Below are 53463 nucleotides of genomic sequence, written 5' to 3' on the forward strand. Positions count from 1 at the left end.
GCGGCAGCGTCACACAAGCGACTGCCGCAACAGCCAGCACAGATTTCGGTAGCCGCCGGCGCATGAATCTCCTCCGAATAGGTCCGATGACGCGCGAACGGGGTCCACGCTGCGCCCACTGGTTACCCAGCCTAGCGAGCCGGAATCAGACAGCCGAACGCTGTGCGGAGGCCGGCTCGCCCAGCAGGTCGCGGTACACGCCGATGCGGTCCTCGTGTGCGTCGGGCAGGAACGGGAAGGTGAACCAGTCGTGGATCAGACCCTTGCGCAACCGGAAGGTCACACCCGGTACCTGCTCTGCGAGCACACGGTCGCGCAACCGCAGGGTGTCCACGGTGAGCAGGTCCAGTGAGGAGCTGTACACATAGGTCGGCGGCAGCCCGGCCAGCGAGCCGAACAAGGGGCTGGCCAGCGGATCGGCGGGACCGTCGGATCCGCCCCACCGGGTGCCCGCCCGGAGCAGGTTCCTCCGGTCGAGCAGCGGATCCCGGATCCGGTCGCTGCGCGGGTCGCTCATCGAGACGTCCAGCCAGGGTGCCAACAGAACCAGCCGCGACGGGACGCGCGAGTTGCGGCGGACCAACTCCTGCATCGCCGCCAGGGCCAGGCCTCCGCCGGCGGAATCGCCGAACACGCTGACGTTGCCGGCGCCGCGCGCTTCGATGACCGTGGTGATGAAGTCGGCGGTACGCGGGACCTCGGTGGCGGCGGTGCCACCCGCCGGGACGAGGGTCTGTAGCGGCACGATGACGGTCGCCCCGGTGTCGCGGGCCATGTCGGCGTAGGTCCACCAGTGGAAGATGCTCGCCGTGGCCACGTACGCGCCCCCGTGCAGGGCGACGACGGCCTTGTCGGTGGCGTTCTTGCGCGGCGTCAGGGTCCACACCTTCATGCCCTCGAACTCGGAGCGCTTCACGTCGAGCCCCGGCGTCAAGAAGAACGGCGGAACACCGTCGGTGAAGAACGGCACCTTCAGGCTGGTGAAGGCCAGCAGGCCGCCGAACGGGCGCAGGATCGCCTGCACGACGTAGAGCCCCGCGGTCACGATGTTGTGGATGAAGGAGGGTTTGCCGGTGTAGAGATCCGCCACGTCCTGCGGCGGCTCCGCGGCATCGGCGCCTGCGTCGAGGTCGACTGCGTCACGGGTCGCGACGGTGGGCGACGGCACCTCCGTGGTGACGGTGTCGCCGGACTGGCGACGGGCCGAACCCAGCAGCGTCCACACACCTGGCGCTGCGCTGGGCGGTGTGGTGGGGTCGGTGTCGACGACCGCCGGGTCGGCGAGGGTGTCGTCGATGCGCTTCACCGCGGTGGTTCCGACGGGTTGGGACGTCGGGGTCGTCTCCTCGTCCGCGGGCGTCGGGACGTCTGATACCGCGCCGTCGTCGGAGGGGTCGATCTCATCGGCCGGGTCGGCCAGGTCGTCGTTTAGGTCGATCTCATCGGCGTCCGCGACGGAATCGTCGTTCTTGGTCTGGACCACGTTGCGACGGTTGTCCTCGGCATCGTTATCGCGGGCCCGCGAGTCGGCGTCGGTGCGCCGGCTCGGCGCATCGACCGAACGTTGTTGCGACGCTGTCGATGCGGACGTCTGTGTGCCTCGTCCGGTGTCGCTTTCGTCGGCCCAGGCCGGTGCGGCTGCGGCGCAGGCGATCACGGCCCCCGCCCCGACCGCGACGGCCAGACCGCCGACGCGCGCCGTCACCAAGGATTTCCGGTCGGCCATCGTGGTCAGCCTCCATCGTCGAGGATCCAGACGACCGGTCAGGTGCCCCGGTAGAACGAAGGCCCGGTCGGGCTCACGCTAGCGCTGAGCGCATGCCCAATCAACGATTCGGAGCAAACGGTTATCTGACGATGAAGTCAATTGAGGGGAGTTCTGGTCGGCAGTACCGGGGCCTACCGATCACATCCGGCCATCCTCGGTCCGACCGGAATGCGGCCCGACAGGCGAGCGCTGGACCCAGGCATGGACCTCGGATTTCACGTACCCGTTTTCGACATCGACGGCGGCACCACCGCAATCGCCGGCGAGCTGGCCCGGGTCGGTCAGGCCGCCGAAGCCGCCGGCGCGACCTGGCTGTCCTTCATGGACCACTTCTTCCAGATCGAACCCACCGGCTTGCCCGCCGAAGCCAACATGCTCGAGGGCTACACGACACTCAGCTTCCTCGCCGCGCACACCACGACGATCGACCTGGGCCTGTTGGTCACCGGCGTCACCTACCGGCATCCCGGGGTGCTGGCCAAGACCGTGACCACCGTCGACGTCCTGTCCGGTGGGCGCGCGGTCCTCGGCGTCGGCGCGGCCTGGTTCGAGCGCGAACACCGCGGCCTGGGCGTGCCGTTCCCGCCGCTGGCCGAACGGTTCGAACGTCTCGAGGAAACACTGCAGATCTGCGCGCAGATGTGGGATCCGAACAACGACGGACCCTACGAGGGCAAGCACTATCAGCTGGCCGAGACATTGTGTTCGCCGCAGCCGATCAGCCGACCTCGAGTGCTCATCGGTGGCGGCGGCGAGCGTAAGACGTTGCGACTCGTCGCGCAGTACGGCGACGCCTGCAACCTTTTCGCGACCAGCCCCGACGAGGTCGCCCACAAACTCGACGTCCTGCGACGGCACTGCGACGACGTCGACCGTGATTTCGACGACATCCAGGTGACGGTCCTGGCCGGGCAGCCGCGGCCTGATTCCGGCGGCATCGACGAATTCGTCCGCAGCATGGCCGATTACGCGAAGATCGGCGTGCACGCCGCCTACGTCATGCCACCCGGCGGCGCGCCGGCCGCCTGGATCGACGCCATCGCGCCCGCGGTGCCCCAGCTCGCCGAATTCGGTTGAGCGCGCCCGTCAAATCGCGGGCGCGTCAGCCGTTCTGGACCGCAGCGTGACGTTGCTCCGCAGCGGGGGGAGGACTGCGGGCAGAACCAGCCGACGGCGCATCCGCGCATCCGACACGCGGAACAGGTGACTCAGGGTCGCGGCGTTGGCGCGTACATCGTCCCGGGAGGTCAGATAGGTCCACCGGTGCGTCTCGGGCAGGGCGAAGAATCGTTCGAAGAACCCGGGGATCTCGTCTGCCGGCATCCGCAGCAGGGCTTCCAGTCCGATTCGGCGCAACCGGTGCACCAGCCGCGCCGACGGTGACCAGACCACCCGCTGGGCGGCGGTCAGCGCCTCGGTGGGTTCGTGCGGCAGGTGCGCGGCCAGTGTCGCAGCGACGATCGGCGCCAACTGCAGTGACGCCGCCACACTGAACCCCGTCGCCGGGTGCACCAGGGGCGCGGCCGCGCCGAAACCCAGCACACCGGCACCGTGGTGCCGCGGCTGATCGACCGGAAACGAAACCCGTTCGCTGCGCGGTTGTTTCGGGATGGGGATGTCGTGGTGGGCAAGACGGGCGTACAACCGCCGACGCAGCGTGGACAGCGGCAGGCCGGGCCGTCGCGCCAACGAGGTCTCCTCGACCAGCACTTCGCCGCCACCCAGCGGGATGACGTAGAGGAACGTCGGCCAGCCTGTCTCACCGTGGTCGGCGCGCCAGTCCATGAACAGCGCCTGACCCGCCTTCACCAGCGGGGCGGCGGCATCCTCGTCGAGGACCAACCCGTAAGCCGTCTGCTCGGCTGCGATCCTGCGCGTGGACCGCGCATGCAGGGGGCGCCACCGACCGGCAGCGTCGACGACGACGCGGGCACGCAGCATCGACCCGTCGGCCAGCGTGACCGTCCCGGGCTGCGTCGAGTCGACGACGCGCCCGCTGCGCACGTCGACATCGGTGAGTTTGCCGGCGAAATGCGCATGCAAAGCCGGAATGTCGAGGACCGCGTACTTCCAACCCAGGTCGTGCTCGGTCAGGGCGATCGCCCGACCGGCGGCCCTGGCTGCGACCACCGAGTCGGGCAGGTCACCCGGCAGTTCCGCGCTCCACATCCCGTAGGTGGCCGGCCACGGCCTGTCGGGTGCGGGGTCGACCAACCCGGTGTCCAGCCCGCGGCGCGCACACGCTGCGGCGAGTGCCATCCCTGCGGGTCCGCCACCCACCACCAAGACGTCCATGCCCCCATCCTGCCTGCGCTGTGCCGCGCCACCCACACGCGGAGGGAATATCTCTGAGCTGCAGGGCGTTGTACAGAACGGATTGCGGAACTTCCGCTCGCGTGAATCGTGCTTTTTACCAAAAGATTTCGACAGGAGAGGTGATCAAGTGAAGAAGAAGAGTTTGGCAAGTGTTGTTGCGGCAGGCATGGTCGCCGGTCTGCTCGGGTTCGCCGCCCCGGCCCAGGCGAACGACGTGTACGACCGCGACTTGGACTACACCTTCGGCGGCTCGGGCAACAGCTGGGCCTACGACAACGGGTACGGACGCGACGACCTGAACAACCCGTGGCTGCATATGCTCTACCCGGACGTGAAGGTCCCGTCGGTCGACAACTCGGTTCGGAACTGACCGACCGCGACGATCTGGGCACCCCCGAGTGGGGTGCCCTTTTTCGTGTGGTCGGGGTGGGGAGTGACCCCGACGCCCCTTGTCACAAGTACTTGATACTGTAACGGTGATGCACGACACGTTTTTGGCCGCCGGGAGGAGCCGCACCCATGACTGACTTCGACACGGTCGACTACTTCACCGATCCCTCACTGGTTCCGGATCCCCATCCGTACTACGACCACATCCGGGCCAAGGACCCCGTCTGTTGTCCGATCAACAACGGGGTACTCGCGGTGACCGGCTGGGAAGCCGCCAACACCGTCTACAAGGACAGCGAGAACTTCTCCTCGTGCGTCGCGGTCATGGGTCCGTTCACCCCCATGCCCTTCACCGCCGAGGGTGACGACATCAGCGAGCTGCTGGAGAAGCACCGCACCGAGATCCCGATGTACGAACACATGGTCACCATGGACCCGCCGCAGCACACCGATGCGCGCTCCATCCTGGCCCGGCTGCTGACGCCCAAGCGGCTGAAGGAGAACGAGGACTTCATGTGGCGGTTGGCCGACCGCCACATCGACGAGTTCATCGCCGACGGCAAGTGCGAATTCCTGGCCGCCTACGCCAAGCCGTTCTCTCTGCTGGTGGTCGCCGACCTGCTCGGCGTCCCTGAGGAGGACCACGACGACTTCCGCGAGGCGTTCGGCGCGGAACGTCCCGGCACCAACATCGGCAGCCTCGAGCACGAGGTGATCGCCACCAACCCGCTGGAATGGGCCGACGAGAAGTTCTCGCGCTACATCGAAGAGCGCCGGGAGAACCCGCGCGACGACGTGCTGACCTCGATCGCCACCGCCAAGTACCCCGACGGCTCCACCCCGGAGGTGGTCGACGTGGTGCGCACCGCGACGTTCCTCTTCGCCGCCGGACAGGAAACCACCGCGAAGATGCTCGGCGCTGCCATGCGCATCCTGAGCGACCGCCCCGACATCCAGCAGCAACTGCGCGACGACCGCAGTCTGATCCCGGTGTTCATCGAGGAATGCCTGCGGATGGACAGCCCGGTCAAGAGCGTGTTCCGGATGGCCCGCAAGAGCACCACCCTCGGTGACACCCCGGTTCCGGCCGGCACCACGGTGATGGTCAGCCCGGGCGCGGCCAACCGCGACCCCAAGCGCTTCGACGATCCGCACGAATTCCAGTTGACCCGCAAGAACGTACGCGAGCACATCGCGTTCAGTCGCGGCATCCACTCCTGCCCGGGTGCGCCGCTGGCCCGCGTCGAAGGCCGCGTGTCGATCGAGCGGCTCCTCGACCGCCTCGGCGACATCACGGTCAGCGAGGAGAAGCACGGCCCGATCGACGACCGCCGCTACGTCTACGAGCCGACGTTCATCCTGCGCGGACTCACCGAGATCAACATCGAATTCACCCCGCTGGACTGACTAGTCGTCGATGATCGCGAGGCCTCGGCGACGCAGGTCGTCGAGGCCTTCGCGATAGGCCTGCAGGAAGTCGGGTGAGTGACCGACCCAGTCGGTCAATTCGCCGACGATCCGCACCGGCTCGCGGGTCCGGTAGGAGTGGGTCGGGTTGCCCGGGAACTTCTTGTCGGTCACGTTCGGGTCGTCTTCGATAAAGCCTTGCGGCTCAACGATATAGACGCGCTCTGCGCCCGGCCCTACCGCGAGTTCTGCGGCCAGCACCGCGCCCGCCAGCACCTTCGTCATGTAGACGTGGTTCGACACGCGTCCCTCTTCGAAGTTCGACGGGTGCCCCGGCACGAGCAGATCCCCGACCGACAGGTCGGCTTTCGTGCCGTGGAAGAACGCGCCTGACTCGTGCACGGTGAAAAATTCCGACTGTTCGCTCATGCGGTGATCAATCCCCCTGTGTCAGTGGCCGTGCGATTCTGCACGGGCACCGGGGTCTTGCCGCAAGCCCCCATTGCGGCCCTATAGTGAGACTGGGTTGGTCAGCCCAACGCCCACAGGCCCAGGCTGATCGCAAATGCGCTGAGCCCCAGCGTCGTCTCCATCACCGTCCACGTTTTCAGCGTGGTCTTGACGTCCATACCGAAGAACCGGCTGACCAACCAGAACCCCGAGTCGTTGACGTGGGACAGCACGGTGGCGCCGGCGGCGATGGCCATCACCAGCGCCGTCAGCTGCAGGCTGCCGAGATCGGCCGCGGCCACCGCTGCAGCGAGCAGGCCGGCGGTGGTGGTCAGCGCGACCGTCGCCGAACCCTGCGCCACACGCAGCAGGGTGGAGATGATGAACGCCTGCAGGATCAACGACATCCCGAGATTCGACAGCGACCCACTCAACGCGTCGCCGATGCCACTCAACCGCAGCACCCCACCGAACATCCCACCCGCACCGGTGATCAGGATGATCGCGCAGATCGGGCCCAGCGACTTGTCCAGGATGTCGCTGACCGTGGCCATCGACCGTCCACGCAAGCCCAGGACCAGGGTCGCGACGATGACGGTGATCAGCAGGGCCACCGAGGTGTCGCCCAAGATCATCAGGTACTCGGCCCAGGTCGCGTCCTCGCTGACGACCCCCGCGGTCATCAAGGTGTTCAACACCGTGTTGAACGAGATCAACACGAACGGCAGCAGCAGCACACCGAGCACGGTGAGGAACGACGGCACCGCCCGGGTGGCGGTCGCCGGACCGCCCGTACCCGCCCCGTCACCGGAGTCGCCGGTCGCGTCGTTGAGCTCTCCGAACAGCGTCGTCGGGATATCGACGTGCACGCGACGGCCGAGGGCCTGCGACACCAGGAACGCACCCACGTACCAGGAGACGACCGCTACCGGAACACCGACGATCAGAGTGAGACCGATGTTGGCGCCCAGTAGTTCGGCGGCGGCGACCGGACCCGGATGCGGCGGCACCAACGCGTGCATCGCGGCGAACGCCCCGGCGGCGGGGAACGCGAAGAGCAGCAGCGACCCGCCGAACCGACGCGCCACCGTCATGATGATCGGCAGGAACACCACCAGGCCCGCGTCGAAGAAGATCGGGAAACCGAACAGCAGCGCGGCCGCGCCCAGCGCCAACGGTGCGCGCTTCTCCCCGAACCGGTTGATCAGGGTGTCAGCGAGAACCTGGGCGCCACCGGTGATTTCCAATAGACGGCCGATCATCACGCCGAACCCGACCAGCAGTGCCACTGAGCCCAGGGTGTTGGAGAAGCCGAAGGACATGGCGTCCGGGACATCGCCGACCGGAATGCCGGCGGCGAGCGCGGTCAACAGGCTCACCAGCACCAGCGCCACGAAGGCGTGCAGTTTGACCTTGATGATCAGGAACAGCAGCAGACCGACCGCGCCGGCAGCGATCAGCAGAAGTGTGGTGGTGCCGTATGCCGGGTCGATCGCTTCCACGTGGTCCCCTCACCAAGTCGACGTCGTTTCACGATCATGGGCCTTCGTCGGCCGTTTGGGAACAACCCCCGGATAACGCCGCGTGGGGGCGCGGCGATATCCGGGCTATGACATGGTTGCGGCGGATCAGTGCGGTGGCCGGCGCGGCGGTCGTGGTCGGTCTGGTCGCCCCCGCCGCGCAGGCCCAGGGTTTCGCTCGTCTCGATCCGGTGCCGATTGCGGCGTCACCGCGCTGCGGCGGGACCATCAGCGCCGAAGCGCAGACGACCACTGTGCAGACCGGCGCCGCGCATTCCGAGGGCGGCGTCCGGGTGGCGGTCAACTATGACGCAGGGGTTTACGACGGCAACTGCGCTGTCACCGTGACGGCCACCTGGACCAACCTCGACACCGGCGCGACGGGGCACGGCGACATCACCGCGGTGTCCACGATCGACGGACACTACGGTTTCATCGGCTACGCGAGCACCACGTTCGTCACGGGCAGCGGCACGGTCGTCGTCACCGTCAGCTCGCACCCGGACGCCCAGATGAAGATCGTGGCCTGAGCTTTCACACATACCGCGCGCGGCCGGCCAGGGCGCCGAGCGCGATCTGGGCCAGATAGACCCCCAGGAACATCAGCCACGGCACCGTCCAACCGTGCGTCACGTCGTGGAGCAGGCCGAACAGGAACGGACCGGCTCCGGCGATCAGGTAGCCCACGCCCTGTGCCATGCCGGACAGCTGGGCGGTGTCCTCGGCGTTGCGGGAGCGCAGCGCGATCACCGCGAGCGCCAGGGCGAACACCCCCATGCCCACTCCGATCAGCACGCTCCACAGCAGCGGCGCCGCGGCGGGAGCGACAGTCAGGCCGGCGGCGCCGGCGAGACCCACCACCCCCAGGCCGACGATCCAGCCGCTCTGTGCGGGACTGCGCGCCGCCAGCGGGGCGACCACCAGCGCGATCGGGACCCCAACCAGAGAGGTGAGCCCGACCAGCAGCCCGGCCTGCGTCGCGGAGATGCCGTTGTCGATGAAAACCTGTGGCAGCCAACCCATCACGATGTAGGCGAGAAACGACTGGCAGCCGAAGAACAGCGTCACCGTCCAGGCCAGCCGGTTGCGCAGCAGTGACCGGCGCCCGGTCGGCGGATTGGTGTGCGCGGCCCAGGTGTCGCTGTGGCGACGTGAGGCGGGCACCCAGACCAGCAACGCGACGAACGCGATGGCCGCCCACGTCGCCAACGCGACGCGCCACCCGCCCAGCGGATCTTCGAGGCCCGGCGTCACCGCCGACCCGAGCGCGCCACCGCCCTGCAGCGCCGCGGTGTATATGCCGGTCATCAGCCCGATGCGCGCCGGAAACGAACCCTTGATCACGACCGGGATCAGCACGTTGGCCAGCGCGATGCCGGCGCACGCGACCAGCGTCGCCCCGATCACCAGATGCGGTCCCGACACCGTGCGGGCCAGCAGGCCGACCGTGACGGCCACCAACGCCAGCGAGATCGTCCGGTCCAGCCCGATGCGCGCCGCGATCCGCGGCGCGGTCAACCCGGCCGCGGCGAAACACAGCGTCGGCACGGTGGTCAGCACCCCAGCCCAGGTGGCCGACACCGAGAGGTCGTCGCGCATCACGTCGAGCAGCGGGGCGACGCTGGTGACGGCCGGGCGCAGGTTCAGCGCGGTCAGGACGACCGCGAACGCCAGCAGCGCACCGCCGGTAGCCACGGAAACTCGCGTCATCCTCTCAATGTGCCATCGGCGTTCCGCGCGCTGAGCAGGCGCCGCCCGGATGAGAGCCCTCTCATCCGGGTCTCATCGGCACACCATCGGGCGCGTCCAGACTCGTCGGCATGCGGGTTCCTGTGATCGTGGGTGTGGCGGCCGGCGTGGTCGGTGCCGGGGTGTTGGTCACCGCGGCGATGTCGATGACCTCGACGGCCGTGCAGGAGCCGCTTGCGCCGATCGTGGTTCAGACGCCTCGGCAACCACCGTCCCCTGCGCCGTCGGTGGTTGCGCCGCCGGTCGTTGCGCCGCAGGACCCGGCCGCCGGCGTCGCGCCGCCGCCCCCCGTCGTCCGGCGGGCCGATGTGCCCGCCCCGCCGCCCGCCCTGCGCCCGGGCGGAGGAAGCGACGACTGGGACGACGACGACTGGGACGATGACGCGGACGACGACTGGGATGACGACGAGGACAATGACTGGGACGACGACTGACGCCGCGTGCCCACCGGGTACCCACGGGTGGTCATGACCTCTGTCGAACGGCCACGTTGGCGCCGGCTGCTGCCGTCGGCTGTGCGCACGCGCATCATGGCCTGGGTGCTGTTGCTGGTCCTGGCGGCACTGGTGATCGTCACGTTCGTCACCTGGCGGGTGCTGGTGGCCAACATCAACACCCGGATGGACGAGGCACTGCGCTACGAGGTGGAGGAGTTCAGCGAGCTCACCGCGGCCGGCCTCAACCCCCGCACGGGACAGCCCTTCACCGGCGTCGACGAGGTGATCCGCGAGGCCATCGCCTACAACCTCGCCCGCCCGAACGAGAAGTTCCTCGGGTACGTCGACGGGGAGTACCACACGCAGAGCCGCCAGGAGCCCGGCATCCCCGAGGTACTGGCCGACGATCCCGCGTTCACCCGACTCGTCGGAGCGGTCACCGACCCCGTCCAATCCACCTACGAGCATCCCGACGTCGGCGAGGTGCGCTACCTCGCGATCCCGGTGCGGCTCGGCCAGGACCCCGCCCGCGGCGTCATCGTCGCGGCGTATCTCGGTGACGCCGAACGCGCCGCCGCCGACGAGGCCGTGCGCATCATGCTGCTGGTCGGTGCGGTGACGGTGTTGGGCGCGACCGCGGCCGCCTGGCTGATCGCCGGCCGGGTGCTGGCGCCGCTGCGCGACGTCGCCGACACCGCGCACCAGATCACCGACACCGACCTGTCGCGGCGCATCCCGTCCAGCGGCGACGGGGACGAACTCGACGCCCTGGTCGACACCGTCAACGGCATGCTCGACCGGGTCGAGTCCGGCGTCGCCGCGCAACGCCGCTTCATCGACGACGCGGGCCACGAGCTACGCACACCGATCACGATCGTCCGCGGTCACCTCGAGGTCCTCGACGCCGGCGACCCCGACGACGTCCGCGCCACCGTGGCGCTGGTCGACGACGAGCTGATGCGGATGAACCGGATGGTCTCGGACCTGTTGCTGCTGGCCCGGTCCGAACAACCGTCCTTCCTGCAGCCCGCGGTGACCGACGTGGGTCCGCTGACCCGCGAGATCTTCGACAAGGTCACCCGGCTCGGCGACCGCGACCACCACCTCCAGTCCGTCGCCGATGTACGCGCGGTGCTGGACCCGCAGCGCATCACCCAGGCGATGGTCGCGCTGGCCGACAACGCGTGCCGCTACACCGCGACCGGCGCGTGGATCGGCGTCGGCTCCAGCCTGCACGCCGGCTGGCTGCGGTTCTGGGTGTCGGATTCCGGTCCGGGCGTCACCGAAGCCGACCGCAGCCGCATCTTCGACCGCTTCGCCCGCGGCAGTGCCGGCGGTCAGCGCTCGGACGGTGCAGGGCTGGGCCTGTCCATCGTCTCGGCCATCGCCGTCGCGCACGGCGGGCGGGTGGAACTCGACACCATCCCCGGCCGGGGCGCCACGTTCAGCATCGCCATCCCCGCCCACCTGGAGCAGCCATGGCCCGCATCCTGATCGCCGAGGACGAACCGCGCATCGCCTCGTTCATCGAGAAAGGCCTGACCGCAGCGGGTTTCGTCACCGCGATCGTTGGCGACGGGGCCTCGGCCTTCGACTACGCGATGACCGGCGGCTTCGACCTGCTGGTCCTCGACATCGGCCTGCCCGAACTCGACGGCTTCACCGTGTTGCGCCGGCTGCGCACCGAGGGCAATCGGATTCCCGTCATCGTGCTGACCGCGCGCGACAGCGTGGCCGACACCGTCGCCGGTCTCGAGGGCGGCGCCGACGACTACATGCCCAAACCGTTCCGGTTCGAGGAACTGCTCGCCCGTATCCGCTTGCGCCTGAACACCGAACGGGCCGGCGAACTGACCGTCCTGGAGTGCGGAGGCCTCTCGTTGGACCTGCGCACCCGGCGGGCGACGGTCGGCGAGCGCACCGTGGATCTGTCGGCCCGCGAATTCGCGTTGGCAGAGACGTTTCTGCGCCACCCGGGCCAGGTGCTCAGCCGCGAACAACTGCTCAGCCGGGTGTGGGGCTACGACTTCGATCCCGGTTCCAACGTGGTCGACGTCTACGTGCGGTATCTGCGGCGCAAACTCGGTGCCGACCGGTTCGTGACGCTGCGCGGTATGGGTTACCGGCTCGATGCCGTCCCGTGAGTCGCCCGCTCCGGCGGACCGGAGCGGGCGACGCAAGGGGTCCCCGAGTCAGTCGTCGTACGGGCTGTCATCCCAGGGGCTGTCGTCCCAGGAATCGTCCATCGCGACGTAGGACACGTCCGGGCTGTCGTCGACGAACGCTGCGGCCCAATCGAATTGCGGGGCGGTAGCGGAGTGGACGGCCGGAAGGGGATCGGCGGCCGCGGTGGCCGCGGTGCCGGCGCCCACGATGCCCAGTCCGGTCAACGCGACCCCGGCGGTGACGACCTTCCAGGTGGATGTGCGTGTCATGAGGTTTCCCCTTTCGTCGTATCAGGTCTGACCCTTCAACCATCGCCGCGGCACATGAAGGGCGCGGGAGCCGGAGATGAGCGAGTTCTCATCCGGACAGCCACCGCGCCGCGAGGTCGAGGCGCTGCGCGGTCAGGTGCGGCCAGGCCGGGTGGCAGGCCCGGAACGGCCCGGTGGCCAGACCGAACACCACCGCCGCGATCTGACGCCGCAGCGCCTCCGGATTGACGCGCCGACAGGCGAATTCGAGAATCGTGTCGGCATAGGAGGCGGCTCGGGCAGACCGCAGTCCGGCGACGGCGAGGTGCCCGATGATCGTCGCCCACTCCTCGCCGCGCCGGCCGGGCCCGACGGTGTCGACGTCGAGAAGGCCGGTCACACGGCCGTCGTCGAGCAGCAACTGGCCTTCGTAGAAGTCGCCGTGCACGGGCACCTCCGGTTCGTCCGGGCACCATGACAACAGCCCGTCGACCAGTCGCGGGAGGCGCGCCAGCAGATCGGGGCGCGACGCGCTGGTCCGGCGCAGGATGGCCTCAGTGTCCTCGACGCGCTCGAGCGGCCCCCGTCGGCGCGGCAACGACAGGACGGAGTCGGGCAGGCGAGCGAGCAGAGCCTCCAGGTGTTCCGGCCGCGGCAACGCGTCCGCACCGGCGATCGCGTCGCGCATCGGAATGCCCGGAGCCCGCGGCAGGACGATCACCCCGTCGTCACCGCAGGCCAGCACCGGCGGCACCGGCAGGCACGGTGCGAGCAGGTCGTGCCGACGACGCAATCCGGTCACCGCCGCCGGGCGCACGATCTTGACGAACCGGGTGTGCCGACTGTCCCGCAGCTCGACCACGGCCCGTTGACCGGGCCGGTAGGCGCGCACCGTGGCGTGCAGCGGACCCGTCGACGCCAGCCCCAGCCGGCGCAGTCCCGCGGCGGGGTCGGCCAGCAGCGCCACCCCGGGCAGCGCCGGGTCCTGCGGCCACCGCCACAGCCCGACCTGCATCGCGACGCCAAGGTGTTCTCCGGTGACCACCGTCGCTCCCTCGACGATGGCAGATCCGGTGGCCGCCACCAGCACTTCGGTACCCGAGCGGCCATCGGCTCGGCGCGCCTGCGCGCGATAGCGCACCAGCACAGCGCCGTCCGGACGCACCGTGGCGCTAGCTGGAACCGCCGCACGCAGCCTGCCGCCGTACTCGGCCACGGCGTGCTGCAGCACGGCCGGCGCCGAGGCGCCGAGCAGCAGATCCAGCGCGGCAGCAGTCATGACACCAGCCTGCGAGGCGGTGGCGAGACGACGATGACGCCGAGATGAGAGTGTTCTCATCCCGGGGCAGGTCAGCCGACGACACTGGGCGCCAAGGTCATTCGGGCGGCGGGTAGAAGTACTCGCGCCAGGCGGTGATCTTCCCGTCACGCACTTCGTAGGCGCCCATGACCGGCCAGCTCTTCTGCGTACCCTCGACGATCCAGTGGTCGTGACGCTCCATCAGCACCACGTCCCCGTCCACGGCGAGGTGATGGATCTCGAGGTCCACGCACTGTCCGCGGCGGAAGAACGCCTTCATGAGCGCGTGGATGGCGTCGCGGCCCTGCAACTGCGGGTAGTCCGGGCCGATGTAGAACGTGGCGTCGTCGGCGAAGTGGCTCATGACCTCGTCGACGTCGTTGCGTCCCCACGCGGTCAGCTCCGCGCGGACGACCTCTTCGGCATTCATGTGCAGCCCCGGTCCGGCATAACGTGCGGGTGACAATAGCACGCACATCTGTAAAGCGGTCGGCGCGCGTACCGTGGAGGCATGAATCCGACGGGCGCTCCGGTGTTGCTGTACGACGGGGTCTGCGGTGTGTGCAATGCCGGCGTGCGCACCATCCTGCGCCACGATCGCCGCGGCACATTACGGTTCGCGGCTCTCGACAGCGACTTCGCACGCGACGTGATCGCACGCCACCCGCATCTGCAAGGTGTCGATTCGATGGTCTACGTCCGCAACGCCGGCCGGCCCGACGAGCGGGTGGACATCCGGACGGATGCGCTGCTGCAGGTGGCGCAGTATCTGGGCGGCTACTGGAAGCTGGCCCTGGCCACCGGGGCCATTCCGGCACGGATCCGGGACTTGATGTACGACAGGTTCGCCGCGTTCCGGTATCACGTTGGCGGACAGTACGATACGTGCCCGATCCCGCCGCCCGAGGTCCGCAGCCGATTCCTCGACGCGGCCTACGGCTGACGTCGTCGCGAGTACTTGAGGTACAGGTAGTCGGCGTGGTGCAGAGCGTGTTCCAGGGTCAGGGCGCGTGGACCGGTCAGCGTGGCGCTGCCGTGGCCGATGTCCTGGACACCGGCCAGCGTCGGTGAGAGCGTCACGCACAGTTCGTCGAGCAGGTCGGCGGCCACCACCGCGTCCAGCAGCGTCGGCCCGCCCTCGCACAGGATCCGGTGCAGCCCGCGCCGATGGAACTCCGCGACAGCGCTCGGGAGGTCCACGGTGTCCTCACCGGCGACCAGGATGTCGCGCCGGTCGTCGGGAACGAGTCCCTGCTCGGCGACCGCGCGCTCGGTGGTGACCAGGATGTGGCGTTGCGCCGGGTCGGCGAACAGCGATTCCGGCAGCGCCCCGGACCGGCTGACCGCCGCGATCGGCGGCAGCGAACGACGGCTGGTGTCGCGCAGGCGCACCGGGCCGTAGCGCTCCGCGCGTGCGGTGCCGGCGCCCACCAGCACCACGTCGGAGAAACCGCGCAGTTCGCGCAGCAGCGCCTGGTCGAGAGGTTCCGACAGCGGCCCGGCTCGCCCGGCGAAGGCGGCCGCGCCGTCGGCCGAGAAGATCATGTTCGCGCGCACCCCTGCGGGCGCGTCGGAATAGAAGTCGAGCAGCTGGTCGAGGTCGTCGACGGCGCCGAGGTGGGGCGTGGCAGGGGACATCACTACGCCTCGTGTCCGGGCTCGATGTCGCGGACATCGGAGAAGGTGACCCAGTTGGTGACATCCTCCGGTGCGTGGCCGGCCACGGGTTCCAGGATGTGGGCGACGTGGTCGCCGACGTCGAAGCGCTTCAGGACGGTTCCGACGAACCAGGCGCCCGCGGCCTCGAGAACCGGGATGCCTTCGGGGCCGTCGTGCCACTCGCAGCGCGCGAATTTGTCTGTCTCGTCGCCGGTTTCGCTGCCGAACAGCCGGGCCAGATCCACCTGCTCGCGGGGCACGACGTGCACCGCCAGATGCGTCGCGTCCTGCGCGACCCGGAAGGTGCGGTTCTTCTTGGACAGTCCGATCAGGAACCGCGGCGGGTTGATCGAGGTCTGGGAGCCGAATCCGACCAGGCATCCGGACCGATCGTCGCCGGAGCGGGTGGTGACCACGAACATCGGATAGTCCAGCAACGACACCAGCGCTTCGAACGGCTCAGAACCTGACTCGGGCATCCCGCCAGTATTCCCGACCGTCCCGTCCCTCCCGCGAGCAGACGCCAAGACCCCCAACGGAGGGCCATTTCGGGGGTGTGCGCGTCTGCTCGCGGGGAAGGGGTGACCGGGCAGGTGAGCCAAGCCTTCCGTTTACCTGCCGACAGACCGGGGAAACTCTGGCCTGACCGCGTCCGAGCGGCCGCTCGAACCGACGCGGGTCGACGAAGGAGAGAATTCCATGGCGATCAACGACGACGACATCACCACCACCCCGGGCGGAGGCGGCGAAGGCACCGCCGACGGCGGTTCCAATCCCGAGGGCCACGACGGCGGCGCCGACGGCACGGCCGGCGGCGAAGGCACCGCCGATGGCGGTTCCAATCCCGAGGGCCACGACGGCGGAGCCGACGGCACCGCGTAACACCTGCCGATGCTGAGTCGTTGCGTCGGCGTCGATCCCGCCGAGTTCGCGAGAACCCACTGGGGCCGACAGCCGTTGCTCACTCGGGCCGACGCGCTACCCCGCGACTTCGACGACCTGCTGTCGACGAACGCCGTCGACGAGTTGCTCGCCGAGCGCGGGGTGCGCGCGCCGTTCATCCGGCTGGCGCGCGACGGCAGCGTGTTGTCCCGCGACTGCTATCTCGGCCCGGCCGGTTTCGGCGCCGAGGTCACCGATCAGGTGGACTCGGCCAAGGTGCTGGCGCAGTTCGCCGCCGGCGCGTCGATCGTGTTGCAGGGTCTGCACCGGCTGTGGCCGCCGATGATCGACTTCGTGCGCAGCATGGTCGACGACCTCGGACATCCCGTGCAGGCCAATGCGTACATCACCCCGCCGTCCCACCGGGGTTTCGAGCCCCACTACGACGTCCACGACGTGTTCGTCCTGCAGACCGCCGGACACAAACACTGGACCGTCCACGCACCGGTGCACGTCGACCCGTTGCCGTCCCAACCCTGGACCGACCACCGGGATGCCGTCGCCCGCCGCGCCGCCGACGACCCGGTCATCGACACGGTGCTGTCGCCCGGCGATGCGCTCTATCTGCCCCGCGGGTGGGTGCATTCGGCGCGCGCGCTGGACACGGTGTCGATCCACCTGACCGTCGGGGTGTCGCCGACCACCCCGCTCGACGTACTGCGGGCCCTCGTGGACCGGTTGGAAGGCCACGAGCAGTTCAGGACCTCGCTGCCGATGTCCGTCGACCCCGCCAACCACGACGAAATGACCGCCACCGCAACGAAATGTCTGGCTGAGCTGACCGAGCTGCTGCGCGACGGCATGTCGGTCCTGGGGGAGGACGTGGCCACCGGACTCGCTCGGCGTCACGCGGAACGGACCCGCCCGGCCGCCGTGCGTCCGCTGGCCTCGTTCGATGCGGCCGGCAACGCCGACAGCGTGAGCGTGCGATGGAGGCAAGGCCTCGTCGCCTCCGTCGAGCACGCTGACGGCCGCGTCCGGCTGCGCCTGCCCGACCGGACCATCGACTTCCCCGAGGCATGCGGCGCCGCGCTCGACGCACTGCACGGGGGCGCGGTGCTGCGGGCCGATACGCTGCCGGGGCTGGACGCCGCAGACGGCGCAGTGGTGTTGCGTCGGCTCCTGCGCGAGGCCGTGGTCGTACCGGTCGACACAGAACGGACTGCATGACCGACACAGTGAAACCCTTGCCCTGCAGCGATCAGGCGCTCGCCCGCGCCGACCCGATATACGGGACCGCTTCGGCCGGTCAGACCTGGTTGCTGTTGGAGTTGGAGGGCGCGTGGGGACCGATGGCGTTCCTGCAGTCGCCCGGCATCATCGAGCCCCAACTGGGACGCGCGGTGGTCAAGCGCGCCGAGGCCGCCAAGATGCGGATCGCGGCGATCCGCCGCCACGGCCGGCGCTCCGGCACACCGCGGTGGCGGTGGTTCGTCGCCCATGCGGGTCTCGGCGCAGAAGCACTGCATCACGGTGAGGTGAGCGACCCGCGGGAGTACCTGGACATCGCGCTCGACGGCTCGGACGGCCGGCTGTTCGACGGCCCCTTGGTGGCGGTGTGTGCGCACGGCAAGCACGACCAGTGCTGCGCGGTGCGAGGACGTGCCGCGGTGTCTGCGATCGCTGCCGCATACCCCGAAACAACCTGGGAATGTTCGCATCTGGGGGGCGACCGGTTCGCCGCGACGATGCTGATCCTGCCGGAGGGGCTGTGCTACGGACGGGTCGACCAGACCGACGCGGCCGGGCTGGTCACGCGGTACCTGGAAGGCCGGTTGGACGACACCTACCTGCGCGGGCGTACCTCGCTCCCGCACGTGGTCCAGGCGGCCCAGCACTACGCGCGGGAGGAACTCGGCGACGACCGCATCCAGGCCTATGCGCCGTTGGAGGTCGAACCGGGTGACGGGATGACCCGGGTGGTGTTGTCGTGTGATGGCGGTGCGGTGGAGGTGACTGTGCGCGAACAGATGTCCGAGCCGCTGTTGTCGCAGTGCAGTGCCACGGTGCCGGGACGGGTCCGCACCTACGAGTTGGTCAGCATTCAGGGGGCGGACGCCAGCGGCTCGCCCGCGCCGTGACCGCTCCGAACACCGCATCAGGGACCGTGCGGAATGCGGCGTCGCGAACCAGTTCCGCGACAGCGCCTTTGGGCAGTGCCGCCACGGATCCGAGCCGGGAGGCCCAGTACAGCTGCAACATGCGACGGCGCCGGCGATCGAGTTGCTTGGCTCCGGCCCTGGCCAGGGTCAGGGCGTCCTCCATCGCCAGTGCTGCGCCCTGTCCGAACGTCGGACGCATCGCGTGGGCCGCGTCGCCGATGAGGACCATCCGACCCCGGGTGAGACGTCGCGGCGGCCGGGACTCGACGAGTTGCACCGACGGCAGCGAGTCGACGTCGACGGCGTCGATCAGCGCCGGCAGCGGATCGGGCCAGGTCCGGTAGGACGACAGGTCGGCATGCCCGATGCGCGCGCCGCCCCACACATAGGTGCGGCCGTCGTGCAGCGGAAGGATGCCGAATTCTGCTGTGCGGCCCCAGATCGCGCCGTGATCGTCGACAGGTCGATCGACGGTCCACGTCCAGGCCGTGATGCCGGTCATCCGCATCGGGCGGGCATCGGCCCAGATCGACGAGCGCACAGAGCTGTGGGCGCCGTCGGCCGCGACCAGGAGATCGAAGCGGTGGGCCGTGCCGTCGATCTCGGCGTAGCCGTCGATGGTCGCGCGGGTCACGCCCGACGAGTACCGCACACAGTCTCCGGGCAATCGGTCGGCGAGCAGCCGGGTCAGTTCGGCGCGGGGGACCACGGCGAACTCCGGGCCGCCGGCGATCTGACCGAGTGTGCGTCGCACCAGAACCCGGCCGTGCCGGTTGCGGATCGTCGCCGGCTGCGCGGCCCAGTCGCGGGTGTCGATGCGGTCCCGGACGCCGAGCGCGTCCAGGCACGCCAACCCGTTCGGTGACAACGCGATGGCCCCGCCGTCGGTGACGGGGCCGTCGGAGCGTTCGAACACCGTGACGTCATGACCGGTCTGACGCATCGCGATGGCTGTCGCCAGACCGGCGAAGCCCGCACCGATGACGCCCACCCGCATATCGGAATACTACGTCGCGTAGTAGCGCCCCGGGAAGCGTCGGATATATTCCTTGACGGGAATACGTCACTGCGGTTAGCGTCGTCGACGTGCAGTCCGAGGTTTTCACCGCGCTGGGCGAACCCAGCCGGCTGAGGATCGTCGAACTGCTCAGGACCGGCCCCAGGTCGGTCACCGAGATCTCCGAGGAACTCGGTATCCGGCAGCCGCAGGTGAGCAAACACCTTCGGGTGCTGAGTGATTCGGGGCTCGTCAGTGGTGAGGCGCTGTCCCGGCAGCGGATTTACCACCTGGAAGCCGAAGCGTTCGAGCAGATCGCCGACTGGTTGGAGTCCTTCGAGCAGTTGTGGGAGACCCGGCTCGATGCCCTCGGCGGCTATCTGGACTCGATCACCGAACACGACGACTAGGACATTCGATGTTGTTGAAGCTGCTCAAACCCAAGAATCTCGACTTCGAGCGCACCTACCGGGCGCCGTTGGACACCGTCTGGCGGGCGTGGACGGATCCGGAGATCCTGCGGCAGTGGTGGGGTCCGGACAAGACGTTCGTGCCGGAGTGCCGCGTCGACCTGCGCGTCGGCGGCGAGCTCTACATCGTCATGGAAGCCGACGAGGGCATGGGCAAGTACCAGGGCACGCGGTGGCCCATGTCCGGGCAGTTCACCCGCATCGACGAACGCACTTTGCTGGCCTACGACGCGCGCTCGTGGACCGAGGGCGAGGAGGCCGGCAGCACCATTCACCACACCAACGAGGTGACGCTGAGCGAACGCGACGGGGCCACCACCGTGACGCTGCGGGTCACGATCACCAAGATCGGGCCCAAGGCGAAGATGGCCGCGTTCGGGATGAAGTGGGGGTACAAGGCGCAGCTGGACAAGCTCGAGAAGCTCTTGTCGAGCCGGTGAGCCCGGTCAGCGGAAGCGCACGTGCAACGTGGCCAGGCCGAAGATCTTCTTGCCGCCGGCTTTCGCACCGACCAGCACGACACCGCTGCGGGTGTCGGGATCCAGCGACTTGACCTTGCCGCTGAACTCGATGTCGGCCCCCTCTTTGGCCGACACGATCGCCGGCTGGGACAGCCGCACCGAGTAGCGGGTGACCGCGCCCGGATCGCCCGACCACGACGACACGAAGCCCGCCCCCAGACCCATGGTGAGCATGCCGTGGGCGATGACGTCCGGCAGACCGGCGAGCTTGGCGATCTCCTCGTCCCAGTGGATCGGGTTGGCGTCACCGGCCACCCCGGCGTAGTTCACCAGGTCCCCGCGCGACAGGCGGGCGTGGTGCGGGGGGAGTTCGTCGCCGACCTTGAGCGCGTCGAAATCGCGTGAGCCCGGCGTGCGGGTCTGTGTGCCGTCGGAGATGCGGATGTCACCGGCCGGCCGGACCGTCTTCTCGTAGTCGGCGTCGTTGCCGCCGATGTCGAGAATGTTCATGTCGTGCATCATCGCGTTCTGCACGGCCGTCTTGACCCCGGCGTCGATGTCCTCGGCGGTCACCCCGACCACGGTGGTGTGCAGGGTGTGCACGCGCTCGCCCTGGGTGTCGGTGAACGTGTTGGTGACGGTGATGAAGTCCCGGCCGGCGGTCCGGCGCACCGACGAGAGCTCGACGTCGATGACCAGCTCGTCACCCGCCACGATCGGACGGTGCTGCTCGAAGACCTCTTCGGTCTGCAGATACGTGTCGTAGCCGACGACGATCTCCTCGAACATGCGACGGTTGCACTGCATCCCCGGCGCCGAGGTGAACGTCAGCGGTGCGACGACATCCGGATATCCCAGCTCACGCGCGGCGGCGACGTCCCAGTGCGCGGGGTGATAGTCCTGAACTGCGCGGGCGTACTCGCGGAGCTTCTCCCGACCGACGAGGTAGGTGCCGGCCATCTGGTAGTGATGGCCTACGCGCGCTTCGAGCGGTGACGCTTCTGCAGATGCGGTCATAGATGTGCTCAACTCTTCCGTCGGCTGGTCGTGGAGGCCGACCCAAGCACACTAACGCGCTCAGATGGTGTAGCCGCCGTCGACGTTGAGGTGGGCGCCGGTGATGTAGCCGGATTCGGGACCGGCCAGGAAGCTGACCAGCGAGGCCACATCACGGGTGTGCCCGTAGCGGCCCTGCGCGACGATCTGCTTCCCGAGTTCGGAGAACGCGCCGTCGGCGGGGTTGGCGTCGGTGTCGATCGGTCCGGGCTGCACGTTGTTGACGGTGATACCGCGCGGCGCGAGGTCACGTGCGAGTCCTCGGGTGAACGACGCGATCGCGCCCTTGGTCATGCCGTACACCGAGAAGCCGGCCGCCGGTATGCGCTCGGCGTTGATGCTGCCGATGTTGATGATGCGCCCGCCCTCGCCGAGGTGTCGGACCGCGCTGCGCACCGCCCAGTACACGCCGCCGATGTTGGTCGCGACCAGCCGGTCGAACTGCTCGGCGGGGAACTCGTCGATGGGTGCGACGTGCGCGACGGCGGCGTTGTTGACCAGGATGTCCAAACCCCCGAGGTCGCCGACGGTCTGGTCGACGGCGCGGGTCACCTGTGCGGGATCGGCGGAGTCTGCCGCGAGCGCCACGACGGTGGCGCCGTCGGCGGTCAGCTCGGCGACGACCTGCTCGGCGTGCGACGGCGATGCGGTGTAGGTGAAGGCCACGGCGGCGCCGACGGACGAGAACATTCCCGCTGCATCGCATGGTGTGAGATGGGGGCATGACCGCAACGCTCGTCGCGAAGAACGTCGCCGGGGGGTTCGCCCACCGCACGCTGTTCGCCGGTGTCGACCTCACCGTCGCGCCGGGAGACGTGGTCGGGGTGGTCGGCGTCAACGGCGCCGGCAAGAGCACGCTGCTGCGGATCCTGGCCGGTGAACTCGACCCGCTCGAGGGCACCGTCAGTCTCGCGCCCGCCGACGCGTTCGTCGGCTGGTTGCCCCAGGAGCACGACCGCATCCCCGGCGAGACGGTCGCTGGCTACATCGCGCGCCGCACCGGATGCGCCGAGGCCACCCGCGTCATGGATGCCGCGGCCGCCGCCCTCGACGACGCCGGCGCCGGCGCCGACGCGTACGCCGCGGCGCTGGATCACTGGCTGGCCACCGGCGCGGCCGACCTGGACGAACGGCTCCCCGCGGTCCTGGCCGACCTGGGCCTGGGTTCCGCTGCGGTGCAGCCGGATACGGATATGACCGAACTGTCCGGGGGCCAGGCCGCGCGGGTGGGGTTGGCGGCGCTGCTGCTGTCGCGGTTCGACATGGTGCTGCTCGACGAACCGACCAACGACCTCGACCTCGACGGCCTGGCCCGCCTGGAGCGGTTCGTCTCCGAACTGCGCGGCGGCGTGGTGCTGGTCAGCCACGACCGGGAGTTCCTGGCGCGCACCGTGACTCGCGTACTCGAACTCGATCTGGCGCAGAACACCACGACGGTCTTCGGTGGCGGCTACGACAGCTATCTCGAAGAACGCGAGGTCAACCGCCGGCACCGGCGCGAACAGTACGAGGAGTTCGCCGAGAAGAAGGCCGACCTGGTGGCACGTGCCCGCGTGCAGCGGGAGTGGTCGAGTCAGGGCACCCGCAACGCGATCCGCAAAGCTCCCGACAACGACAAGATCCGCCGTCGCGCGGCCACCGAGTCCAGCGAGAAGCAGGCGCAGAAGGTCCGTCAGATGGAGAGCCGGATCGCACGGCTCGAAGAGGTCGAGGAGCCCCGCAAGGAGTGGACGCTGCAGTTCACCATCGGCGCCGCGCCACGATCCAGTGCCGTGGTCGCGACCCTCGACAACGCCGTTGTGCGCCAAGGCGATTTCGTGCTGGGACCGGTGTCGCTTCAGGTGGACGCCGGCGAGCGCATCGGCATCACCGGACCCAACGGTGCGGGCAAGTCGACCCTGCTGCGGCTGCTGCTGGGCCGCCGGGCACCCGACGACGGCCGGGCGAGCCTCGGCGCGAGCGTCGAGATCGGCGAAATCGACCAGGCGCGTGCCTATTTCACGGGAACCGATCGACTGCTCGACCGATTCGAACAGCGGGTGCCGACCTGGCCCACCGCGGACGTGCGGACGCTGCTGGCCAAATTCGGGCTCGGCGCCGACCACGTGGAACGGGCGGTCGACGACCTCTCACCCGGCGAACGCACCCGGGCCGGCATGGCGCTGCTGCAGGCCCGCGGCACCAACGTGCTGGTGCTCGACGAGCCGACCAACCATCTGGACCTACCCGCGATCGAGCAGCTCGAGCAGGCGCTGGAGACCTACGACGGCGCGCTGCTGCTGGTCACCCATGATCGCCGGATGTTGCGCAACGTCCGGTTGGACCGGTCGTGGCATGTCGAGGGTGGGCGGGTGGTCGAGGTCTGAGTCAGCTCGGTTCCACGATAAAGACCGGGATCTGCCGATCGGTCTTGGTCTGGTACTCGGCGTAGGGCGGATAGGCCGCAACGGCGAGCTTCCACCAGTGCTCGCGCTCGTCGCCCTCCAGCTCGCGGGCGGTGCCCTCGAAGATCTGGGTGCCGTCCTGGACACTCACGGCCGGGTTGGCCTTGACGTTGAAATACCACGCCGGGTGTTTCGGGTCGCCGCCCTTGGAGGCGACCATCGCGTAGCGGCCGTTCTCCTCGACTCGCATCAGCGGCACGTAGCGTTTCTTGCCGGACTGTGCGCCGGTGGTGGTGAACAGGACGATGGGGCGGTCGAAGACCTCGACGCCGTCGGTGGTGCCCTGCTCCAGGATGCGCTGGGTCTGTTCGCGGACCCAGTCGGTGGGACTCAACTCTGCTTGATCGCTCATGGTGTCTCCAATCGTCGTCGGTTCATTCGTATTCCCCGCGGCGCCGGTGCAGCAATTGGTCGATCAGCGCCAGTTCGGCGTTGTTCACCCACGACGGGTTGGACTGCTGCGGGGAGCGGAATGCCTCCATCGAGCGCAGTCCCTCGACCGAGGCCAGTTGGGCGGCGGTCAACGGCTCGTCGAACAACGGGATGTGCACGGGCACGCTGAACCCGGTGCTGTCGTCGGTCGGCGGGCCGGTGACCCGGCCTGCGCCCCAGATCCCGCGCCGCGGATGTGCCGAAACCCAGAACAGCACGCGGTCGCCCGGTCGGATCAGTCGCGTGCGGTAGTTCGCGGCGACGCACCATCTCGATTCCGCCTTCCCGGCGGCGCGCATGGCTTCGATCGGGGTGCGGCGCGGGTGGCACTTGATCACCCACGCACCCAGCGTCTGCGGCGTGACGCTGCGCGGCGCGACCACGGCTACACCGTCCAGCCGGTCTCCTGGGGCCACGTCTCGACGTCTGTGCCGTCACGACGCAGCCGCACGTACTGGTGGCCCCGGTCGGCGGCCTCGGCGACGGCGTCGGCGTACACCCGGCGTGCCTCGGCTTCGGGCCCGCGCACCAGCGACGTCTCCGCTGCGCCCTGGCCGGGGTCACCGCGGTCGTAGGCGTCGGCGACCACGACCTCCCATGTCTCGTCCATCGCATCCTCCTCGTCGGCGGGGCGTATACCCCGCTGTGGACGCGACAATGCTGTACGTTCGTACAGCGGCTGGGTTATGCTGTGGCCGAGACGTGAGGAGACGACGGTGAGCGAGCTGTACTACGACCCGTGGGACATCGAGATCGACCGCGATCCGTACCCGACCTACCGACGTCTGCGCGACGAGTCCCCGGTGTACTTCAACGACAAGCACAACTTCTGGGGCATCAGCCGCTACGCCGACGTCGACGCCGCGCTCAAGGACACCGCGCGGCTGAGCTCGGCCAAAGGCGACATCCTCGAGGTGGTCCTGACCGATCCGGTGATCCCGCCCGGCGTCTTCATCAACGAGGACCCGCCGGTGCACACCATCCATCGGGCGATCGTCGCGCGGGCGTTCACGCCGAAGAAGATGCGCGCGATCGAGGACAAGGTGCGCGCGTTCTGTGTCGCGTGCCTGGATCCGCTGGTCGGTGGCGACCGCTTCGACTTCGTCGTGGACCTCGGGGCCGAACTGCCGATGCGGACGATCGGCATGCTGGCCGGCATCCCGGATTCCGAACAGCCGGCGGTGCGCGAGCATGCCAACGAGGTGCTGCGCAACGAGGCCGGCAAGCCGATGGCGATCGACAAGAACCGCTACTTCACCGGGGAGATGTTCGGCGAGTACGTCGAATGGCGCGAGAAGAATCCGGGCGACGACCTGATCACCGAACTGTTGGCCGTGCAGTTCGAGGACGAGACGGGTGTCACCCGGAAACTGACCAAGCAGGAGTTGGTGATCTTCCTGGCGGTGGTGGCCGGTGCCGGGGTGGAGACCACGGGCCGGTTGTTCGGCTGGATGGGCAAGGTGCTCGCCGAGCATCCCGATCAGCGGGCCGAGCTCGCCGCCGACCTGTCCCTGATCCCGGGGGCGATCGAGGAACTGCTGCGGTTCGAGCCGCCGGGCCCGCACGTCGCGCGCTACGTCGCCACCGATGACGTCGCGTTCCAGGGGCAGGTGATCCCCGCCGGCAGCGCGCTGCTGATGATGCTGGCCTCGGCCAACCGTGACGAGCGGCACTTCGACAACCCCGACGTCTTCGACATCCGTCGCAAACCCGGCGGTCACCTGACCTTCGGCCGCGGCGCCCACTTCTGCGTCGGAGCGCCGCTGGCCCGCCTCGAGGGCCGGGTCGCGCTCGAAGAGGTGCTCAAACGATTCCCGAAATGGGACATCGACATCGACAACGCCCGCCGCTCACGCACGGCCACCGTGCGCGGCTGGGACACGATGCCTGCCGTCGTGGCCTGATCAGTTCCTGGGCGCAGGAAGGTTGTAGGCGAACGACTTCTGTTGCCGCTGCTCCATCTTGCGCAGGCACTCGTGGTGCTTGCGGGCGTGGTAGGCCAGCGGGAAGTAGGTGAGACGGTCGGGCAGCACCCGGTAGGCCGTGCGGACCACGGTGTAGATCCGGCGCAGTTCCCGCTCCTCGGCCGAACTCCAGGTGACACCGAGTTTCTCGCGCAACCGCGGGTCCAGCAGGCCGACGATCGACAGATAACCGAACCGCGCGAACGGCCGCAGGGCCGGCCGGATCAACGGCACCAGCGCCTTCGGCACCGACGGACCGAGATCGACCTTGCCGGTGCGCAGCTCCTCGATCAGCTGCTTGGCCTGCGGGGTGCCCTCCAACCGCTCGGTGATCATCCGCTCGTAGAACGCGGTCATCTCCTCGTGCGTCTCGGGATAGTCACGCATCGGGGTGTGCAGCAGCCGCGCGAGCCGACGGTTGTCCCGCAGGAGCTCCTCGCGTTCGGCGTCGGTGAACGGCCGTCCCATCGACAGCCGGCCGGCCTGCTCGGTCACGATGTAACCGGTGGCGATCACCCACTGGTAGGCCTCTTTGTCCAGCGCGCTGATCTGCTTGCCGCTGTGAGCGCTGGTCATGGTGATCGGCTTGTGCAGCGCGCGCACGCGGTTGCCCTCGGCGGTGGCCTCGTGCAGTCCGTAGGTCCAGCGCAGCACCGAATCCATCGACCGGATGGCACGCCCGCCCGGATCGCCGTTGAACGACGCCGAGTAGCGGCCGGTGACCTCGGCGATCACCGGGTGCATCGCCTGCATCATGAAGGCGGCACCGTCGAGGATCAGGAACGTCCACCGGCCGGTGTGCTCGGCGGTCAGGGAGTCCATCGGGACCAGTTCGATCTCGTCGGCGTCCGCGCTGCGCGGACGGATGTCGGGGCTGACGGTCATGGCAAACCTCTCGTCGCAAACTGCCCCGAAGCTAATATGACCCAAAGGTCGCATTCAAGTCGCATCAGGAGACTTCATGGGTCGGGAAAAGCCCAGTTCAAAGGCCCGGAAGGCACCCGTGCAGGAGCGCTCTCGTGCCATGGTCGCAAAAATCGTCTCGACGACCGCCCGTCTGCTGCACACCCATGATCCCCAACAGGTGACCACCAACCTGATCGCCGAGAAGGCAGGTGTCAGCAAGGGCTCCATCTACCAGTACTTCACCGACAAGGACGAGATCATCCACGCCGCCATCGAAGCCCTCGCCGCCGAGCAGGCGCCGGTGATCGAGAACGCGCTGCGATCGGTGACGCTCGAAGCGCCCGAAGCGGCGATGGAGTCGTCGATCGACATCCTCATCGACTACACGATCGCCAACCGCGGCCTGATCCGCTATCTCGCCGAGCGACCCGACTACACCCGGACCTTCGACAACATTTCCGGCCTGCACGCCACCCTGCTGGCAATGGCGACGCTGCACATGAGCCACTACCGCAGCCACTACCGCGACGAGCTGAGTCCCAGCGCGCTGGCCTGGCTGTTCTTCAACATGGCCGTCGCCACCACCATGCGTTACATCGAATCCGACGATCCGATCCGCCTCGACGAGTTGCGCGCCGGCCTGAAGTTCGCGTCCCGGGGGCTGTTGGCCGGTGACGACGGATGACCGCACTGCCCGACGGCATGATGAAGAGATGGTCGAACGTGCCCGCGACGAGACGGGGCGGCCCCGCAATGCGCGGCCCCGCGATGCGCTGGGCCGGCCGTTGCCGCCCGGCAGTGACGGGGTGGCCCGCATTCCCGACGACCTGGACCTGACGCCGGCAGAGTTCCTCTCCTACGCCCAGGAGCTGTTGGACCGGGGCCTGGCCTTTCACGCCCACGAGGTGCTCGAGGCCGCGTGGAAGGCGCGGCCGCAGGCGGAGCGGTCCCTGTGGCAGGGCCTGGCGCAGCTCGCGGTCGGCGTCACCCACATCCAGCGCGGGAACCGGGTCGGTGCGGCCACGCTGCTGCGCCGCGGTGCTGCTCGCCTGGCCGAGGCGCCGCGTCCGGCGCCGCACGCGGTCGACACCGACGCACTGATCAGGTGGGCCGATGAGCTGGCCGACGAATGCACCGCCAACGACGTTCCCGCAGAACGGCTACGGCCGCGGCTCACCCAACAGGACTGAAAAGAGCCGGTTTTCGTCAGTCCAGGCGAGACAGCGCCGCGCGCGGACAGTCCGCGATGGCTTGTTCGGCCGCCGCCTCTTGTCCGGCGGGCACGGGATCGGCGATGACGATGGCGTATTCGTCCTCGTCGAGTGCGAACACCTCGGGCGCGACCCGGACACAGAAGGCGTTGCCCTCACAGCGATCACGGTCGACATGTACACGCATGATCTGCACCTCCTCGCACCCTCGACCATAGTCCTGCGAACACGGTTGCGATCCATGGCAGGGTGGGACACATGAAGAAGCGGACGATCGCCGCACTGGCTCCCGCCGCGACCCTGGCCGGCCTGGCACTGCAGGACCTGCTCCAGAAGGAGCACGCGCTGCGCCGCAACTTCCCGGTGATCGCGCGGGCGCGCTACCTGCTCGAGTCCGTCGGTCCCGAGCTGCGGCAGTACATCATCACCAGCAACGACGACGAGCGACCGTTCAGTCGCGACCAGCGCCGCTGGGTCTACACGTCGGCCAAGAAGGAGAACAACTACTTCTCTTTCGGCACCGACAACGACACCGAGAACGCGGCGTACCCGATCATCAAACAGGCCACCTTCTCCGACGTCGTCCCGGCGTCCCCCATCCACGGACACAACATCGAGGTGCCGGCCGCGAAGGTGCTCGGCGGCCCGCGGGGACGCAAGCACGCGTTCCGGCCCGCATCGGTGGTCAACGTCTCGGCGATGTCGTTCGGCTCGTTGAGCGGCCCGGCCATCGAAGCCATCAACAAGGGCGCCGAGATCGGCGGATTCCTGCACAACGTCGGCGAGGGCGGGCTGTCCGATCACCATCTTCACGGCGGCGACCTGGTCTTCCAGATCGGTACCGGCTACTTCGGCTGCCGGGATCGGCACGGACACTTCGACCTGGACCGGTTGCTCGACGTGGTGCACACGGGCCCTGTGCGGGCCATCGAAATCAAACTCAGCCAGGGCGCCAAGCCCGGGCTGGGCGGGCACCTTCCCGGCGCGAAGGTCAATGCCGAGATCGCGCGCATCCGCGGGATCGAGCAGGGCAAGGACGTCATCAGCCCGTCGCGGCACACCGCGTTCCGCAACGTCGACGAGATGCTCGACTTCGTCGAACGCGTCGCCGACGCAACGGGGTTGCCGGTCGGGATCAAGGCCGCGGTGGGGCAGATGAGGTTCTGGGAGGATCTGGCCGACCGCATGGGCGACGGGCAGCGCGGCGTCGACTTCATCGCCATCGACGGCGGCGAGGGTGGGACGGGTGCGGCCCCGTTGGTGTTCTCCGACCACGTCTCCTTCCCGTTCCGGCTCGGCTTCGCCTCGGTGTTCCGGATGTTCGCCGAGCGTGGACTGTGCGACCGGGTGACGTGGATCGGCTCGGGAAAACTCGGCCTGCCCAGCAACGCCATCGTAGCGTTAGCGCTCGGCGTCGACCTGATCAACGTGGCACGCGAGGCGATGCTGGCCATCGGCTGCATCCAGGCGCAGAAGTGTCACACCGACCGGTGTCCCACCGGCGTCGCGACCCAGAACCACTGGCTCGCAGGCGGATTGGACCCCGAGCAGAAGTCGCACCGGCTGGCCAACTACGTCATGACCCTGCGTCGCGACCTGGTCAAGGTCGCCGAAGCCGCCGGGGTGCGTCATCCGGCCATGCTGCGCCCCGACATGGTCGAGATCCTCGACGGGGATCGTGGCCACCGCCCCCTGACCGAGGTCTACGGCTACCGCAGCGACTGGGGCGTACCCGGACCCGAGATCGTCGACGTGATCGACACCTACATGCGCCGTTACGACAATCTGCCGGGTACCGACAGCGTCTTCACCCACGAGCCGCTGAAGGTGACCACGCAACCGAACCAGGCGACCGAGTGATGCGAAGATGAGTCAGACAGCCGATCCAGGAGGAACCCCCACATGAGCGATCCGGACATGCAGAACGTCGCCGCCGACGCGGGCGCGGCCATCGAAGCAGCCGTGGTGGTGTTCATGCTGCATCCCGAGACGTTCGGTGCCAGCGTCGCCGCCGGCTACGAGAACCCGCTGTCGGGGTATGTGGCCGGGCGCGGCGGGGTGCTCGGCGAGGCTTCCGGCGCGACCGTCGCGGCGATCTTCGCGGTCTTCGAACCGACCGGCCTGGCCGCGATGTGGGACGAAGGTGTCGCCGTGCGCGGCGCAGCGGGCGCGGCCCAGGTGTACTGGGAGCAGACCGCAGAATTCGGCCGCAAGTATCTGACAGGGGCCGAGGGTCTCGAACGCCTTGCGGCACTGGGGGAGAAGGTCATCGCCGCCACCCCGGCCCCCGCGCTGCCGCTGTATGCGGGGTGGCGGGACATGCCACTGGCCCAGGACGCCCCGGCCCGCGCACTGCAGGTGATGTTCGTCCTGCGGGAGCTGCGCGCAGCGCTGCACTTCGGCGCACTCGCGCTGGCGGGCATCGCACCGATCGAGGCGCACATGCTCAACAAGGGTGCGGAGTACGCGGCGATCTTCGGGTGGCCCGAACCGTACGCCGACGGCGCGGACAAGAAAGATCGCTACGACGAGGCCGAACAGCTCACCAACCGACGGATGACCGAGATCCTCTCTGCCGCACTCGAACCCGCGGAAATGGAAGAACTGGCGCGGCTCAGCACCGCCGCGCTGCAGACCCTGCAGGCCAACGTCCCGAGCTGAGCGTGGGACGACATCCGGTCGCCGACGCCACACGGTCGCTGTCGACGGCGGTGAACGTGGGCTCGGCTGTCGAACACGAGGCAGCCGAGAACTCACCGTTTTTCGTCGAACTGCTCTCGGGCCGGGTGAACCGCCGCGGGTACGCCGACTACCTGCTGCGCCTGCGCGGAGTCTACGAGGCGCTCGAGGCCACCATGCGGGCCCACCGCCGCGACCCGCTGGTGGCCGCGGTGTTCGATCCGGCCCTCGAGCGGCTGTCCGCGCTCGACAAGGATCTGGACTACTGGACGGACGGTGGGCGTGGCGTTTTGAATTCTCCTGCGCTGCAGCGGTATCAGGATCGACTGCAGCAATTGCGCTGGGGCGGAGCGATTGTCGCGCACCACTACACCCGATATCTGGGCGACCTGTCCGGCGGGCAGGCGATGGCGACGTTGCTGGACCGCGAGTACGGACTGGACGGAAGCGGACTCGCCTTCTATGACTTCGGGCTGCGGGTCAAACCGTACAAGGATGCCTACCGCGCCGCGCTGGACCGGCTGGACCTCGACTCCGTGGACATCGACCGCGTGGTCGAGGAGGTCAAGCTGGCATACCACCTCAATCAGGCGTTACTCGACGAGTTGAGCACGGATCTGGCCAGTTACCGGCGCTGAGACCCCGACGCCCAAACATTACGAGTGGTCGTCACATGTTTGGCCGGGACCCGCACGGGTAGAAAGCTGCCAGTCGTTCAGGCATGCAGCGACGCCCCCCACCCGGGTATCGGCGGGAGATCCCGTCGTCTCTGGTGAGCTACAGGAGGAGACTGCATGTTGCGCGTGGCATCCGTGCCGGCTTCCCACGTCTATGTGCGGCACCTCGCCGGCGATGCATGCGACCGCGTGGTCAGACTTCCCGACCCCGTGCCGGCCGACGGCCGCAAGGTGCCCGGCGGTTGGTGGCCGCCGTTGATGCTCGAACCCGGCTGGGTGAGTGCCAACCATGAGCACTTCGACGTGTTCCACGTGCACTTCGGCTTCGACGCGCTCGGCGCCGACGTGCTCACCGCCGTGATGCAGGAACTCAAGGCGCACGACAAACCGCTCGTCTACACCGTGCACGACCTGCGCAACCCGCACCACCCCGAACCCGACGCCCACATCCTGGCGCAGGACGTGCTGGTCGCTGCCGCCGACGCCCTGATCACCCTCACTCCGGGGGCGGCCGCGGAGATCCGGCGCCGCTGGGACAGGCCGGCGACCGTGCTGCCGCACCCCCACGTCCTGGACCGGGACCGCATCGAAGCGGTTCGCCCCCGCAGCGACCGCTTCACGGTGGGTGTGCACTGTAAAAGCTTGCGCGCCAACATGGATCCGTTACCTGTGCTGGCGGCACTGGCCGACATCACCGCGGCGCTGCCGGGGACGGTCCTGCAGATCGACATCCACGACGAGGTGTTCGACCACGGGAATCACTGGTACGCGCCCGATGTCGGTGCCGCGGTGCTGGCCTTCGGCCGGCACGCGCACGTCGACGTCCGCGTCCACCCGTACTTCACCGACGCCGAACTGTGGGACTACCTGACCGGCCTCTCGGTATCGGTGCTGCCGTACCGGTTCGGTACGCATTCCGGATGGCTCGAGGCGTGCTTCGACCTGGGAGCGGCGGTGATCGCACCCAGCTGCGGGTACTACGCCCAGCAACGCCCGGTCGGTGAATTCCGGTTCACCGAACAGGATTTCGGCCCCGAGACGCTGCGCGCAGCCGTGGAAGCGGCCTATCGCGACTGGTCGCAGAACCGGCCGGCCCCCCGGGCCACCTGGCCGCAGCGCAGCGCGGAGCGGGCGCAGCTCGCCGAGGCGCACCGCGAGCTGTACGAGTCCGTCCTGTCATGACCGGGTCCCTGCGTATCGCGGTGATCGCGTCGTGCCGGTATCCGATCCGGCAACCGTTCGCCGGCGGTCTGGAAGCCCATGTCTGGCACCTTGCCAGGGCGCTGGGCCGACGCGGCCACCGCGTCACGCTGTTCGCCGCCCCCGGCTCAGACCCCGGATACGGCTGCACCACAATGGATGTGCAGGAGCTCGAGCTCAGTGACGCGGCACGCTCGGATGTGTCGATGCCGGCCGAGAACTTCATGGCCGACCACCACGCCTATCTGAGCCTGATGGTCCGGCTCGCCGGTCCGGACGCCGACGCCTTCGACGTCATCCACAACCACAGCCTGCACTATCTCCCGGTCGCGATGGCGCCGACGGTGGCCACCCCGATGCTGACCACCGTGCACACCCCGCCCACCCCGTGGCTGGAGTCGGCGGTCAAGAGCACCGGCGGCCGCGGCACCCGGTTCGCGGCGGTCTCCGCCCACACCGCGCAGGCGTGGGAACCCATCGGCGGCCGATTCGAGGTGGTACCCAACGGAATCGACGCGCGGAGTTGGCCGTTGGGACCGGGCGGCGATTCGGCGGTGTGGTTCGGGCGGATCACGCCCGAGAAGGCGCCGCACCTCGCGGTCGCGGCGGCACGCCGCGCCGGCCGGGCCCTGACACTGGCCGGCCCGATCTCCGACCCGCACTACTACGCCGACTGCATCGCACCGCACCTCGGCGACCAGGTGCGCTACGCCGGGCACCTCACCCAGCGCGAGCTCGCGCGGCTGGTGGGCACCGCGGCGGTCGCGCTGGTCACCCCGACGTGGGACGAGCCCTACGGACTGGTGGTCGCCGAGGCGATGTGTTGCGGCACACCCGTGGTCGCATTCGCGCGCGGCGGGATCCCCGAACTGGTCACCCCGCAGTCGGGACGGCTGGTACCGCCCGGCGATGTAGACGCACTCGCCGCGGCCATCCCCGCCGCCGCCGAACTGCCGAGGCGCGTCGTGCACGAGCACGCGGTCCGGCAATGCGCGGCCAACGCGATGGTGCAGGCGTACGTGAGGCTGTATCGACGATTGATCTCAGCAGAAGGCACAGAATCCGATGATCGGCTACTACATCCACCACCACGGCTACGGCCACCTCGCGCGCGCCGTCAGCATCGCCTCGCACATGCGCAGACCGGTGACGGCCCTGACGTCGGCGACCGTGCCGCAACAACATCCGTTCGCGGCGGTCGTCGCGCTACCGCGTGACGACCAGGCCGACCGGGTCGGCGAGCCCACCGCACACGGTGCGCTGCACTGGGCGCCGCACCACGACGACGGCTATCACGCGCGCATGCAGATGCTGGCGCAGTGGGTGGCCGACGCGCAGCCGCAGGTCTGTGTCGTCGACGTCTCGGTGGAAGTCGCCTTGTTCCTCCGCCTCCTCGGAGTGCCGACCGTCGTGTTCGCGCTGCCCGGCGACCGCACCGACGCGCCGCACGAGGCCGTCCACCGCGCCGCCGATCACATCCTCGCCGCCTGGCCCGCCGGCCTGAACACCCCGCGGTGGCTGCAGCCCCACACCCACAAGACCAGCTACGTCGGCGGCATCAGCCGATTCGAGGGACGCCGGCCGGAACACCCCGGTGATGACCGAGAGTTGCGGATCCTGGTGTTGGGCGGCGCCGCCGACGTGTCCGGTTGCCGGACGGGACCCGACCTGCCGGATGTCTCGTGGACTGCGATCGGCGGGGCGTCGGGGCGCTGGGTCGACGACCCGTGGCCGTACCTCTGCGTCGCCGACGTCGTGGTCAGCCACGCCGGACAGAACAGCATCGCCGACATCGCCGCTGCGCAGCGACCCGCCATCGTCGTCCCCCAGCCCCGACCGTTCGGTGAACAGGACTGCACCGCAGCGGTGTTGGATCGCCATGCACTGGCCACCGTCACCCGCGGGCCGGTGCGCGACGAGGATTGGCCCGGTTTGGTGCACCGTGCAGCACGCCGCGACCCGGCCCACTGGCGTCGCTGGCAGGTGCACGGGGCGGCGGCGCGGGCCGCGGCGGCCGTCGAGGACACCGCCGTGCGGTGCCGGAGCGGGGCCGGCCGACGATGATCACCGCCGTCGTCACCACGGTGCACCGGCGTCATGCCCACCTGCGCAACCAGATTCGCGGGCTGCAACGCAGCAGACACGCTCCCGACATGCACATCGTGGTCGCCCTGGGCGACTCGGACGTCCCGGCGGTCGTCCGACAGGAAGGCCGCGGCGCCGACGTGGTCGAATGTCCCGGCCGCAAGCCGTTGCCGCTCGCGGCTGCGCGCAACCACGGGGCCCGGGCAGCGCTGGACCGGGGCGCGGACCACCTGATCTTCCTCGACGTCGACTGCATACCGTCGGAGGATCTGGTGGACCGCTATCGGCAGGTCGCAGCCGACACCGAGCATCGGGACGCACTGCTGTGCGGTCCGGTCACCTACCTGCCCCCGGCGGGACCCGACGGCTACGACCTGACCGGACTCGCTGCGCAGGTGCGGCCCCATCCCGCACGCCCCTGGCCGCCCGACGGATCTGTGCAGAACGGCACCGAGTACGCCTTGTTCTGGTCACTGTCGTTCGCGGTGCAGGCCGACGTCTGGGACCGGATCGGCGGATTCTGCGAGCAGTACACCGGTTACGGCGGCGAGGACACCGATTTCGCGCGGTGTGCTCAGGTGCGCGGTGTGCCGATGCGGTGGGTGGGCGGCGCGCATGCCTTCCACCAGCACCACCCGGTGGAGGACCCGCCGGTAGGCCACCTGCACGACATCGTCCGCAACGCACGGATCTACCACCGCCGCTGGGGCAGTTGGCCGATGGGTGGTTGGCTCGACGCGTTCGAACGGCTGGAGCTGATCACGCGCCGACCCGACGGAACACCGGAAGTCCTCGTGTCAGCGGCATCACCCGACGTACGCTGACCGACGATGACGCGGCGCGCACCGACGAAACCAGGTCTGCAGAGCGAGCGCACCCAGCTGTCCTGGGAGAGAACCGCATTGGGGTTCCTGCTGGGTGGTGTACTGGCGCTGTTACGTGAGCACGGTCCGCTGGGACCGGGACGCGCCCTGCTCGCGGCCACCGCTGCGGTGCTGGCCCTGCTGGTGCTCGTCCTCGGTCATCGGCGTGGGAAGGCGAGTCATGACGGTCACGCGATCGCGGCCGGTTCGGCGGAGGTCGTGGTGCTGGGGGTGGCCACGGCGGCCTTCGCCGTCGCCGTCATCGGCGCGTTGGTGTACTCGCTGGGTTGGTAGACCGAAGATGGCTGACCCCGCAGTCGAGCCGTCCTACGATTGCGGCGTGCTTCGTCCGTCGGTCGACCCCCATGCCCGGTCCATTATTCGATGAACTCCGATCAGGAACCGGACTACCGCTTCACGCTGGCGAACGAGCGCACGTTCCTCGCGTGGATCCGGACGGCCCTGGCGTTGATCGCCGCCGGGATCGCCGTCGTGCAGTTCGTGCCGTCGTTCGGGATCGCCGGTGTGCGACACGGCCTCAGCCTGACATTGACCGCGCTCGGTGGAGTGCTCGCGGTCATGGCGGTGCGACGCTGGTACCAGGTACAGGCCGCGATGCGCCGGGACGAGGATCTGCCGCAGACCCGCGTCCCGGTGGTGCTGGGTGGTGCGCTACTGCTGATCACCGCCGCGGTGCTCGTCGTGCTGGTCATCTGGCCCCCGGCAGCATAGGCAAGGCGTGGTGAAAACGCCTCAGTCCGGCACCTTTTCGTAGGGCACCGGGTCCGGTGCCTCTTCGGTTCCCGGCGTGACGGTGCCGCCGATCGGGCAGCGCGCCGTCTCCGGCACGGTCAGCAGAGCCAACGCGCCGATCACACAGGCGCCCATCATGTAGTACGCCGGTACCAGGACATCGCCGGTTGCGTTGGTCAGCCAATCGTTGACCGCCGGAGCGGTGCCGCCGAACAGCGAGGTCGAGACGTTGTAGGCGATCGCGAACCCGGCATAACGCACCTGGGTGGGGAACATCGCCGGGAACGTCGCCGAAATCGTGGCCAGCTGCGGCACATAGAGCAGTCCCAGCACCGCGAAGCCGATCACCGCGCCGGCGATACTGGTGCCCATCAACATGAACATCGGTACCCCGGCGACGAAGAGGCCGATCAACGAGAACCACCACAACGGTTTACGGCCCACCCGGTCACTGAGCAGACCGACGAACGGCACGAAGACCATCATCGACAACATGCCGATGATCGGCACGATCAGCGACTGATCCGCCGTCAGGCCGATCTGGGTCTCCAGGTAGGTCGGCATGTAGGTCAGCAGCGTGTAGTTCACCACGTTGAGCGCGACGACGAGTCCCCCCAGCCGCAGGATCGGGCGCCAGTACTCGGTGATCAGATCGCGGAACTGCGACGAGGTGTCGTGCTCGGTCTCGCCCTTCTCCTCGAGCTCACGGAACACCGGGGTGTCCTCCAGCCGGGACCGCAGATACAACCCGATCAGGCCCATCGGTGCGGCGACCAGGAACGGCAACCGCCACCCCCAGTCGTGCATCTGCTCGTCACCCAGGGCCAGCGAGCATCCGAGCATCAACAACGCACCGAGCGAGAACCCGCCGAGCGTGCCGAACTCCAGGAAGCTCCCCAGCAGCCCGCGCCGGCGGCTGGGGGCGTACTCGGCCATGAACGTCGCCGCGCCGCCGTACTCGCCGCCGGTCGAGAAGCCCTGCACCATCCGCAGGCACACCAGCAGGAACGGCGCCCACATGCCGATCATGTCGTAGGTCGGCACCAGGCCCACGCAGAACGTGGCGCCAGCCATCAGCACGATCGTCATGGCCAGCACGCGCTTGCGGCCCAGGCGGTCGCCGAGCGGACCCCAGACGAAACCACCCAGCGGGCGCACCAGGAAGGACACCGCGAACGTCATCAGCGCCAGCAGCGTGGCGTTGGCGGCGTCACCGGGGAAGATCGCCGCAGAAATGTAGGTGACGCCGTAGGCGTAGATGCCGTAGTCGAACCACTCGGTGGCGTTGCCGATCGCCGATGCGGTGATGGCCTTCTTCAGCACTCCCGGTGGCGGCTCGGTCTCCGGTGCGGGTGGCTCTGTCCCTGCTTCGGAGTGTCGGGCGTCGCCGGACTGCACCTGTTACCTCCTGCTTCGGCCGATATCGACTCGCTCGAAGGTCCGGGGTACCCACTGGCCGGCTTTCGAACCAGCCCCCAGCAAACAGGCAGGGTCAGCGACCGTCTGCCGCGTCGTCGCCGTCGGTGGACGCGTCGGTGTCGGGATCGTGGGAATCAGAGGTCTCGGGTTCCATCGCGACGCTCCAGGACCGCTGATACGTCGGCCGGGCCTCGGTATGGTCGTCGGCCGGCTGCAGCGCGACGACCTTGCCGATCGCGCGGCGCAGCCCGGGCGGGCCCTCGACACGCAGGATCTGACCGATCCGGCCGGCGCGGTAGCGCAGCGGGGAACCGAGCAGCTCACCCATCACGACCCCGGCGCCGATGGCCAGCGCGGTGGCCGCGGCGGCCAGCGCCTGGCCCATGCCGGCACTGAAGTCGCGCTCGACGGCAAAGTAGAAGACCGCCCGGAAGACCGCGAGACCGGGCAGCATCGGGGTGATGCCGGCGGTGGCGGTCACCAGCGCCGGCGACTGCCGGCGGATCGAGATCAGGGTGGCGAGCAACCCGACCCCGACCGCGGCGATGCCCGTCGCGACCACCTGACCGAAGCCGGCGTTGCCCAGACCGATGAGCACCAGCTCGGCCAGCCCCGCAGCCAGCCCCGCGGTGAGCACCGCGCGGGGACGCGCGTAACTCGTCACGACCAGACACGCGCCCGCCAGCGCCGCTCCGGCGACCGCCAGGACGATGGCCTGCGGGTGCGAGGGCAGGACGAAGTACTCCGTGACCTCGACCTGCAGGCGGATCTGGATGCCCGCCAGCGACGCGACCTGCAGGCCGGCCAGGATGCCGACGACGATGCCCATGGTCAGGAACAACACGTCGCCCAGACGCGCCACGGCGGTGACCATGTAGCCGGTGAGTGCGTCCTGCACCGAGCCGACCAGCGTCATGCCCGCCAGCAGCATCACGATGCCGGTGGCGACCAGCGCCGACGGCCCGAGACCGAAGAACAGGTACGCCGCGACCGCGATCAGCGTCGCGATCGCCGCACCGGCGGCCTGCTGGAAGAACGAGGGGGTGCCCCGCCGGTTCAGCCACCGCAGGGTGCGGTCGATGAGCACCGATGCGGTCGCCGCCAGAATCCACGTCAGCCAGGTCCCGCCGAGCAGCATCGCGATGCCGAGCGCGAAACCGGCCCATCCCGCGGTGGCCACCCAGCGCGGATACGGGTGTGGTTGCTCGCTGAGTTCGTCCATCGCTTCGTGCGCCTCGTCGACCGAAACGCCGCCGGACGTGATGCGCCCCACCAAGGTGTCCAGCTGCGAGAGCCGGGTGTAGTCGGTCGAGCGGGCCTGCACCGCACGCATGATGGTGATCGGCGCGGTGTCGGCGGTCGGCGGGGCCGACACGAAGATCGTGGTGACGAAGACGTCGACGACACAGTCGGTGAGTTGGTAGGCGCGCGCGACGTCCTGGGCGGTGGCCACGACGTCGGCGGTGCCCGAACCCGAGGACAGCATGACCTCGGCCAGACGGATCGTCAGATCGAGCACCTTGCGGACGTGCGCGTCACTCGGGCCGCGCGTGGGGCGCCGGCGCTGTCCGGCGCCGGACGCGGGATCGCGCCGCCCGCGCAGTGCGAAGTTCACCGCGCGTCGGCGCCGGGTCCGGCCGTCCGATCCATCGGGGTTCATCACCGCACCACGATAGTAGGAACCACCGGATCCATCGGAACGCCATCGAATCGGTTCCAGGCCAACGTCTTTGAGAAAGGTATTGACAACATACAACCAATCGGTTGTATGTTATGGCGGTGGCCGTGATCGACGAGGACCGGGCGGATGCCGTGTTCCATGCGCTTGCCGACCGCACCCGGCGCGACATCATGCGCCGCGTGCTGGCCGGGGAGCACTCGGTGTCCGCACTGGCGGGGAAGTACGAAGTGAGCTTCGCCGCGGTGCAGAAACACGTCGCCGTCCTCGAGAAGGCAGGGCTGTTGACCAAACGTCGGCGCGGACGCGAGCAGTTGGCCAGTGGAGAGGTCGCCGCACTGCGGTCGGTGGCAGAGCTGCTCGGCGAACTCGAACAGGTGTGGCGCGCACGCGTCGCACGAATCGACGAACTCATCTCGACCGATGATCCCGAGGAGGATTGACCATGCCCGTCACCGACGTCTCCCACGACCTGGAGAACCTGACCCTGACCATCACTGCGGACTTCGCCGCCCCCGTGGCGCGGATCTGGCAGATCTACGCCGACCCGCGCCAACTCGAGAAGATCTGGGGCCCACCGGAATTCCCGGCAACAGTGGTCGACCACAGCCTCACCCCCGGTGGGCGGGTCACCTATTACATGACCGGACCCGACGGCGAGAAGTACCCGGGACTGTGGGAGATCACCGCCGTCGACGAACCGCGCAGCTTCTCGTTCCGGGACATGTTCGCCGACGCGGACTTCAACGTCGATCCGGCCATGCCGGTCTCACACAGCGTCTTCACCTTCACCGAGCGCGACGGCGCGACCCGCGCGGTGTACCTGAGCACCTACGAATCCGCCGAAGGTTTGCAGAAGGTGCTCGACATGGGCATGGTCGAGGGCGCCACCTCGGCGTTCAACCAGATCGACGGGCTGATCGCCGGCTGAGTCACGGGGTCGCGGTGCGGTTGCGCCGCAGGGCGATGACCACGACGGCCACCACCAGCGCGGCCGCGCCGGCCAGTGCGGCGACCATCACGTTCGTGGTCTCGCTCAGGCGCACCGCGATGCCCACCAACGCCCAGATCAGCACCGCGGCGTAGGCGATGTCGTTGTGCCGCAGGGACATCACAAGCCCCAAGGCGGCGGCGACGAGCACCATGATGACCCCCCAGGTCGGCTCGGAGATCCCGAATCCCGATCAGCCCGCGTCGTCGAGCGTGATGGTGGCGTTGGCGATCGTCGCGACCGAGATCCAGCCGAGGTACACCCGGAAGGGCACGTGGACGGTCCAGAACTCCAGCGTCGACGCGGCCGGCCTGGCGTACTGGATGCGGTAGATCGCGATCAGCGTGCCCAGCAGGACCAGCATCACCACCATGCTCAGCGGGAACGCGTTGTGGTGCCAGGCGAACAACCAGCCGCAGTTGGCCACCGCGGTCACCAGATACAGCGGCGCGATCGCGCGGGCGGCGCCGCTGTCCGGGCGGGCGCGGGCCGTCGACAGGAACATGTAGACGCTGAAGGCGATCAGGCCGACGTAGATCAGGCTCCAGATGGAGAACACGTAGCCGGCCGGGACGAAGTACACCTCGACGCGGCGGGTGACGTCCCCGGTGGTCTGACCGTTGATGGGCAGACTGTTGGCCAGGTAGTTGACGATCAGGGTGGCCACGGTCGCCACGGCGACGGCGATCGGCATCACGAACGCTGAAGTCGAGCGGCGCTCGACGGTCGAACTGGCCACAGGTACTCCTCTGTCGGAAATGCGGACGTGGGGACACATGCCCAGTGGCGACGATCTTGAACCTTCGGTTACCCCCAGGCGCTGGGGTCGCCGGGCGGCGGCGGAGACATTCGCGGCTTGAGCCGCACCGACGGCATCGGCGGGGCCGGCAGCCGCTGGACCTGTCCCTGGTATCCCTCGACCGCTCCGAAGCGGTCGGACCCGGCTTCCCACTGTGTGCGGTACTCGACGATCTCATCGTGGGTGCGTCCGATGAAGTTCCACCACATCATCACCGGTTCTGTGAACGGCTCGCCGCCGAGGAGCATCACCCGCGCCGGCCTGTCGCCGGGATTCGTCAGGTGCAGCCGGTCGAGTCCCGGTGGCAGATAGCCCAGTTCGGTGGGGGAGAGCTCGGTGCCCGCGACGACCACCGGCCCGACATCGACCAGGACCCCGTGCTCGAACTCGCGAGCGACGTCGAGGCTCACCTCCGCGTGCGGGTCCAGCACGAGTTCGGCGCCCAGCAGGGGGGTGTGTGCCGTGACCGGCGACGTATCCCCGGCCAAGCTGCCCAGCAGGACGCGCGCCGTGGCGCCGTCGAGGGCCACCGGTTCGGGTTCGGCGTGTTCGAAGCGGCGCGGCAGGTCGCGGGCGTCGTCGGGCAGCACCACCCACAGTTGGACGCCGTGCAGGGTCGAGGTCGTCGGCGTGGAGACCTCCGAGTGCGCCACGCCGTGACCGGCCGTCATGAGGTTGACCTCGCCCGGGCGCACCACGGCGTGCGCGCCGGTGGTGTCGCGGTGCTCGATCTCGCCCTCGAAGAGCCAGCTGACCGTCTGCAGGCCGGTGTGCGGATGTGGAGCCACATCCATGCCGCCGGTGCGCGCCACGTCGTCGGGTCCGTAATGGTCGACGAAGCACCACGCGCCGATCAGCGACCGGGCCCGCTGCGGCAGCGTCCGGCGCACCGTTATCGCGCGCGGCCCGCCGAGCGGAACCTCCCGGCTGGTGACGATCTGGACCGCGGTCATGGCTCCATCCTCACCGGTGGGTCAACCCCTGGTTCGCCGCGCCGGCGCGCGCACCGATAGGTTTTGTCACGTGATGACTTCAGCGCTGCGCACCCTGATCCGGTGGATCACCCCTGCCCTGACGGTCGCCGCCGTCGCCGCCACCGCCGGGGTGGGGGCTGCGACGTACATCGATCCCGCACCGCAGGTCCGGCTGGTCAGCGATGCGAACCCGCTGGTGGACCAGCCGTTCTACGTCAACCCGCACTCGAAGGGGATGCGGGCGCTGGCGAGCAACCCGGACCCGCTGCTGGAGGCGGTCGTCAACACGCCCACGGCGTATTGGATGGACCACCTCTCCACCCCGTCGGTCGACGCGAAGTACATCCAGACCGCGCAGGCCGCCGGCACCATCCCGGTGCTGGCGCTCTACGGCATCACCAACCGCGACTGCGGCAGCTACGCCGCCGGCGGGTTCGGGTCGGCCGGCGCCTACCGCGCGTGGATCGACGGCGTGGCCGCCGCGATCGGCCCCGGCCGTGCCGCGGTCATCCTCGAACCCGACGCACTGGCGATGATCGACTGCCTGTCCGCCGGTCAGCAGGAGGAACGTCTGGAGTTGATCGGCTATGCCGTCGACACCCTGACCCGCAACCCGGGCACCGCGGTCTACGTCGACGCCGGACACCCGCGCTGGGTGGCCGCCGACGTGATGGCCGACCGACTCAACCGCGTCGGCGTCGCCAAGGCGCGCGGCTTCAGCCTCAACACCGCGAACTTCTTCACCACGCCGGAAGTGACCGGCTACGGCGAGACGATCTCGAACATGACCGGCGGCAAGCACTACGTGATCGACACGTCGCGCAACGGGGCCGGGCCGGTCGAGGGGGACGATCTGTACTGGTGCAACCCGAGCGGCCGGGCGCTGGGCGCGCGACCGACCACCGAGACCGGCAACCCGCGGATCGACGCGTTCCTGTGGGTCAAGCGTCCCGGCGAATCCGACGGCGCCTGCCGCGGCTTCCCGAGTGCGGGCACCTTCATGGCCCAGAACGCCATCGACCTGGCCCGCGCCGCCGGCTGGTAAACGCGCCTACGCTGGCGTCGGTGTTCTTCCTCTTCGGCTACGGCGCCAAGCAGAAACACCTCGGCCCCGGTGGAGTCCGGACGTGTCCGCGCTGCCACAACACCACGCAGTGGTCGCGGGTGCGGGAGTTCAAGCAGTTCACGCTGTTCTTCATCCCGGTGGCGCGGTGGAAGCGCCGCACCTTCGAGATGTGCGGGATCTGCGGGACCGCTGTCGCGGCGTGATCGCCGTCAGGGGTGGCGCACGGCGGCCTCGACGGCAGCCTGCACCCCGGCACCCGCGCAGTGCATCGGTTCCACCGAGCGCAACGTCCGGCACAAGACGAACGCGCCCTCCAATGCGGTCAGCGTGATCGTCGCCAGCCGGCGGCATTCGGCCTCGTCGACGCCGAGCTGGGCGAACCACATCGACAGGCCGGTCAGCCAGCTGCCGAACACCTCGGCGGCCTCGAGTCGCAGCGTCTCGTTGGTGCTGGCGACCTCCAGCGCGATGGTCTCGATCGAGCACGCCTCGCTGTAGTCCTGGGCCGCAAGATTGTTCCCGGCGTTCTCGAACAGCTGCGGGATGCCGGTGCGCGGATGGATGTCAGCGAGCTGAGCGCCGACGAACTCGGCGTACCGGATGCCTTCCCGACGGATGACCTCGACGGTGATGGCTTCCTTGCCGCCGGGGAAGTGGTGATAGATCGAGCCGAACGGTGCCTGCGCGGCCTGCGAGATCTGTTTCAGCCCGGTCGCGGGCATGCCCTGCCGTCGGTACAACTCCGCGGTCGCATCCAGGATGCGGTCGCGGGTACTGGGTCCGGGCATCACAACTCCTTCTTGCGCATCGTGCCATGACAGCCTACCGTCGGAACAAATAGAACGATCTATCTAGGGAGTGGAATGGTGCTCACCGCGCAGACCCCGTCCGGTCCGATCGCCTACGACGACACCGGGGGCGACGGGCCGGTCCTGGTCTTCGGCCACGGCCTGCTCATGGACGGTCGCCAGTGGCGCAAGGTGATTCCGTTGCTGCCGGGGTACCGCTGCATCACACCGACCCTGCCCATGGGGGCCCACACCGTGCCCATGCACTCCGACGCCGACCTGACGCAGACGGGGATGGCCAACATCGTCGCCGACTTCCTCGACGCGCTCGATCTCGAGGACGTCACCCTGGTGCTCAACGACTGGGGCGGTGGGCAATTCGTCATCACCGAGCGCCGCGACAAGCGGATCGCGCGCCTCGTGCTGGCCTCCTGTGAGGCCTTCGACAACTTCCCGCCCAAGCCGGCCCGCCCGGCGATGGCGTTGTGCCGCCTGCCCGGCGGCGCGTGGATGCTGAGCCGGATGCTCGGCACCCGGTTCTTCCGCCACAGCAGACAGGCCTACGGCGGGCTCGCCAAGACCGGGCTGCCCGACGCACTGTTCGACGAATGGTTCCGCCCCGTCGTCGAGAGCGCCGCGATTCGGCGGGATTTCGCCAAGTTCGGCACCGGGTCCCCACCGCGGCACCGGCTACTCGAAATGTCGCAGCAGTTGGGGACTTTCGATCGCCCGGTGCTCATCGTGTGGGCGAGCGAGGACCGCATGATGCCGGTTGCGCACGCGCATCGGTTGGCCGAACTGTTCCCGGACGCACGGACGGTGATCGTCGAGAACTCCTGGACGTTGATCCCCGAGGATCAACCCGAGGCGATGGCCCGGGCCCTACGCGACTTCGTCGGCTGAGGCGGGTTCGCCGATCCGGACGGTGTCGCCGTCGCGGACGGTCCCGCCGCTGACCACCTCGGCGTACAGACCCGCGCACGGACCCACCCCGAACTCACCGGCCTGCACCCGGTTGTGCTCCTGTGGATACCGCACCGAGTGCGGCGACCGGGGCAGGTCGCCGTGTTCGAGCGTCGGGACCGAGCACCGCGGTGTGGGCAGCGCGCCCCGCAGCACGACCTCACCGAGATGCACCGTCCGGCCGACCCAGTCGTTCTCCACGAACGGCGGTGTGCCGTCGACGGTTTCGATCACGAAGTTCGGCCGATAGCGCACCGACTCCGCCTCGTCGAAACCGATGGCGTCCAGCGTCGACGAGGCGATCAGGTGCACCGCGGAGTGGTCGACGAAGGCGCCGCCCGGGGCGCCCTGGGCGAGCTCGAGCAGCACGATCTCGGTTTCGGCGTCGAGACCCTGGGCCAGCACGTCATCCGGATCAGGGCGTTCGAGCACCGCCCCGGCCGAGCGCTCGTCAGCCATGTGCACGGTGCGGCCCAGCAGTTCCGACAGCGGGCCTGCCGCCTCGGTGACCGGCACGGTACGGCCGTCCGGCAATGTCACGACCACGCCGTCGTCACCCGTGGTGGCCGTGCACTCCAGCAGGCGCCGCCACAACCGGGGGTTCTTCGCGGTGGCGACCCGGCCCGACTCGTCGTCGATCAACGCATAACGCCGATCACCGACCACGCCCATCGGACCCACGTCCAGCGTCGCGCACCGCTCACCCAGCATCGACTTCACCGGGTACCGGCGCAACACCGACACCCGCCCCACCGAACCATTGCCGTTCGTCATACCCATCCCGTCACGTGTTCGTCAGTTCTGTCCCGGTTACCCGGCCACTGGCCGGGGTAACGCCATGGAATGTCTCACGCCGTCGGCCACTTCGACATTCTCGTCCTCGGCGGGGGCAATGCGGGGCTGTCCGCGGCGGCCCGCCTGATCCGCAAAGGCGTGCGCGACGTCGCGCTGATCGAGCCGCAGAGCGTGCACACCTACCGACCGCTGCTGTCCTACGTCGGAGGCGGACAGGCCCGGCAACACACCGCCGAACGTACCCAACGCTCGGTGACCCCGCGCGAGTGCACCTGGATCCAGGACTCGGCGGTGGTCGTGGATCCCGAGCGGTCGACGGTGCAGTGCGCTTCGGGACGGCAGTACCACTACGGCGATCTGGTGGTCGGCACCGGGCTGGTCCCCGACGACACCGAGTTGCCCGGTATCGACGCCGCGCTCGAAAGCCCCGCGGTGACCAGCAATTACCTCGACCGCGCCCAGAAGACGTGGGCACTGGTGAGCACGCTGCGCGCGGGCGCCCGAGCGGTGTTCACCGTGCCCCGCGCTCCGGTGAGCTGTACGGGTACCACGATCAAGCCGCTGTTCCTGGCTGTCGACCACTGGCGCCGGACCGGCCGCCTGGACAGCCTGGACCTGACGCTGGTGGTCGACCGCCCGCAGCTGCTGGGTGTGCCCGAACTGGACGTGCGGATCGCAGATGCGTTGCAGCGCATCGGAGTTCGAGTGCTCTACGACACCCGCGTCGAGTCGGTCGATGCCGGCCGGCGTTCGGTGACGGTGGTCCGGGACGCGCACCGCGAACAGCTGGACTTCGACCTGCTGCACCTGGTCCCGCCGTTCCGGGGACCGGCTTGGGTCGGGCACTGCGGGTTGGCCGGCGCGCACCCGCACGGCCTGGTCGACATCGACGCGGCGACGCTGCGCCACCGCACCCACGACAACATCTGGTCCGCGGGAGACGGGGCCGCAGTGGACACCGACCCCTCCGGAGGGGCGCTGCGCCGCCAGGTCTCGGTACTCGTCGACAACCTGTCGGCCGCACGCCGTGGGCAGGTTCTGAGCGACTACGACGGCTACACCGTGGCTCCCGTCGCGATCGACGGACGGCACCTCGTCGCCGGCGAGTTCGACCGGAGCGGGACGCTCGCGTCGTCGCTGCCGTCGTTCCTCGACTCCACCAAGCCGCGTCGCTCCGCGTGGGCGTTCGACCGCTACGTGCTGCCGCAGATGTACTGGCACCAGATCCTCAAAGGCCGGGTGTAGCGCTCGTCTCACCTTCCCGCGGTGTCGAGAGTGCGCAGCCCCTGGTCCCAGCGTGCGAACCGCAACCGGTTGCACACCAGACGGGTGGTCACCGTCGCGGCGACGGCGACGGTCAGCGTCAACCCGAGCAGCACCACGGCGATCGTGACGCCCTCCACGGCCGCGTGCGGACTGGACCCCGGCGCCCTCGTCAACTCACCGTTCTCGTCGACCCACACCGGCACCACGTCGCCCGGTGCGGTCGACGAGGACACCCGCACCTCGCCGGAGTGCACCTGACCCGCGGCGGTCCAGCGGGCCGGCACCGTCACCACCGAGGTACGCGGCGACAGGTCGCTGCGGTCCGGTGCGGCCGTCACGGTCGCGTCGACCCGGGTGGTCGTCTGCGCCTGATGTGCATACCGGTCCTGGCGGGCGTCGTAGACGGCGGTGCCGACCGCACCGACGACCGGCAGGGCCAACAGCGACCCCAGCATGATCACGGTCAACACGGCAGCCTCGATCCGGTCGATACCGCGGACCAGCGGGTCTCTGCCCCGCAACCGGACCAGGGCAGGCCACCGCGGCCAGCCGAACTCGAAAGTCGTCACCTCACCGGACTCCGTCGGTGGTCCGGCGGCCTCGTGCTGATCTCTGGCTCCGTGGGAGCGCACGGCCCTCTCCTCTCCTTGGCTGTGGTCGTCCGGTCGCCGCGGGGCGTACCGGCGGACAGGTCAGGTGGTGCTCGCGCGCTCGGTGGAAGACGGCAGCGCAAGCAGCGCTGTCTCCATGGTCGCGCAGGAGAGGTGAGTCAAGATTGCGCCGCTCGAACAATTGCGGCCCATTCGATTGTTCCTTCGACACAAATCGGGCCCGGACACAGCGTCGGCTGCATCCGGGCCCGTGAACGTGACGTCAGGTTTCGGAGGGCTTCTCCACCGCGTCGTCGGGGAGAGGCAGACCTTCTGCACCGGGAGTGGCGGGAGCCAGCGCTTCCTCCTCCTGCGAAGTGGACTCGGGCGTTACATTCTCGTTTGCAGCTGTCATGGTTGAGTCCTTACCCGGCGGTGGCCGCCGGTAACCACGTCATGCCCACTTCGCGGTGGCCCACTTCTCGAACAACCCCAGCAGCGAATCGGTGAACTTGCCCAGCAGCGCCAACGAGATGATCGCCAGGAAGATCCGGTCGACGCGGCCGTTCTGACCGGAGTCGAGCAGCAGGAACCCCAGCCCCATCGAGCTCGCGATCAGCTCGGCGGCGACCAAAAACAGCCAGGACTGCGCCAGCGCCAGCCGCAGCGCCGACACCGTCGACGGCACCACCGCGGGCAGCAACACCGTGGTGAAAAGGCGCAGACCGCGCAGCCCGAAGGCCCGCCCCGCCTCGATCAGGTGCGCGTCGACGTGGCGCAGCGCCGCGCCGACGACGGTGTAGACCGGGAAGAACGCTCCGATCGCGATCAGGATGATCTTGGAGTCCTCGCCGATGCCGAACCACAGGATCAGCAACGGCACCCAGGCCAGCGACGGCACCGCCCGCACCCCGGCCAGCGTCGGCGCCAGCAGCACCCCGCCCAGCCGGGACAACCCCACGAGCGCGCCGAGCGCCAGGCCGAGCGCGGCGCCGAACGTGAAGCCCAACAGCACGCGTTGCGTCGAGATCGCCACGTACTGCCCGTAGAGCCCCCGCTCGATCAGGTCCACCGCGGCCGCCCACACCATCGACGGTGACGGCAGGATCGACACCGGCACCATCGCGTGCGACGAGACCCACTGCCACAGCGCGAGAATCAGCACAGGAAGCAGCGCACCGCCCAGAACGTGCCACCGAGGTCCGGCCCGCTGGACCGACCCCGTTGCCGCGTCGGCGGTCACGACGACGACGGGATGCGGCCCGGATCGGCCTTGGTGGCGAAGCTGTCGTCGATCAACCCGGCCAGCGCGTCGTCGACCTGCTGTCGGGACGGCACATCGCCGAGGTCGACGAAGATCGGGCCGATCTTCTCGAGTACGGCGATCTGCGCGGCACCGGGTACCTGCTCGACGTCGAGGTTGGACCGCTCGGTGATCACCTTCTGCGCCACCGGAAGATCGAGTCCGGCGACGTCGGCGAGGATCTCGGCGGTGCGGTCCGGGTTGGCGGCCGCCCACTGCGCGGCGGCGGCGTAGGCATCGACGACGAGTTGGGCGAGCTCGGGTTGCTCGGTCAGGAAATCCTCACGCGCATTGAGGAATCCGTAGCTGTTGAAGTTCACGTCGCGGAAGAACAGGGTCGCGCCGGTCTGCTCGGCGCCCGCCATGATGGGATCCAGTCCCGCCCACGCGTCGACCGATCCGTTCTGCAGCGCCGCCCAGCCGTCGGCGTGCTGGAGGTTCTGCACGGTGATGTCCTGGGCCGACAACCCGTTGGCGTCCAACGCCTGCAACAGGAAGAAGTACGGATCGGTGCCCTTGGTGGCCGCGACGTTCTTGCCGCGCAGCTGCGCGACATCGGTGATGGGGCTGCCCTTCGGGGCGACGAGCGCGGCCCACTCGGGCTGCGAGTAGATCGCGATGGTCCGGATCGGGGAGCCGTTGGACCGGGCGAGCAGTGCGGCCGACCCGGCGGTCGAGCCGACGTCGTTGGCCCCGGCGCGTAATGCCTCGTTGGCCTTGTTCGACCCGGCCGACTGCACCCAATTGACCTGCAGCCCTCGCGCTTCGAGCCACCCCTGATCCTTGATGATCAGGCTCAGCGGGTTGTAGGTGGCGAAGTCGATGTCGAGGACCTGCCCGGCCAGTGGGCGGTCGTCGTCGGCGGAACGCGCGGACCCGGCGTCCTCACCCGAGACGCATGCGGTCAGTAGCAGCGCCGTCGAGGCGACGACGGCACTCAGGGCTGCTCGGATGCGACGGTGTTTCATACGGGGCTCCCGTGATCGGCGGATAGTGCGGTGACATCAGGTGTTCGGACGTGGCGCGGCACACCGAGTCCGTCGAGGAGTCGGGCACGCAACTCGGCCAGCTGCGCCGAACCCCGGTCGCGCGGGCGTGGGCCGGGCACCACGACGGTCTGCCGGATCGTCGCGCCGGGTGTGTCGCCGTCGCTGCCGAGCAGGATCACGCGGTCGGCGAGCTGCAGCGCCTCGTCGACGTCGTGGGTGACCAGCAGCACCGTCGTCGGGGCGGCGGTGTGGACGTCGAGCAGCAGGTCCTGCATCTTGAGCCGGGTCAGTGCGTCCAGTGCGCCGAACGGTTCGTCGAGCAACAGCACACCGGGCCCGCGGGCCAGCGCCCGCGCGAGCGAAGTCCGTTGCGCCATACCGCCGGACACCTCCCGCGGCCGGTGCCGCGCGAACTCGGTGAGCCCCACGAGGTCGAGCAGGTTCGCCACGGTCGCTCGAGCCTGTGCCGTCGGAGTCCGCGGGGGCAGGCCCAGGGCGACGTTGTCGGCCAGTGAACGCCACGGCAGCAGCCGCGGCTCCTGGAACGCCACCGCGCAGCGCGGATCGAAGGGCTCGACGGGAGCGCCGTTGATGTGCACGGCACCGGACGAGGGTGCGTCGAGGCCGGCCGCGATGCGCAGCAGTGTGGACTTGCCGCACCCGCTGGGTCCCAGCACCGCGACGATCTCGCGGGCGTGGATCTCCAGCGTCAGGTCGCGCAGCACGGCGCGGGAAGCCGTTCTGCGGGAGGCGAATCGGCGTCCCAGCCGACGCAGCGACACGGTCCCGGCCGGATCGTGGGCGCGGGTTCGGATGACCGGGGTGCGCGCGGACATTCGGGGACTCCAGCCAGACGGTGCGGTGACAGAACCCCCATCGTGGCCGCGGCGCCGGCGTCGGTCACGGGTTTACCGCACGCCGATCGGAAGTGTCATCGCCTCCGAAGCGGCGCACGCGCGGCAGGGGGATCCTGGCGGCTCAGCAGACGCAGTCCGGCGACGGCACCGATGATGCCCGCGAGGAACACCAGTTTGGCACCCTAGATCGGCGGCACGCGTCCGGCCCAGGGCAGGGCCTGCTCGAGCTGCGCGGCGAGCCGGATCAGCGTGGCCTCGCCGGCCAGCGGAGCCACGAACTGCACACCGAGCGGCAGGCCGTCGGCGGTCCAGTGCAGCGGCAACGAAATAGCCGGGCGCCCAGTGAGATTCGCCAGCTGCGTGTAGGGCACCCAGTTCAGGTTCTGGTCGATGATGTCGTCGACGATCTTGGTGAACCGCAGCAGGCTCGCGGTGCGGGTCTTGATCAGCACGTCGGCGCCGCGTTGCAGCAGGACCGGAAGGTCGAACTCGCCGAGCTTGGGCGGCGGCGTCGCCAGCGTCGGGGTGAGCAGCAGATCGTAGGACTCGAAGAACGTGGTCAGGCGGCGGGTGTGGTGATGGCGCCGTTGCACGGCGTCGACGTAATCGACGCTGCTGGTGGCGCGGCCCAATGCGGCCAGCAGCACGGTGTCGCGTTCGAACGCGTCGTCTCCGGCGCCGCTGCGTGCTTTGGCGTCGGCGAGCTCCCATGCGGTGTAGACGAACCAGGTGAGCAGGAAGTCGCGGGCCAACGCGGCGTCGTCGAAAGGCGCCGCGGCGAGCTCCTCGACGTGATGGCCGAGGTCGGTCAGCGCGGCGACGGTCCTGTCCACCGCGGCGCGCGCCTCGGGGTGCGGGTTCGGGTTGATGGCCGACGGCACCCGCACACCGATGCGCAGCCGCCCGGCCGGAGTGCCGACACAGTCGGCGAACGTCGTGTCGGGCACCCCCGGCACGTACGGTGCCCCGGGCTCTCCGCCGCGCAGCACATCGAGCATGGCCGCGGTGTCGCGGACCGAGCGCGAGACGACGCCCTGCACCGCGGCGCCGTGCATCGACTCACCGACGGCCGGGCCCGACGGGGTCAGGCCGCGGCCGGGCTTGAGGCCCACCAGACCGCAGCAGGCCGCCGGAATCCGGATCGACCCGCCGCCGTCGTTGGCGCCCGCGCACGGCACGATGCCGGCGGCCACCGCCGCGGCCGACCCGCCCGAGGACCCGCCCGGGGACCGGCTCAGGTCCCACGGGTTGTGCGTCGCACCCCAGAACTCGGGTTCGGTGATGCCCTTGGCGCCGAACTCCGGGGTGTTGGTCTTGCCGAAGATGACCAGCCCGGCGTCGAGCCAGCGCGCGACGACGGTGGAGTGTTCGGCCACCGGCAGTGCGGCCAACGCCCGGGAGCCGGCCGAGGTGGGCAGCCCCGCGTAGTCCTGTGCCAGGTCCTTGATCAGGAACGGGACACCGGCGAACGGGCCCGAGCGGGGCCGCTCGGGCTCGGCCGGGACGTCCCGCACGATCGCGTTGAGGCGGGGGTTGACCGCGGCGGCCCGCTGCCGGGCCACGTCGAGAAGTTCTGCCGCGGTCACCTCTTTGGCGGCGACCAGCTCGGCCAGCCCGGTGGCGTCGTAGGTGCGGTATTCGTCGAAGTCCACCGTCTGACCGTACGTAACCGGCGCCCCGATGGGGCGGTCAGTGTCGCACGGGGGTGCGCGGCCGCGCGCAGCTGACCGGGGTGGCCGCGGGCTGCTTCTGGGGCGTGCGCGGTGTGCGGGCGTCCTCGCGGCTGATCCGCCGGTTGAGGGCGCGCTGTTCGCGCGCGGTCAGGGATCGGCTGTGCGCGATCAGCAGGTCGAGTTGTTGCCAGCTCAGTCCGTCGAGGTCGCCGTCCTCGTCGTGGGTGGCGATGACGACGCAACCGTGCAGCAGCGGCACGTCCTTGGGGGTGAAGGTGGTGGTGGCGAGCAACAGTTCGGTCGCGCGCCTGTTGACCCGCCGCTGGCATCCGCGGGTGGTGGGGCTGAACCAGAAGTCGAACTGACGGTCGGTGCTGGTCAGCGACTGCAGCCCCTGGTCGGCGATCAGGGTGTCGATGTCGGCTTTGGTGTAGGCGCGCGTCTCATAAACGGCGCCGTTGGTGCTGAAGTAAAGGACTGTGTTCATCGTGATGATCCATTCGACTCTTTTCTCGGTGTGAGCCCGGCTGACGTTCGCCGACCCTGTGACAAAAGTTACCCGTGTGGCAATTGGGACAAACCTTCGTAACGATTGAAAAACGTCGGGTTTGTTCGAGCGGACCGCTGCGGCGCGGTTACGCGGCCTCGCCGGACGCATGC

General features: G+C 69.1%; 62 protein-coding genes and 2 pseudogenes (2 of these 64 cut by a window edge). 32 read left to right on the plus strand and 32 right to left on the minus strand.

Annotated elements, in window-relative coordinates; translation table 11 throughout:
* Positions 1-64: the 5' end (the start) of a serine hydrolase gene (locus ACAG25_RS04895; protein WP_370487167.1), read on the minus strand. It extends 833 nt beyond the left edge of the window; only the first 64 of its 897 coding nucleotides appear in the window; the start codon lies at positions 62-64; the stop codon falls past the left edge of the window.
* An 81-nt stretch (positions 65-145) separates the two neighbouring features.
* Positions 146-1726: an alpha/beta hydrolase fold domain-containing protein gene (locus tag ACAG25_RS04900; RefSeq protein WP_370487168.1), complete on the minus strand. Its 1581-nt coding sequence runs from the start codon at positions 1724-1726 to the stop codon at positions 146-148.
* A 243-nt stretch (positions 1727-1969) separates the two neighbouring features.
* On the opposite strand from ACAG25_RS04900, the gene ACAG25_RS04905 reads away from it, so the two are divergent.
* The gene (locus tag ACAG25_RS04905) at positions 1970-2845 is read left to right on the plus strand and encodes an LLM class F420-dependent oxidoreductase (protein WP_370487169.1); all 876 of its coding nucleotides are present in this window, start codon (positions 1970-1972) and stop codon (positions 2843-2845) included.
* 9 nt (positions 2846-2854) lie between these two features.
* Here the strand turns inward: ACAG25_RS04905 and ACAG25_RS04910 are convergent, their stop codons facing one another.
* A complete protein-coding gene (locus tag ACAG25_RS04910) occupies positions 2855-4063 on the minus strand; it encodes a lycopene cyclase family protein (protein ID WP_370487170.1) in 1209 nt (402 codons plus the stop codon).
* Positions 4064-4211: 148 nt separating this feature from the next.
* Here ACAG25_RS04910 and ACAG25_RS04915 point away from each other — a divergent pair, with 148 nt between their 5' ends.
* Both ACAG25_RS04915 and ACAG25_RS04920 read left to right on the plus strand, forming a co-directional pair.
* A complete protein-coding gene (locus ACAG25_RS04915; protein ID WP_370487171.1) occupies positions 4212-4454 on the plus strand; it encodes a hypothetical protein in 243 nt (80 codons plus the stop codon).
* A gap of 149 nt (positions 4455-4603) precedes the next feature.
* Entirely contained in the window at positions 4604-5881 is a 1278-nt protein-coding gene (locus ACAG25_RS04920; protein ID WP_370487173.1) for a cytochrome P450, read from the plus strand.
* Here the strand turns inward: ACAG25_RS04920 and arr are convergent, their stop codons facing one another.
* The gene (gene arr / locus ACAG25_RS04925) at positions 5882-6310 is read right to left on the minus strand and encodes an NAD(+)--rifampin ADP-ribosyltransferase (protein WP_370487174.1); all 429 of its coding nucleotides are present in this window, start codon (positions 6308-6310) and stop codon (positions 5882-5884) included. It abuts the gene before it with no gap.
* 101 nt (positions 6311-6411) lie between these two features.
* Positions 6412-7833 carry a GntP family permease gene (locus tag ACAG25_RS04930; protein WP_370487175.1) on the minus strand — a complete coding sequence of 474 codons (1422 nt, stop codon included), beginning with the start codon at positions 7831-7833 and terminating at the stop codon, positions 6412-6414.
* A 107-nt stretch (positions 7834-7940) separates the two neighbouring features.
* Between ACAG25_RS04930 and ACAG25_RS04935 the strand changes: the two genes are divergently transcribed.
* Complete coding sequence (locus ACAG25_RS04935; protein ID WP_370487176.1) at positions 7941-8381, plus strand: hypothetical protein; 441 nt, start codon at positions 7941-7943, stop codon at positions 8379-8381.
* Positions 8382-8385: 4 nt separating this feature from the next.
* On the opposite strand, the gene ACAG25_RS04940 is transcribed toward ACAG25_RS04935, so the two are convergent.
* Complete coding sequence (locus tag ACAG25_RS04940; RefSeq protein ID WP_370487177.1) at positions 8386-9561, minus strand: CynX/NimT family MFS transporter; 1176 nt, start codon at positions 9559-9561, stop codon at positions 8386-8388.
* Positions 9562-9671: 110 nt separating this feature from the next.
* Between ACAG25_RS04940 and ACAG25_RS04945 the strand changes: the two genes are divergently transcribed.
* The 3 genes from ACAG25_RS04945 to ACAG25_RS04955 are packed head-to-tail and all read left to right on the plus strand — an operon-like array spanning position 9672 to position 12181.
* A complete protein-coding gene (locus ACAG25_RS04945) occupies positions 9672-10034 on the plus strand; it encodes a hypothetical protein (RefSeq protein WP_370487178.1) in 363 nt (120 codons plus the stop codon).
* Between the two features lie 33 nt (positions 10035-10067).
* The gene (locus ACAG25_RS04950; RefSeq protein ID WP_370487179.1) at positions 10068-11531 is read left to right on the plus strand and encodes a sensor histidine kinase; all 1464 of its coding nucleotides are present in this window, start codon (positions 10068-10070) and stop codon (positions 11529-11531) included.
* Entirely contained in the window at positions 11516-12181 is a 666-nt protein-coding gene (locus ACAG25_RS04955) for a response regulator transcription factor (protein ID WP_370487180.1), read from the plus strand. The genes ACAG25_RS04950 and ACAG25_RS04955 overlap by 16 nt, the downstream gene beginning before the upstream one ends.
* Positions 12182-12229: 48 nt before the next feature.
* Here the strand turns inward: ACAG25_RS04955 and ACAG25_RS04960 are convergent, their stop codons facing one another.
* From ACAG25_RS04960 to ACAG25_RS04970, 3 genes are all read right to left on the minus strand, one after another.
* On the minus strand, positions 12230-12472 hold the full coding sequence (locus tag ACAG25_RS04960) for a hypothetical protein (RefSeq protein ID WP_370487181.1): 243 nt from the start codon (positions 12470-12472) through the stop codon (positions 12230-12232).
* Between the two features lie 88 nt (positions 12473-12560).
* Positions 12561-13730 (minus strand): phosphotransferase family protein, encoded by a 1170-nt coding sequence (locus ACAG25_RS04965; protein ID WP_370487182.1) that lies wholly within the window; start codon positions 13728-13730, stop codon positions 12561-12563.
* Between the two features lie 97 nt (positions 13731-13827).
* Entirely contained in the window at positions 13828-14181 is a 354-nt protein-coding gene (locus tag ACAG25_RS04970; protein WP_370487183.1) for a limonene-1,2-epoxide hydrolase family protein, read from the minus strand.
* Between the two features lie 81 nt (positions 14182-14262).
* Between ACAG25_RS04970 and ACAG25_RS04975 the strand changes: the two genes are divergently transcribed.
* On the plus strand, positions 14263-14694 hold the full coding sequence (locus tag ACAG25_RS04975; protein WP_370487185.1) for a thiol-disulfide oxidoreductase DCC family protein: 432 nt from the start codon (positions 14263-14265) through the stop codon (positions 14692-14694).
* Here ACAG25_RS04975 and ACAG25_RS04980 read toward each other — a convergent pair.
* Together ACAG25_RS04980 and ACAG25_RS04985 are read right to left on the minus strand one after the other, a co-directional pair.
* Positions 14685-15389 (minus strand): pyrimidine reductase family protein, encoded by a 705-nt coding sequence (locus ACAG25_RS04980; RefSeq protein ID WP_370487186.1) that lies wholly within the window; start codon positions 15387-15389, stop codon positions 14685-14687. The two genes, ACAG25_RS04975 and ACAG25_RS04980, sit on opposite strands and share 10 nt — an antisense overlap.
* A gap of 2 nt (positions 15390-15391) precedes the next feature.
* A complete protein-coding gene (locus ACAG25_RS04985) occupies positions 15392-15889 on the minus strand; it encodes a flavin reductase family protein (protein WP_370487187.1) in 498 nt (165 codons plus the stop codon).
* A gap of 220 nt (positions 15890-16109) precedes the next feature.
* Between ACAG25_RS04985 and ACAG25_RS04990 the strand changes: the two are divergent.
* The 3 genes and pseudogenes from ACAG25_RS04990 to ACAG25_RS05000 form a co-directional block, all read left to right on the plus strand.
* A pseudogene (locus ACAG25_RS04990) lies at positions 16110-16289 on the plus strand (hypothetical protein); the annotation flags it as partial.
* 12 nt (positions 16290-16301) lie between these two features.
* On the plus strand, positions 16302-17522 hold the full coding sequence (locus ACAG25_RS04995) for a cupin domain-containing protein (protein WP_370487188.1): 1221 nt from the start codon (positions 16302-16304) through the stop codon (positions 17520-17522).
* The gene (locus tag ACAG25_RS05000; protein ID WP_370487189.1) at positions 17519-18433 is read left to right on the plus strand and encodes a sucrase ferredoxin; all 915 of its coding nucleotides are present in this window, start codon (positions 17519-17521) and stop codon (positions 18431-18433) included. Before ACAG25_RS04995 ends, ACAG25_RS05000 begins: the two co-directional genes overlap by 4 nt.
* On the opposite strand, the gene ACAG25_RS05005 is transcribed toward ACAG25_RS05000, so the two are convergent.
* The gene (locus ACAG25_RS05005) at positions 18390-19451 is read right to left on the minus strand and encodes an FAD-dependent monooxygenase (protein WP_370487190.1); all 1062 of its coding nucleotides are present in this window, start codon (positions 19449-19451) and stop codon (positions 18390-18392) included. The genes ACAG25_RS05000 and ACAG25_RS05005 overlap by 44 nt on opposite strands.
* Before the next feature lie 89 nt (positions 19452-19540).
* Here ACAG25_RS05005 and ACAG25_RS05010 point away from each other — a divergent pair, with 89 nt between their 5' ends.
* Both ACAG25_RS05010 and ACAG25_RS05015 read left to right on the plus strand, forming a co-directional pair.
* A complete protein-coding gene (locus ACAG25_RS05010) occupies positions 19541-19861 on the plus strand; it encodes an ArsR/SmtB family transcription factor (RefSeq protein WP_370487191.1) in 321 nt (106 codons plus the stop codon).
* An 8-nt stretch (positions 19862-19869) separates the two neighbouring features.
* Positions 19870-20361: an SRPBCC domain-containing protein gene (locus ACAG25_RS05015; RefSeq protein ID WP_370487192.1), complete on the plus strand. Its 492-nt coding sequence runs from the start codon at positions 19870-19872 to the stop codon at positions 20359-20361.
* Positions 20362-20367: 6 nt separating this feature from the next.
* On the opposite strand, the gene ACAG25_RS05020 is transcribed toward ACAG25_RS05015, so the two are convergent.
* Together ACAG25_RS05020 and ACAG25_RS05025 are read right to left on the minus strand one after the other, a co-directional pair.
* Entirely contained in the window at positions 20368-21399 is a 1032-nt protein-coding gene (locus tag ACAG25_RS05020) for a fused (3R)-hydroxyacyl-ACP dehydratase subunits HadA/HadB (protein ID WP_370487194.1), read from the minus strand.
* Between the two features lie 60 nt (positions 21400-21459).
* Entirely contained in the window at positions 21460-22128 is a 669-nt protein-coding gene (locus tag ACAG25_RS05025; RefSeq protein ID WP_370487195.1) for an SDR family oxidoreductase, read from the minus strand.
* 32 nt (positions 22129-22160) lie between these two features.
* On the opposite strand from ACAG25_RS05025, the gene abc-f reads away from it, so the two are divergent.
* Positions 22161-23804: a ribosomal protection-like ABC-F family protein gene (gene abc-f / locus ACAG25_RS05030; protein ID WP_370487196.1), complete on the plus strand. Its 1644-nt coding sequence runs from the start codon at positions 22161-22163 to the stop codon at positions 23802-23804.
* Position 23805: 1 nt separating this feature from the next.
* On the opposite strand, the gene ACAG25_RS05035 is transcribed toward abc-f, so the two are convergent.
* The 3 genes from ACAG25_RS05035 to ACAG25_RS05045 are packed head-to-tail and all read right to left on the minus strand — an operon-like array spanning position 23806 to position 24924.
* A complete protein-coding gene (locus ACAG25_RS05035) occupies positions 23806-24234 on the minus strand; it encodes a nitroreductase family deazaflavin-dependent oxidoreductase (RefSeq protein WP_370487197.1) in 429 nt (142 codons plus the stop codon).
* A 22-nt stretch (positions 24235-24256) separates the two neighbouring features.
* Complete coding sequence (locus ACAG25_RS05040) at positions 24257-24697, minus strand: EVE domain-containing protein (RefSeq protein WP_370487198.1); 441 nt, start codon at positions 24695-24697, stop codon at positions 24257-24259.
* Positions 24698-24699: 2 nt separating this feature from the next.
* Positions 24700-24924 carry a hypothetical protein gene (locus ACAG25_RS05045; protein WP_370487199.1) on the minus strand — a complete coding sequence of 75 codons (225 nt, stop codon included), beginning with the start codon at positions 24922-24924 and terminating at the stop codon, positions 24700-24702.
* A 106-nt stretch (positions 24925-25030) separates the two neighbouring features.
* On the opposite strand from ACAG25_RS05045, the gene ACAG25_RS05050 reads away from it, so the two are divergent.
* The gene (locus ACAG25_RS05050) at positions 25031-26218 is read left to right on the plus strand and encodes a cytochrome P450 (protein ID WP_370487200.1); all 1188 of its coding nucleotides are present in this window, start codon (positions 25031-25033) and stop codon (positions 26216-26218) included.
* On the opposite strand, the gene ACAG25_RS05055 is transcribed toward ACAG25_RS05050, so the two are convergent.
* Positions 26219-27163 carry an oxygenase MpaB family protein gene (locus ACAG25_RS05055; RefSeq protein ID WP_370487201.1) on the minus strand — a complete coding sequence of 315 codons (945 nt, stop codon included), beginning with the start codon at positions 27161-27163 and terminating at the stop codon, positions 26219-26221. It lies immediately after the preceding gene.
* Between the two features lie 139 nt (positions 27164-27302).
* Between ACAG25_RS05055 and ACAG25_RS05060 the strand changes: the two genes are divergently transcribed.
* On the plus strand, positions 27303-27869 hold the full coding sequence (locus ACAG25_RS05060) for a TetR/AcrR family transcriptional regulator (RefSeq protein WP_370487202.1): 567 nt from the start codon (positions 27303-27305) through the stop codon (positions 27867-27869).
* Positions 27870-27897: 28 nt separating this feature from the next.
* Positions 27898-28374, plus strand: coding sequence for a DUF309 domain-containing protein (locus ACAG25_RS05065; RefSeq protein ID WP_370487203.1), 477 nt, complete (start codon positions 27898-27900; stop codon positions 28372-28374).
* 16 nt (positions 28375-28390) lie between these two features.
* Here ACAG25_RS05065 and ACAG25_RS05070 read toward each other — a convergent pair whose 3' ends face one another.
* The gene (locus ACAG25_RS05070) at positions 28391-28582 is read right to left on the minus strand and encodes a ferredoxin (RefSeq protein WP_370487204.1); all 192 of its coding nucleotides are present in this window, start codon (positions 28580-28582) and stop codon (positions 28391-28393) included.
* A gap of 71 nt (positions 28583-28653) precedes the next feature.
* Between ACAG25_RS05070 and ACAG25_RS05075 the strand changes: the two genes are divergently transcribed.
* The 9 genes from ACAG25_RS05075 to ACAG25_RS05115 all read left to right on the plus strand — a co-directional run bounded on the left by ACAG25_RS05075 (position 28654) and on the right by ACAG25_RS05115 (position 36631).
* A complete protein-coding gene (locus tag ACAG25_RS05075) occupies positions 28654-30255 on the plus strand; it encodes an FMN-binding glutamate synthase family protein (RefSeq protein WP_370487205.1) in 1602 nt (533 codons plus the stop codon).
* Between the two features lie 42 nt (positions 30256-30297).
* Entirely contained in the window at positions 30298-31056 is a 759-nt protein-coding gene (locus tag ACAG25_RS05080; protein WP_370487206.1) for an evbL, read from the plus strand.
* Positions 31053-31712, plus strand: a complete 660-nt coding sequence (locus ACAG25_RS05085; protein WP_370487406.1) for a heme oxygenase (biliverdin-producing) — start codon at positions 31053-31055, stop codon at positions 31710-31712. Before ACAG25_RS05080 ends, ACAG25_RS05085 begins: the two co-directional genes overlap by 4 nt.
* A gap of 156 nt (positions 31713-31868) precedes the next feature.
* On the plus strand, positions 31869-32933 hold the full coding sequence (locus ACAG25_RS05090) for a glycosyltransferase (protein ID WP_370487207.1): 1065 nt from the start codon (positions 31869-31871) through the stop codon (positions 32931-32933).
* Complete coding sequence (locus tag ACAG25_RS05095; RefSeq protein ID WP_370487208.1) at positions 32930-34168, plus strand: glycosyltransferase; 1239 nt, start codon at positions 32930-32932, stop codon at positions 34166-34168. Before ACAG25_RS05090 ends, ACAG25_RS05095 begins: the two co-directional genes overlap by 4 nt.
* A complete protein-coding gene (locus ACAG25_RS05100) occupies positions 34122-35015 on the plus strand; it encodes a glycosyltransferase (RefSeq protein ID WP_370487407.1) in 894 nt (297 codons plus the stop codon). The genes ACAG25_RS05095 and ACAG25_RS05100 overlap by 47 nt, the downstream gene beginning before the upstream one ends.
* Positions 35012-35860: a glycosyltransferase family 2 protein gene (locus ACAG25_RS05105; protein WP_370487408.1), complete on the plus strand. Its 849-nt coding sequence runs from the start codon at positions 35012-35014 to the stop codon at positions 35858-35860. Before ACAG25_RS05100 ends, ACAG25_RS05105 begins: the two co-directional genes overlap by 4 nt.
* 6 nt (positions 35861-35866) lie before the next feature.
* Positions 35867-36193, plus strand: coding sequence for a DUF202 domain-containing protein (locus ACAG25_RS05110; protein WP_370487209.1), 327 nt, complete (start codon positions 35867-35869; stop codon positions 36191-36193).
* A 90-nt stretch (positions 36194-36283) separates the two neighbouring features.
* Positions 36284-36631, plus strand: coding sequence for a YidH family protein (locus ACAG25_RS05115; RefSeq protein ID WP_370487210.1), 348 nt, complete (start codon positions 36284-36286; stop codon positions 36629-36631).
* Between the two features lie 21 nt (positions 36632-36652).
* Here the strand turns inward: ACAG25_RS05115 and ACAG25_RS05120 are convergent, their stop codons facing one another.
* Positions 36653-38050 (minus strand): MFS transporter, encoded by a 1398-nt coding sequence (locus tag ACAG25_RS05120; protein ID WP_370487211.1) that lies wholly within the window; start codon positions 38048-38050, stop codon positions 36653-36655.
* A gap of 94 nt (positions 38051-38144) precedes the next feature.
* Positions 38145-39731 carry a threonine/serine exporter ThrE family protein gene (locus ACAG25_RS05125; protein ID WP_370487212.1) on the minus strand — a complete coding sequence of 529 codons (1587 nt, stop codon included), beginning with the start codon at positions 39729-39731 and terminating at the stop codon, positions 38145-38147.
* 113 nt (positions 39732-39844) lie between these two features.
* Between ACAG25_RS05125 and ACAG25_RS05130 the strand changes: the two genes are divergently transcribed.
* Positions 39845-40192 (plus strand): ArsR/SmtB family transcription factor, encoded by a 348-nt coding sequence (locus tag ACAG25_RS05130; RefSeq protein WP_370487213.1) that lies wholly within the window; start codon positions 39845-39847, stop codon positions 40190-40192.
* Positions 40193-40194: 2 nt separating this feature from the next.
* Entirely contained in the window at positions 40195-40680 is a 486-nt protein-coding gene (locus ACAG25_RS05135; protein WP_370487214.1) for an SRPBCC domain-containing protein, read from the plus strand.
* Position 40681: 1 nt separating this feature from the next.
* On the opposite strand, the pseudogene ACAG25_RS05140 reads toward ACAG25_RS05135, so the two are convergent.
* Positions 40682-41479 (minus strand): annotated as a pseudogene (locus ACAG25_RS05140) (TspO/MBR family protein).
* 68 nt (positions 41480-41547) lie between these two features.
* A complete protein-coding gene (locus tag ACAG25_RS05145) occupies positions 41548-42492 on the minus strand; it encodes a pirin family protein (RefSeq protein ID WP_370487215.1) in 945 nt (314 codons plus the stop codon).
* 73 nt (positions 42493-42565) lie between these two features.
* Here ACAG25_RS05145 and ACAG25_RS05150 point away from each other — a divergent pair, with 73 nt between their 5' ends.
* Positions 42566-43558: a glycoside hydrolase family 6 protein gene (locus ACAG25_RS05150; RefSeq protein ID WP_370487409.1), complete on the plus strand. Its 993-nt coding sequence runs from the start codon at positions 42566-42568 to the stop codon at positions 43556-43558.
* Between the two features lie 20 nt (positions 43559-43578).
* A complete protein-coding gene (locus tag ACAG25_RS05155) occupies positions 43579-43782 on the plus strand; it encodes a zinc-ribbon domain-containing protein (RefSeq protein WP_370487216.1) in 204 nt (67 codons plus the stop codon).
* 6 nt (positions 43783-43788) lie between these two features.
* On the opposite strand, the gene ACAG25_RS05160 is transcribed toward ACAG25_RS05155, so the two are convergent.
* Positions 43789-44367, minus strand: a complete 579-nt coding sequence (locus ACAG25_RS05160) for a TetR/AcrR family transcriptional regulator (protein ID WP_370487217.1) — start codon at positions 44365-44367, stop codon at positions 43789-43791.
* 75 nt (positions 44368-44442) lie between these two features.
* Between ACAG25_RS05160 and ACAG25_RS05165 the strand changes: the two genes are divergently transcribed.
* Positions 44443-45270, plus strand: coding sequence for an alpha/beta fold hydrolase (locus ACAG25_RS05165; RefSeq protein ID WP_370487218.1), 828 nt, complete (start codon positions 44443-44445; stop codon positions 45268-45270).
* Here ACAG25_RS05165 and ACAG25_RS05170 read toward each other — a convergent pair.
* Positions 45250-46110 (minus strand): MOSC domain-containing protein, encoded by an 861-nt coding sequence (locus ACAG25_RS05170; RefSeq protein WP_370487219.1) that lies wholly within the window; start codon positions 46108-46110, stop codon positions 45250-45252. The two genes, ACAG25_RS05165 and ACAG25_RS05170, sit on opposite strands and share 21 nt — an antisense overlap.
* A gap of 63 nt (positions 46111-46173) precedes the next feature.
* Here ACAG25_RS05170 and ACAG25_RS05175 point away from each other — a divergent pair, with 63 nt between their 5' ends.
* On the plus strand, positions 46174-47370 hold the full coding sequence (locus tag ACAG25_RS05175) for an NAD(P)/FAD-dependent oxidoreductase (RefSeq protein ID WP_370487220.1): 1197 nt from the start codon (positions 46174-46176) through the stop codon (positions 47368-47370).
* A gap of 8 nt (positions 47371-47378) precedes the next feature.
* Here the strand turns inward: ACAG25_RS05175 and ACAG25_RS05180 are convergent, their stop codons facing one another.
* From ACAG25_RS05180 to ACAG25_RS05210, 7 genes are all read right to left on the minus strand, one after another.
* Positions 47379-48023, minus strand: coding sequence for a hypothetical protein (locus ACAG25_RS05180; RefSeq protein WP_370487221.1), 645 nt, complete (start codon positions 48021-48023; stop codon positions 47379-47381).
* 412 nt (positions 48024-48435) lie between these two features.
* A complete protein-coding gene (locus tag ACAG25_RS05185) occupies positions 48436-49104 on the minus strand; it encodes an ABC transporter permease (RefSeq protein ID WP_370487410.1) in 669 nt (222 codons plus the stop codon).
* Positions 49105-49220: 116 nt separating this feature from the next.
* Entirely contained in the window at positions 49221-50252 is a 1032-nt protein-coding gene (locus ACAG25_RS05190; RefSeq protein WP_370487222.1) for an aliphatic sulfonate ABC transporter substrate-binding protein, read from the minus strand.
* Positions 50249-51040 (minus strand): ABC transporter ATP-binding protein, encoded by a 792-nt coding sequence (locus ACAG25_RS05195; RefSeq protein WP_370487411.1) that lies wholly within the window; start codon positions 51038-51040, stop codon positions 50249-50251. Before ACAG25_RS05195 ends, ACAG25_RS05190 begins: the two co-directional genes overlap by 4 nt.
* Positions 51041-51312: 272 nt before the next feature.
* Positions 51313-52782, minus strand: coding sequence for an amidase (locus ACAG25_RS05200; protein WP_370487223.1), 1470 nt, complete (start codon positions 52780-52782; stop codon positions 51313-51315).
* Between the two features lie 37 nt (positions 52783-52819).
* A complete protein-coding gene (locus tag ACAG25_RS05205; RefSeq protein WP_370487224.1) occupies positions 52820-53290 on the minus strand; it encodes a hypothetical protein in 471 nt (156 codons plus the stop codon).
* A 148-nt stretch (positions 53291-53438) separates the two neighbouring features.
* Positions 53439-53463 carry the 3' portion of a diguanylate cyclase gene (locus ACAG25_RS05210; RefSeq protein WP_370487225.1) on the minus strand. 1052 nt of this gene lie beyond the right edge of the window, so 25 of the gene's 1077 nt are visible here — the last part of the coding sequence; its start codon lies off the right edge, out of view — the gene reads right to left on this strand; the stop codon is at positions 53439-53441.

Origin of the sequence: Mycobacterium sp. pV006, assembly GCF_041287115.1 — a bacterium.
Lineage (GTDB): Bacteria > Actinomycetota > Actinomycetes > Mycobacteriales > Mycobacteriaceae > Mycobacterium.

Excerpts from the sequence above, each read along its gene's own strand:
- ACAG25_RS04900 (WP_370487168.1), bottom strand. The coding sequence starts at position 1,726 with ATGGCCGACCGGAAATCCTTGGTGACGGCGCGCGTCGGCGGTCTGGCC.
- ACAG25_RS04905 (WP_370487169.1), top strand. The coding sequence starts at position 1,970 with ATGGACCTCGGATTTCACGTACCCGTTTTCGACATCGACGGCGGCACC.
- ACAG25_RS04910 (WP_370487170.1), bottom strand. The coding sequence starts at position 4,063 with ATGGACGTCTTGGTGGTGGGTGGCGGACCCGCAGGGATGGCACTCGCC.
- ACAG25_RS04920 (WP_370487173.1), top strand. The coding sequence starts at position 4,604 with ATGACTGACTTCGACACGGTCGACTACTTCACCGATCCCTCACTGGTT.
- arr (WP_370487174.1), bottom strand. The coding sequence starts at position 6,310 with ATGAGCGAACAGTCGGAATTTTTCACCGTGCACGAGTCAGGCGCGTTC.
- ACAG25_RS04935 (WP_370487176.1), top strand. The coding sequence starts at position 7,941 with ATGACATGGTTGCGGCGGATCAGTGCGGTGGCCGGCGCGGCGGTCGTG.
- ACAG25_RS04940 (WP_370487177.1), bottom strand. The coding sequence starts at position 9,561 with ATGACGCGAGTTTCCGTGGCTACCGGCGGTGCGCTGCTGGCGTTCGCG.
- ACAG25_RS04945 (WP_370487178.1), top strand. The coding sequence starts at position 9,672 with ATGCGGGTTCCTGTGATCGTGGGTGTGGCGGCCGGCGTGGTCGGTGCC.
- ACAG25_RS04950 (WP_370487179.1), top strand. The coding sequence starts at position 10,068 with ATGACCTCTGTCGAACGGCCACGTTGGCGCCGGCTGCTGCCGTCGGCT.
- ACAG25_RS04955 (WP_370487180.1), top strand. The coding sequence starts at position 11,516 with ATGGCCCGCATCCTGATCGCCGAGGACGAACCGCGCATCGCCTCGTTC.
- ACAG25_RS04960 (WP_370487181.1), bottom strand. The coding sequence starts at position 12,472 with ATGACACGCACATCCACCTGGAAGGTCGTCACCGCCGGGGTCGCGTTG.
- ACAG25_RS04965 (WP_370487182.1), bottom strand. The coding sequence starts at position 13,730 with ATGACTGCTGCCGCGCTGGATCTGCTGCTCGGCGCCTCGGCGCCGGCC.
- ACAG25_RS04970 (WP_370487183.1), bottom strand. The coding sequence starts at position 14,181 with ATGAATGCCGAAGAGGTCGTCCGCGCGGAGCTGACCGCGTGGGGACGC.
- ACAG25_RS04975 (WP_370487185.1), top strand. The coding sequence starts at position 14,263 with ATGAATCCGACGGGCGCTCCGGTGTTGCTGTACGACGGGGTCTGCGGT.
- ACAG25_RS04980 (WP_370487186.1), bottom strand. The coding sequence starts at position 15,389 with ATGTCCCCTGCCACGCCCCACCTCGGCGCCGTCGACGACCTCGACCAG.
- ACAG25_RS04985 (WP_370487187.1), bottom strand. The coding sequence starts at position 15,889 with ATGCCCGAGTCAGGTTCTGAGCCGTTCGAAGCGCTGGTGTCGTTGCTG.
- ACAG25_RS04995 (WP_370487188.1), top strand. The coding sequence starts at position 16,302 with ATGCTGAGTCGTTGCGTCGGCGTCGATCCCGCCGAGTTCGCGAGAACC.
- ACAG25_RS05000 (WP_370487189.1), top strand. The coding sequence starts at position 17,519 with ATGACCGACACAGTGAAACCCTTGCCCTGCAGCGATCAGGCGCTCGCC.
- ACAG25_RS05005 (WP_370487190.1), bottom strand. The coding sequence starts at position 19,451 with ATGCGGGTGGGCGTCATCGGTGCGGGCTTCGCCGGTCTGGCGACAGCC.
- ACAG25_RS05015 (WP_370487192.1), top strand. The coding sequence starts at position 19,870 with ATGTTGTTGAAGCTGCTCAAACCCAAGAATCTCGACTTCGAGCGCACC.
- ACAG25_RS05020 (WP_370487194.1), bottom strand. The coding sequence starts at position 21,399 with ATGACCGCATCTGCAGAAGCGTCACCGCTCGAAGCGCGCGTAGGCCAT.
- ACAG25_RS05025 (WP_370487195.1), bottom strand. The coding sequence starts at position 22,128 with ATGTTCTCGTCCGTCGGCGCCGCCGTGGCCTTCACCTACACCGCATCG.
- abc-f (WP_370487196.1), top strand. The coding sequence starts at position 22,161 with ATGACCGCAACGCTCGTCGCGAAGAACGTCGCCGGGGGGTTCGCCCAC.
- ACAG25_RS05035 (WP_370487197.1), bottom strand. The coding sequence starts at position 24,234 with ATGAGCGATCAAGCAGAGTTGAGTCCCACCGACTGGGTCCGCGAACAG.
- ACAG25_RS05045 (WP_370487199.1), bottom strand. The coding sequence starts at position 24,924 with ATGGACGAGACATGGGAGGTCGTGGTCGCCGACGCCTACGACCGCGGT.
- ACAG25_RS05055 (WP_370487201.1), bottom strand. The coding sequence starts at position 27,163 with ATGACCGTCAGCCCCGACATCCGTCCGCGCAGCGCGGACGCCGACGAG.
- ACAG25_RS05060 (WP_370487202.1), top strand. The coding sequence starts at position 27,303 with ATGGTCGCAAAAATCGTCTCGACGACCGCCCGTCTGCTGCACACCCAT.
- ACAG25_RS05065 (WP_370487203.1), top strand. The coding sequence starts at position 27,898 with ATGGTCGAACGTGCCCGCGACGAGACGGGGCGGCCCCGCAATGCGCGG.
- ACAG25_RS05070 (WP_370487204.1), bottom strand. The coding sequence starts at position 28,582 with ATGCGTGTACATGTCGACCGTGATCGCTGTGAGGGCAACGCCTTCTGT.
- ACAG25_RS05075 (WP_370487205.1), top strand. The coding sequence starts at position 28,654 with ATGAAGAAGCGGACGATCGCCGCACTGGCTCCCGCCGCGACCCTGGCC.
- ACAG25_RS05080 (WP_370487206.1), top strand. The coding sequence starts at position 30,298 with ATGAGCGATCCGGACATGCAGAACGTCGCCGCCGACGCGGGCGCGGCC.
- ACAG25_RS05090 (WP_370487207.1), top strand. The coding sequence starts at position 31,869 with ATGTTGCGCGTGGCATCCGTGCCGGCTTCCCACGTCTATGTGCGGCAC.
- ACAG25_RS05095 (WP_370487208.1), top strand. The coding sequence starts at position 32,930 with ATGACCGGGTCCCTGCGTATCGCGGTGATCGCGTCGTGCCGGTATCCG.
- ACAG25_RS05105 (WP_370487408.1), top strand. The coding sequence starts at position 35,012 with ATGATCACCGCCGTCGTCACCACGGTGCACCGGCGTCATGCCCACCTG.
- ACAG25_RS05110 (WP_370487209.1), top strand. The coding sequence starts at position 35,867 with ATGACGCGGCGCGCACCGACGAAACCAGGTCTGCAGAGCGAGCGCACC.
- ACAG25_RS05115 (WP_370487210.1), top strand. The coding sequence starts at position 36,284 with ATGAACTCCGATCAGGAACCGGACTACCGCTTCACGCTGGCGAACGAG.
- ACAG25_RS05125 (WP_370487212.1), bottom strand. The coding sequence starts at position 39,731 with ATGAACCCCGATGGATCGGACGGCCGGACCCGGCGCCGACGCGCGGTG.
- ACAG25_RS05130 (WP_370487213.1), top strand. The coding sequence starts at position 39,845 with ATGGCGGTGGCCGTGATCGACGAGGACCGGGCGGATGCCGTGTTCCAT.
- ACAG25_RS05135 (WP_370487214.1), top strand. The coding sequence starts at position 40,195 with ATGCCCGTCACCGACGTCTCCCACGACCTGGAGAACCTGACCCTGACC.
- ACAG25_RS05145 (WP_370487215.1), bottom strand. The coding sequence starts at position 42,492 with ATGACCGCGGTCCAGATCGTCACCAGCCGGGAGGTTCCGCTCGGCGGG.
- ACAG25_RS05150 (WP_370487409.1), top strand. The coding sequence starts at position 42,566 with ATGACTTCAGCGCTGCGCACCCTGATCCGGTGGATCACCCCTGCCCTG.
- ACAG25_RS05160 (WP_370487217.1), bottom strand. The coding sequence starts at position 44,367 with ATGCCCGGACCCAGTACCCGCGACCGCATCCTGGATGCGACCGCGGAG.
- ACAG25_RS05165 (WP_370487218.1), top strand. The coding sequence starts at position 44,443 with ATGGTGCTCACCGCGCAGACCCCGTCCGGTCCGATCGCCTACGACGAC.
- ACAG25_RS05170 (WP_370487219.1), bottom strand. The coding sequence starts at position 46,110 with ATGGGTATGACGAACGGCAATGGTTCGGTGGGGCGGGTGTCGGTGTTG.
- ACAG25_RS05175 (WP_370487220.1), top strand. The coding sequence starts at position 46,174 with ATGTCTCACGCCGTCGGCCACTTCGACATTCTCGTCCTCGGCGGGGGC.
- ACAG25_RS05185 (WP_370487410.1), bottom strand. The coding sequence starts at position 49,104 with ATGGTGCCGGTGTCGATCCTGCCGTCACCGTCGATGGTGTGGGCGGCC.
- ACAG25_RS05190 (WP_370487222.1), bottom strand. The coding sequence starts at position 50,252 with ATGAAACACCGTCGCATCCGAGCAGCCCTGAGTGCCGTCGTCGCCTCG.
- ACAG25_RS05205 (WP_370487224.1), bottom strand. The coding sequence starts at position 53,290 with ATGAACACAGTCCTTTACTTCAGCACCAACGGCGCCGTTTATGAGACG.